General features: G+C 36.2%; 47 protein-coding genes. 5 read left to right on the forward strand and 42 right to left on the reverse strand.

Going from position 1 to position 45802, the window contains the following annotated elements:
• The 26 genes from IGI79_RS14680 to IGI79_RS14805 form a co-directional block, all read right to left on the reverse strand.
• On the reverse strand, nucleotides 1-1020 hold a 1020-nt coding region (locus IGI79_RS14680; RefSeq protein ID WP_438846120.1), incomplete at its 3' end, for a YecA family protein.
• A gap of 509 nt (nucleotides 1021-1529) precedes the next feature.
• Nucleotides 1530-1826: a type II toxin-antitoxin system RelE family toxin gene (locus IGI79_RS14685; protein WP_074802064.1), complete on the reverse strand. Its 297-nt coding sequence runs from the start codon at nucleotides 1824-1826 to the stop codon at nucleotides 1530-1532.
• A complete protein-coding gene (locus tag IGI79_RS14690; RefSeq protein WP_074802062.1) occupies nucleotides 1823-2062 on the reverse strand; it encodes a type II toxin-antitoxin system RelB/DinJ family antitoxin in 240 nt (79 codons plus the stop codon). The genes IGI79_RS14685 and IGI79_RS14690 overlap by 4 nt, the downstream gene beginning before the upstream one ends.
• 427 nt (nucleotides 2063-2489) lie before the next feature.
• On the reverse strand, nucleotides 2490-3839 hold the full coding sequence (locus IGI79_RS14695; protein ID WP_169059113.1) for a DNA cytosine methyltransferase: 1350 nt from the start codon (nucleotides 3837-3839) through the stop codon (nucleotides 2490-2492).
• 126 nt (nucleotides 3840-3965) lie between these two features.
• On the reverse strand, nucleotides 3966-4418 hold the full coding sequence (locus IGI79_RS14700; RefSeq protein ID WP_066025978.1) for a hypothetical protein: 453 nt from the start codon (nucleotides 4416-4418) through the stop codon (nucleotides 3966-3968).
• Nucleotides 4419-4638: 220 nt separating this feature from the next.
• Nucleotides 4639-6141, reverse strand: coding sequence for a relaxase/mobilization nuclease domain-containing protein (locus tag IGI79_RS14705; protein WP_438846121.1), 1503 nt, complete (start codon nucleotides 6139-6141; stop codon nucleotides 4639-4641).
• Nucleotide 6142: 1 nt separating this feature from the next.
• On the reverse strand, nucleotides 6143-6529 hold the full coding sequence (locus IGI79_RS14710) for a plasmid mobilization protein (RefSeq protein WP_086335715.1): 387 nt from the start codon (nucleotides 6527-6529) through the stop codon (nucleotides 6143-6145).
• Nucleotides 6530-6766: 237 nt separating this feature from the next.
• A complete protein-coding gene (locus tag IGI79_RS14715) occupies nucleotides 6767-7048 on the reverse strand; it encodes a hypothetical protein (protein WP_438846122.1) in 282 nt (93 codons plus the stop codon).
• Complete coding sequence (locus IGI79_RS14720) at nucleotides 7032-8705, reverse strand: hypothetical protein (RefSeq protein WP_438846123.1); 1674 nt, start codon at nucleotides 8703-8705, stop codon at nucleotides 7032-7034. The genes IGI79_RS14715 and IGI79_RS14720 overlap by 17 nt, the downstream gene beginning before the upstream one ends.
• 15 nt (nucleotides 8706-8720) lie before the next feature.
• The gene (locus tag IGI79_RS14725; protein WP_438846124.1) at nucleotides 8721-12626 is read right to left on the reverse strand and encodes an LPD1 domain-containing protein; all 3906 of its coding nucleotides are present in this window, start codon (nucleotides 12624-12626) and stop codon (nucleotides 8721-8723) included.
• 18 nt (nucleotides 12627-12644) lie between these two features.
• A complete protein-coding gene (locus tag IGI79_RS14730; protein WP_169059085.1) occupies nucleotides 12645-12875 on the reverse strand; it encodes a hypothetical protein in 231 nt (76 codons plus the stop codon).
• Nucleotides 12876-12884: 9 nt separating this feature from the next.
• Nucleotides 12885-14090, reverse strand: a complete 1206-nt coding sequence (locus IGI79_RS14735; RefSeq protein WP_438752341.1) for a hypothetical protein — start codon at nucleotides 14088-14090, stop codon at nucleotides 12885-12887.
• Nucleotides 14091-14278: 188 nt separating this feature from the next.
• Nucleotides 14279-15568 carry a hypothetical protein gene (locus IGI79_RS14740; protein ID WP_169059091.1) on the reverse strand — a complete coding sequence of 430 codons (1290 nt, stop codon included), beginning with the start codon at nucleotides 15566-15568 and terminating at the stop codon, nucleotides 14279-14281.
• The gene (locus IGI79_RS14745; RefSeq protein ID WP_169059090.1) at nucleotides 15561-15851 is read right to left on the reverse strand and encodes a hypothetical protein; all 291 of its coding nucleotides are present in this window, start codon (nucleotides 15849-15851) and stop codon (nucleotides 15561-15563) included. The genes IGI79_RS14740 and IGI79_RS14745 overlap by 8 nt, the downstream gene beginning before the upstream one ends.
• Complete coding sequence (locus tag IGI79_RS14750; protein ID WP_265262173.1) at nucleotides 15838-16539, reverse strand: hypothetical protein; 702 nt, start codon at nucleotides 16537-16539, stop codon at nucleotides 15838-15840. Before IGI79_RS14750 ends, IGI79_RS14745 begins: the two co-directional genes overlap by 14 nt.
• A gap of 16 nt (nucleotides 16540-16555) precedes the next feature.
• Nucleotides 16556-18523 carry a CHAP domain-containing protein gene (locus IGI79_RS14755; RefSeq protein ID WP_438846125.1) on the reverse strand — a complete coding sequence of 656 codons (1968 nt, stop codon included), beginning with the start codon at nucleotides 18521-18523 and terminating at the stop codon, nucleotides 16556-16558.
• On the reverse strand, nucleotides 18501-20864 hold the full coding sequence (locus IGI79_RS14760; protein WP_023520652.1) for a VirB4-like conjugal transfer ATPase, CD1110 family: 2364 nt from the start codon (nucleotides 20862-20864) through the stop codon (nucleotides 18501-18503). Before IGI79_RS14760 ends, IGI79_RS14755 begins: the two co-directional genes overlap by 23 nt.
• Nucleotides 20794-21174, reverse strand: a complete 381-nt coding sequence (locus IGI79_RS14765) for a PrgI family mobile element protein (protein ID WP_023520651.1) — start codon at nucleotides 21172-21174, stop codon at nucleotides 20794-20796. Before IGI79_RS14765 ends, IGI79_RS14760 begins: the two co-directional genes overlap by 71 nt.
• A gap of 3 nt (nucleotides 21175-21177) precedes the next feature.
• The gene (locus IGI79_RS14770; RefSeq protein ID WP_066025994.1) at nucleotides 21178-22005 is read right to left on the reverse strand and encodes a type IV secretion system protein; all 828 of its coding nucleotides are present in this window, start codon (nucleotides 22003-22005) and stop codon (nucleotides 21178-21180) included.
• A gap of 24 nt (nucleotides 22006-22029) precedes the next feature.
• Nucleotides 22030-22314, reverse strand: a complete 285-nt coding sequence (locus IGI79_RS14775) for a hypothetical protein (RefSeq protein ID WP_023520648.1) — start codon at nucleotides 22312-22314, stop codon at nucleotides 22030-22032.
• A gap of 31 nt (nucleotides 22315-22345) precedes the next feature.
• Nucleotides 22346-24130, reverse strand: a complete 1785-nt coding sequence (locus IGI79_RS14780; protein ID WP_438770933.1) for a VirD4-like conjugal transfer protein, CD1115 family — start codon at nucleotides 24128-24130, stop codon at nucleotides 22346-22348.
• Nucleotides 24127-24861 carry a hypothetical protein gene (locus IGI79_RS14785; RefSeq protein WP_438846126.1) on the reverse strand — a complete coding sequence of 245 codons (735 nt, stop codon included), beginning with the start codon at nucleotides 24859-24861 and terminating at the stop codon, nucleotides 24127-24129. Before IGI79_RS14785 ends, IGI79_RS14780 begins: the two co-directional genes overlap by 4 nt.
• 16 nt (nucleotides 24862-24877) lie before the next feature.
• A complete protein-coding gene (locus tag IGI79_RS14790) occupies nucleotides 24878-25213 on the reverse strand; it encodes a PC4/YdbC family ssDNA-binding protein (RefSeq protein WP_023520645.1) in 336 nt (111 codons plus the stop codon).
• Between the two features lie 32 nt (nucleotides 25214-25245).
• Nucleotides 25246-25941, reverse strand: a complete 696-nt coding sequence (locus IGI79_RS14795) for a class A sortase (protein ID WP_438846127.1) — start codon at nucleotides 25939-25941, stop codon at nucleotides 25246-25248.
• A gap of 124 nt (nucleotides 25942-26065) precedes the next feature.
• Nucleotides 26066-29416, reverse strand: a complete 3351-nt coding sequence (locus IGI79_RS14800; RefSeq protein WP_438846128.1) for a SpaA isopeptide-forming pilin-related protein — start codon at nucleotides 29414-29416, stop codon at nucleotides 26066-26068.
• 174 nt (nucleotides 29417-29590) lie between these two features.
• Nucleotides 29591-30463, reverse strand: a complete 873-nt coding sequence (locus IGI79_RS14805; protein WP_438846129.1) for a LysM peptidoglycan-binding domain-containing protein — start codon at nucleotides 30461-30463, stop codon at nucleotides 29591-29593.
• Nucleotides 30464-30599: 136 nt separating this feature from the next.
• On the opposite strand from IGI79_RS14805, the gene IGI79_RS14810 reads away from it, so the two are divergent.
• Nucleotides 30600-30878 carry a hypothetical protein gene (locus IGI79_RS14810; protein ID WP_438755284.1) on the forward strand — a complete coding sequence of 93 codons (279 nt, stop codon included), beginning with the start codon at nucleotides 30600-30602 and terminating at the stop codon, nucleotides 30876-30878.
• Between the two features lie 796 nt (nucleotides 30879-31674).
• On the opposite strand, the gene IGI79_RS14815 is transcribed toward IGI79_RS14810, so the two are convergent.
• The 6 genes from IGI79_RS14815 to IGI79_RS14840 form a co-directional block, all read right to left on the reverse strand.
• Complete coding sequence (locus tag IGI79_RS14815) at nucleotides 31675-32058, reverse strand: hypothetical protein (RefSeq protein WP_169059276.1); 384 nt, start codon at nucleotides 32056-32058, stop codon at nucleotides 31675-31677.
• Nucleotides 32059-32304: 246 nt separating this feature from the next.
• Complete coding sequence (locus tag IGI79_RS14820) at nucleotides 32305-32631, reverse strand: hypothetical protein (RefSeq protein ID WP_438755282.1); 327 nt, start codon at nucleotides 32629-32631, stop codon at nucleotides 32305-32307.
• A 30-nt stretch (nucleotides 32632-32661) separates the two neighbouring features.
• Nucleotides 32662-32895, reverse strand: coding sequence for a hypothetical protein (locus IGI79_RS14825; protein ID WP_438846130.1), 234 nt, complete (start codon nucleotides 32893-32895; stop codon nucleotides 32662-32664).
• A gap of 107 nt (nucleotides 32896-33002) precedes the next feature.
• Nucleotides 33003-33449, reverse strand: coding sequence for a hypothetical protein (locus tag IGI79_RS14830; protein ID WP_438846131.1), 447 nt, complete (start codon nucleotides 33447-33449; stop codon nucleotides 33003-33005).
• A complete protein-coding gene (locus tag IGI79_RS14835) occupies nucleotides 33419-33859 on the reverse strand; it encodes a hypothetical protein (RefSeq protein ID WP_438840862.1) in 441 nt (146 codons plus the stop codon). Before IGI79_RS14835 ends, IGI79_RS14830 begins: the two co-directional genes overlap by 31 nt.
• 449 nt (nucleotides 33860-34308) lie before the next feature.
• A complete protein-coding gene (locus IGI79_RS14840; protein ID WP_438840861.1) occupies nucleotides 34309-34581 on the reverse strand; it encodes a hypothetical protein in 273 nt (90 codons plus the stop codon).
• Between the two features lie 1041 nt (nucleotides 34582-35622).
• Between IGI79_RS14840 and IGI79_RS14845 the strand changes: the two genes are divergently transcribed.
• Nucleotides 35623-36585, forward strand: coding sequence for a helix-turn-helix domain-containing protein (locus tag IGI79_RS14845; RefSeq protein WP_438846132.1), 963 nt, complete (start codon nucleotides 35623-35625; stop codon nucleotides 36583-36585).
• A 91-nt stretch (nucleotides 36586-36676) separates the two neighbouring features.
• On the opposite strand, the gene IGI79_RS14850 is transcribed toward IGI79_RS14845, so the two are convergent.
• The gene (locus tag IGI79_RS14850; protein ID WP_438846133.1) at nucleotides 36677-37714 is read right to left on the reverse strand and encodes a replication initiator protein A; all 1038 of its coding nucleotides are present in this window, start codon (nucleotides 37712-37714) and stop codon (nucleotides 36677-36679) included.
• Between the two features lie 469 nt (nucleotides 37715-38183).
• Between IGI79_RS14850 and IGI79_RS14855 the strand changes: the two genes are divergently transcribed.
• The gene (locus IGI79_RS14855) at nucleotides 38184-39140 is read left to right on the forward strand and encodes an AAA family ATPase (protein WP_438749007.1); all 957 of its coding nucleotides are present in this window, start codon (nucleotides 38184-38186) and stop codon (nucleotides 39138-39140) included.
• A 12-nt stretch (nucleotides 39141-39152) separates the two neighbouring features.
• Nucleotides 39153-39461, forward strand: a complete 309-nt coding sequence (locus IGI79_RS14860; protein ID WP_034690382.1) for a hypothetical protein — start codon at nucleotides 39153-39155, stop codon at nucleotides 39459-39461.
• 151 nt (nucleotides 39462-39612) lie between these two features.
• On the opposite strand, the gene IGI79_RS14865 is transcribed toward IGI79_RS14860, so the two are convergent.
• The 8 genes from IGI79_RS14865 to fic all read right to left on the reverse strand — a co-directional run bounded on the left by IGI79_RS14865 (nucleotide 39613) and on the right by fic (nucleotide 44634).
• Entirely contained in the window at nucleotides 39613-39906 is a 294-nt protein-coding gene (locus IGI79_RS14865) for a hypothetical protein (protein ID WP_034690383.1), read from the reverse strand.
• A gap of 146 nt (nucleotides 39907-40052) precedes the next feature.
• Nucleotides 40053-40874 carry a hypothetical protein gene (locus tag IGI79_RS14870; RefSeq protein ID WP_438755271.1) on the reverse strand — a complete coding sequence of 274 codons (822 nt, stop codon included), beginning with the start codon at nucleotides 40872-40874 and terminating at the stop codon, nucleotides 40053-40055.
• 246 nt (nucleotides 40875-41120) lie between these two features.
• A complete protein-coding gene (locus IGI79_RS14875) occupies nucleotides 41121-41303 on the reverse strand; it encodes a hypothetical protein (protein ID WP_077152042.1) in 183 nt (60 codons plus the stop codon).
• Nucleotides 41300-41647, reverse strand: coding sequence for a hypothetical protein (locus tag IGI79_RS14880; protein ID WP_062806309.1), 348 nt, complete (start codon nucleotides 41645-41647; stop codon nucleotides 41300-41302). Before IGI79_RS14880 ends, IGI79_RS14875 begins: the two co-directional genes overlap by 4 nt.
• Entirely contained in the window at nucleotides 41640-42965 is a 1326-nt protein-coding gene (locus tag IGI79_RS14885) for a Y-family DNA polymerase (protein ID WP_438846134.1), read from the reverse strand. Before IGI79_RS14885 ends, IGI79_RS14880 begins: the two co-directional genes overlap by 8 nt.
• 109 nt (nucleotides 42966-43074) lie before the next feature.
• A complete protein-coding gene (locus IGI79_RS14890; protein WP_010734340.1) occupies nucleotides 43075-43278 on the reverse strand; it encodes a hypothetical protein in 204 nt (67 codons plus the stop codon).
• A gap of 159 nt (nucleotides 43279-43437) precedes the next feature.
• Complete coding sequence (locus tag IGI79_RS14895; RefSeq protein ID WP_438846135.1) at nucleotides 43438-44013, reverse strand: recombinase family protein; 576 nt, start codon at nucleotides 44011-44013, stop codon at nucleotides 43438-43440.
• Between the two features lie 15 nt (nucleotides 44014-44028).
• On the reverse strand, nucleotides 44029-44634 hold the full coding sequence (fic, locus tag IGI79_RS14900; protein WP_438846136.1) for a protein adenylyltransferase Fic: 606 nt from the start codon (nucleotides 44632-44634) through the stop codon (nucleotides 44029-44031).
• Between the two features lie 201 nt (nucleotides 44635-44835).
• Between fic and IGI79_RS14905 the strand changes: the two genes are divergently transcribed.
• The gene (locus IGI79_RS14905) at nucleotides 44836-45441 is read left to right on the forward strand and encodes a recombinase family protein (protein WP_438846137.1); all 606 of its coding nucleotides are present in this window, start codon (nucleotides 44836-44838) and stop codon (nucleotides 45439-45441) included.
• Between the two features lie 10 nt (nucleotides 45442-45451).
• Here IGI79_RS14905 and IGI79_RS14910 read toward each other — a convergent pair.
• Nucleotides 45452-45802, reverse strand: a 351-nt coding sequence (locus tag IGI79_RS14910; protein WP_438846138.1) for an SEC-C metal-binding domain-containing protein, incomplete at its 5' end; no start/stop codon positions are given.

Raw genomic sequence — 45802 nt, forward strand, 5'->3', positions numbered from 1 at the left:
TAAACTAAATGGTTCATCTTTAATCATCCAACCTAATTTGTTACCCTTAAAAAGTTTAAGATAATCTTCATACGTTTTGTTTTCTTTTTTGAACGAATTATAATTACCTCTTACAGCTACATTGTTTAATCCAATGACGAAATCTAAGTTTTCAAGTATCCATTCATAACTTTTTGCATAAAAGGAAGTTAATTCTTCAAAATCAGCAGTCATTATCCCATATTTTTCTTTGTCAACTCTATCAAGAGTATTAGCTCGCTTTAGTATTATAACAGGAATTAATTGTTCATATATTTTGGCAAAAGACTCTATTAAATTAAAAGCCTTTCTTTCTGTGGTAGTAAAATTTTTTTCTACTTTTTCTATAAATTCTTCATATGCTACTGCGTTATCTTTGTCCTTTAGAATAGTGTTTCCTATATCTATAAATCTAGACAAAGAGTTGTTGTCTAAGATACTACTAATCCCTGTAGTTGTAATTAATAATTGATGTAGGCAAACACAAGCATCCAAATTATTCGCCACTTTTGCAACACCTAAATGAGGATATTTAGGTAGCTCTTTTCTAATTTTTTTATATAAAATATGATTTTGTCCATTCCAAAAAAGTTCAAAAAAGGATTTTAGTTCGTACCATTTAGACTTGTAATAATTAGCAAAAAACATTGTATTTGCCATGATTTGTTGTGGTTCAATGGCGTTGTGATACCATTGGAGTGATCTCATATAAGGTGATACCTCAAAGGAGCCCGCTTCCATATTCTTTTTCTTCATTTTTCTTGTTGGAAACTCAGCTGATAGTTCTACAGAATAAAATTCATAATCATATTCGTCTACCAAATAGGCATTATTGACAGTGACTTCATAATGCTCAACATTTTCAAGCAATATTTTACCATCAATAGAAGTTTTACACTTTGGACAATTCAGATGAAATGGAATATCAAAATATCCCAATTGCATTCTAAGATTAATAGTAGTATCGCACATATTGCATTTAACAAATTCATTACCAACCACTTACTAACACACCCTTCTATTCGTACTAATTATCAGCATGTTGATTCTAAAATTTTAGATTTTCTTGTTGCACAATCCAAATTTAAATTCCCATCAATTGAAATTTCTTCCAAATAAAATGTGTAATTATTTTTGATAGTCATATAATATCTAACAGCAATTACTTGCTTTTATAGACTAAATCAATCAACAAAAAGCTTCTATTATTATAACATTTTTCATTTTTTTTAGCATAGAGTTAATAAGCAATTATGAATTTAATATAAAAACAACCCTAATCCATTAGAGTTGTTTTTATATATTTCAAATGCACAATTTATCCGTCCACTTAAAATACATATGTTTATTAAAATTAGCTGTAGTCCAATAAAGTATACTCTGTTGGACTTTAGGTAAATTTCTTACTAAGCCTAATTAAGTAAATAGCTGAAAGAACTATAAAATAAGTAAAAAAGGATCAAAAACTTAAACGTTTCTGACCCCCTTTGTAAATTAATGATAGTTTATTTCTATCTACCTAATCTTTTTTCTGCTTCCCTGTAGACTTCTTTTTCGTTCCGTTTGCCGATCACTACAATTTCAATTATTTCAATTCCTAAGTCAGACTGTTTGAATATCACTCGCAAACCTAATTTTTTATGTTTCATTTTTTTACAATCTGCCAGTTTTCCTCTAAGAGGTTGCCCAGTGTCTAATCCAAATTCCTCAATTTTTTTTAAAGACTTCCTTATTTGCAATTTTTGACTATTGTCTAGTTTTTCATAATCTTTTTTTGAAGCAGAAGTGTATTTTATTTTGTAACTCATTCCCACTCGTCCTCAATGCTATCTAAGTCTTCTCTCCAATTCTTTCCCATAACCTCTTCGGCAGAGAAATATTTTGGAGCAGAGATTTCAAAAGGAATTTTTTGCTTACTAACTATTTGTTTGAAATAGATATTAATGGCGGTTGTAAAATCAAGTCCTAAAGCTTCTAATGTTTCTGCTGTATTCTTCTTCAATTCAGAATCCAAATTAACGTTCAATCTTTCTTTTGTTGACATCTAATCCCTCCTCTTTATACACCTATTATACTCATTTAAGGTGTATAAGTCAAGGGTTTGATATCTCGATTTATGATTTATTATCGTTTAAAGTTACTCATACGTAACTGTGTAGAAAATGGTTCTGCGCCAAACAAAACGATCGCACTATTCTTTTTGACTACACGCAAGTATTGTGACCACAATTCTTCCCAGGGCAAAATAGTATCCCAGGAACAAGCAGTAGTTCCATATGGCAAGTCGCAAATGATCGTATCGATCGATCCGGAATTTTTTTCATTCCTTCTAAGCAATCTTCAAAGTAAATCGTATCTTTTTGAATCATAGGTTTCTCCTCTATGATTCAGGCCTGAATCTAATGGTTTAGTCAAGTCTTGATACGTTTACTATACAGGGTAGCTGTTCCCTGTTGAGTCTGCTTAAACGACTATGAAAGGTGGAAATGCTTCGCAATAAAGTAGATCACATCTACTGTTACACTGTTTCCTGCTTGTTTATATAGCTGACTGTCAGAAACCTTCTGCTCAAAGGGAGAGTTATAATGATCCATACGTTCAACCAAAATTCTTTGTGCAACTTGTTTGCTGCCGAATTTGGCTGCTAGAAATGCCCAATCCGGAAACGATTGTAGCCTCCAGCACTCTAAAGGTGTTAATTTACGAACCTGAAAATCTCTCTGTGCTAAATTATTTGGGTCCTCATCCGCATTATTGCGTATTTCATTCACAACAATTTTCGGCTGTTGCCCACCTCCTTGCATGGTATTTAACGTTGGACAAATCCCTTCAGGAGAATAGACACTGACCGCTGATCGATAACGTCCATCAATCTTTCCTTCTACTATGATTCCGTGGCGATCTTGTGCGGTAAGTGTGAACATTTCTTCTCCATTATTTTTTATTCTTCGACCATTCTGTCGAACTTCATCTTTATCTGGAGATATTATAGGAATCGCTATCTTATTTCCTTCTCCTTTGTTTGTCGTAAGAGTTGGAGCGATCCCCTCTATACTACTAACCTGACCATTCATACCATCCCCACTAGGATTTACATTTCCGACTACAATTTGTTTTGGCATTTTATAATCAGTAGCCGTTAAAGTTCCCATTAATCCGTTAGTATAATAGGTTCGTTCTCGAAAATTTGTATTTAAGTTATTGCGTTTATTTGTCGTCCCAGCTATATTGATTTTTGCTGATTTTTGATCAACTGATTTTTCTTCTCCTGTGAGAGGTAAAAACTTTCTGGCACCTGACTCTCTAAAATGTCCGACAATAAAGACACGTTCTCGGTTTTGCGGGACAAAATCCTTGCTGTTAAGCACTTGCCATGCCACGTCATACCCCAGTTCATCCAGTGTTCTGAGTATTGTTTCAAACGTAGCTCCGCCATTGTGGTTGAGCAATCCTTTGACGTTTTCAAGGAATAAAATGCTAGGTCGCAAAATATGTGCGAAGCGTGCAATCTCAAAAAAGAGAGTTCCTCTAGTATCTGCGAAACCTCGTCTTTTTCCTGCAGAACTGAAAGCCTGGCAAGGAAATCCTCCTGTGATAATGTCCACACGTCCGAATCCTCGAATAGTGTCGTCTGAGATCCTCGTAATATCATGCATTTCCACCTCATTTTCAGTATTAAAGATCGCTTTATAACTCTGTCTAGCATATTTATCAATTTCACAAAAGCCGACACATTTATGTCCTGCTTTTTCCATTCCCATCCGAAAACCGCCTACACCCGCAAATAAATCAATAAAAGTTAGTTGTTTCGATTGTTTCATTCAATATTCTTTCCCACAGCTGTGTTCTCGTATTCAAGCTTGTAAGATAAGAATAATAAAAGAGCGGGTGAAAGAAGGGCATTCAAAAGTCTCAGAAATGTTTAGATTTTTGTTTCTGCTTTAGGACTACCCTCGCTTTTGATCCAGTAATTGAATTGCAGACGTAAACTGAATGAGCGATTTTTTTGAGTCAATCAAAATAATATTCTTCTGATAATGAACTCGCTCGCTGACTAATGATATTGATAAGCCATAAAAATATCGAAGTAAAAATATTTTCCTTCTTCGGTCAGTAATTTCAGGCTTATAAGGGTGATTGATTGAGAGATACCCTTTTATAAATAGTCTGTGTAAATACTCAAACTCTTTATACATTGGATCATTAATTACTTCTGGTGAAACATTTTCTCTGTGTATCATCGAATATGTTTCTTGAATCCTCGGAGTAGCTGGAATCCCAACTTTTTCTCGTAAATTTTTATACTCTGATAGAAATATACTGAATTTTTCTTTGGTGGTTTCCCATTCTATATCCACATCCTTGGGCAATTGATATTTGGCCACATCAAAAAGTTCCATTCGTCCCTCCATAATACAAAAAGCATTACCTCTCAAAAATGAGTAGGCAATGCTTTTATGTTATCATTATTTTTATTATCAGTTGTACCATGATTTTTCCTTCACAGCTCTGGCTCATTGTCTTTTTCCGTTGATCGAAGTTCAGATTTTACTCGAAAAGTAGAAAGATCTTGGTCCACATTGCGCTCTTCAATCGGTTGACAGTAAAGTTTTTTCGTGTCTATTTATCAAGATCAACCGAATCGTATACTGCCTTTTCTGTCAAAATACCCAAGGCGGCATCGTAAGTTTTTAATTGTTTCTCAAGCAACTTTACTTGTTTTTCCAGTTCTTTTTTCTCTCCATGTAAGGATTTTACTTTTTCTATTTGTTTAAGATTGGAGGGATCATACTTTAGTTTTTCATTCGCTCGAAATAACTTGTCGTCCAAAGTTGCTCTTGCTGCTTGCACAATTTCATAATTATCATAAAAGTCCTTCCCTAAAACATGTGGTAGTTGATCGCTGCTTACTTGACTAGTTGACAAAATATTTAAAGCTGTAACCATTTCTCGGACATTTTGAATAGCAGAATTTTTTCGTTTTGGAAACAGTCCGCTTTCTCCAGAAAGATAATTTGCTAAAGAGGCTCCCTTTACAAATTTATTTTTTTGTCCTTTTTCATCACTCCAAAAATAAAAAATATCTTTATAATTAAAATGCGCCTCGTAACGTCCGTCTTCCAATTTCTCTAACATGTAATCAGGAACTTTGACCACACCTGTTTCATACCGGCCATAGGCAATCTCCACATAGATCCCTGTCATCGTGTCTCTTTGTATTTGCCAGGGTTCAATGACAAAGGTTAGATCGGGGAAAGATTCTTTTTCTGCTTTTTGTTCTACATATTTTTTTGCAATATCCATTGCATTGAAAACCGCTTCCGGTTTATTTTTACTTACCCGCTCGATAATATTTTCTTCATTGTAGATTCGTTGTTTTTTATTTATCGTATAATCACGAGCTGAACGTTGTTGTGGCAGATCCAATAATTTGTAGTTGATCACTTTCCCATATTCTTCTGAATTATGATTAGGATCAACATCAATATTTAGAAGCCTTGCCTTCACTAAAAAATCATCCCAGCTTGTACTATGGGTAAGCAAAAAATTTAACCGTTCTTTTAATTCAACTCGATACGCATTCTTTCTTCGATATTCTTGATACTTTTTATGTGAGTTTCTTTTAGGCGTATCGAGGATCATTGCGCCGTGATAGTCCGCTACCTTATCGGAGTAATTTCTTAAATGAGCAGCTGTTCCTCGTTGCCAGCGAAACTTCGTTAAATCGACACTTGAGGTTGTATTAAAAATAATATGGTTATGCAAATGTTCTTTATCTACATGGGTCGCAATGACAAATTCATAATTTTCACCTAAGAACTCGAGCGCAGTTTGTCTCCCAATTTCATGAACTTCTTCAGGTGTGAGATTGTCTTCAGGATCGAACGATTGAACAATATGTCTTGCAATTACTTCCTCAGTCTTTTTTTTATTCATTTTTCCACGGACTCTTTGAGCCAATGTTCTTGTTAAGTTCATTTCAAAAAAAGCATTGTTCACGGCGTTAACTTTATGACCACTCGTTAAAGTTTGGTTTTTTGTTTTTTCTGGATCTAGAATGTATCTTATCGCTTCTTTTAGATATCTTTCTTGCTTAATCGTGAGCGTTTTAGTCGTTGGCACTTCACTCCCTCCTCGTTAGCTTCTGAATTTCTTGTAGCAAAATGTCTTGTGAACGTACATAGTTATTTTGCATTTTCGCGAACTCTGAAACGAGATATTGGATATCTTCTTTTTCTACCAGATCGGTCTGATTTAATTTATGGGCAATCTGGTTGATATTATTGCCAATCATATTCAACTCAGAAACATATTGCCCCGTTTCACCTAAAGCTTCCTTCAAATCTGTAAAATCTATATTGATTACCCATCCGTTAAGGGCCATTAGACGAATATAATTAGTCATTGTTCCTATTCTCGCTAAGTTCATATTTTTCTTAATTCGCTGCTTTTCTTCTTCAGTAACATATACTTTTACTATTTCATTACGGAACAAGTTTTTTTTATCCATTTGAATCTCTCCTACGATAATCACTTAATGCTTCGCAAGGCTATGCCTTGCCCACTCCCGAACCAAAATCTTCCGCCCCTCCTGGGCGGAGTTTCGACAGTGGCAAGCATAGCGAGGTGGTACCACCTCACGAAAAACCAAAAAAGAAGGGAATCACGAAAATCTAAGATTTACGAGTTTCCTCTTTTTTGTTTTTAAACTTGGGGCATGCCCCAAACCCCATTTTCTTTCATTACATCATTGACCTTTTCCGAATTCTTCGAGATCTGAAATGAGCTTTCTGAATGATTGTTCAGATTCGTTTTTTAGTATTTCCTCTAACAAAGCAATGCTAGAAATGTGAATAGCGATTGATTCTTTCTCCACTTTTTCTAAGTTTCGTCTTTCTGATTGCAACTGACCAATCACTGCTTTTACTGGTGGAAGAATAAGTTCTTGAGATTCGTCTCGTTCAAATCGCTGACAAACTTTCCAAAGATAATACAGACACAAAGGTCGCTTTTTAATCAGTTTTATCATCTTCGCTACTTTCTGAATTGCCTTTTAATTTTTCTAAAGTATCCGCTAAATTATAATCTTCCTCAGATCGTTCTTCTTTTTTATTCGCCTTGTCTGTTGCGACATTATCCATTGCTCGACTTTGGAGTTCTCGCGCACGTTTGATTTCTTCTTCCAATGTTGGTCGAACTTGCTCAATTTCTTTTTCGTACATATGCGCAGCAATCTTTTGTAAAAAATTATCGCTTCGAACAAGCAAGTCAGTAAATAATTGTTGCAATTTCACTTTTCCGTTATTCATCGATCGTAACTGAGTTAACAAACTCAAATTAAGAGGCAAAGGTTTAAAACAAAAAACAGTCATCACAATAGAGGCGATACTTTCATTTTCAAATCGAATAATCTCTTCTGACGATTGTTTCTCTTTTTCTAAAAGGCAAACAATCAAATCAGCAAGTGTTTGTTCTTCTCCCTGATTCGCTTTTATTCGAATGGTATGATCTTCAAGGACTGATTCTTCTCTTTCTTCAAAAACAATTGTACGATTCGCAATCTTTTCTAAGATAGCGAAAACTTCTTTCGGACTCGTTTCTATTTTTTTAGTTTCTTCTTTTCCTTGCGTTTCCGTTTTTTCAAAATATGGAACGATTGGGGCATGAGTGATTTGTGTAAGCAGCGTTTGTTTTTCTTTCAGGATCTCCCCAGTTTCACTATTCACTTTTTGTTGGTTTCCTCCAAATAGAAAGACAGGTTCCGCATTATTCTTCAACGTCCTATTTTCTCGAATCCAATCATGGACTTCTTTTGATTCAACTGCTTCTGCACGTTGATAAAGCAGCAACAACTGATTCATTAACGATAAGTTTTTTGTCTTAGGTATACTTCTTAAAAAGCGTTGATAGTTTTTTTCATCTAACCAGTCACTTAAGTGATCGATAACATAGGCACAGATACTATTTGAATCTCCTTCATCTAACAACTTTTGTAAATGAGCATCAATAATAAAATCTTCTTCCACTTGTTCAGCTAATTTATTTTCTAACAGTCCGAGCAACATGTCCTGCGTTTCTTTTCGATAATACTTTTGATCATTTCGATAAAAGTATGCCAAAAACATCTGACGTGCTTTCTCAATTTCATTCCCTTCAGCTTTTCCTATGCTATCTTTTGTCTTCAACCATACTTGTTGGACAAAAGCTTGCAAGAGCTTTTCAAGATCATAAGCATCCAATTTCGTTTCAGGCAGTAATGCCTCTGCCTTTACGTAATCCTTCCAAAATGAAGCGGGAAGTTCATCAAACAGGCTAAGGCACATCGAATAAAAATCAATGGTTATCGGAACGATTGGTAAATCTTGTTTGTCAATAATTTTTGCGTTTGGATTGAATAAATAAGAAACAGCGAATAACTCTTCTTCTGAAAGAGGCGTTTGTGTAAAAAACGCCTCTTCGATTATTTCATATGGTACGCCTAACGCTTCTGCCGCATATTGAAACAATGAAACAAATGCACTATTCCGTTTTTCTACTCCGTATCCCGTTAGATAATCGAAAATGTCATGAGCATGTAAAGCAATGTCTAAAGCTGACAATCCATTCTTGAGTTTTAAATTTCTGGCCAACTTTTTTCTTTTCGCTATATTCGCTTTTTCGTAATTGTCAGGAAACAATGTTGGCATTCTTGTTGCCCTCCTTTATCCCACTTCAAGTTCCGTCTCTGTCTCTGTCTCTGTCTCTTTAACGGAAACAGATTTGTTTTTTTCTTCAACAGCTATTTCCATTGATCGAATCAAGTCTGATTTTTGTGTCTGCGTTAAATCTTTAATCGTTTCCGTTTGTTTTGCGCTCGCATTAAGTCCCAACTGATTGCTTAAATCTTCGATTCGTTTTAATTGTTGCAATTCGATATTGTTCATTTTCTTATCCGCTTGATTCTGTTCTGCTTCTGTTACTGTATTTTCAGCTGTTGTTTGTTCAGCCTCTTCAGCATTTTCCTCATCTGATAGTTTAGGCTCATTCTGTAGAGTAGGTTCTTCCGAATGCTGTTTATTGTGATCACTCACTGATTCAGCGGTATTTATAGTTGGCTGAGTTTCAGGTACGCTAGGCTCCTCTGAAACCTTCTCCTGTTCTTTTTGAACTGGTTCTTGCGAATCCTTTTCCTGTACCTCTTGCGTTTTCTCAGCTAAAGGTGCTTGATTTCTTTTTTCCTCAATGACAAAATTTCGATCAATTGTATTTGACAATTTTTTTAACAAGCCGTTGATTGATAAAAGTTTGCGATTAAATGAATTTTTCAAACCTAAACGAATGTCATCCATTGTGTTCGTCACTTGATACACTGTATTATTCTTTTGTGTTCTAACATACTGTTTTAAGTTCTCTTTGAAATCAGACAAAATTTGACCGATTGTTCTTTTTACTTTGGTTGTTTCTTCTTTTATCTGATTCTCAGTCGGCTCGCTCAAAGCATCCACTGCCTCTATTGACTGTTTAACAATGGTTTCAACTTGCTTTAAATGTGTGGCTAAAATATTCTCTATATCAGCCATGCTACCGAATTGCTCTCCCTTATATCCTACTTGCTTAAGAAAGGCATCGACTTCCTGCTTCGTTTCATCAAAAGAAACATTGATCTCCTGGATAAAAGAGTGATTAGAAGGTTGAAGCTGTTCGTTCGAAGAAACAATACTGCTCGACTGATCTTGTTCTTGCTGTTCTTCTTTTGGTAAACTATTTGAGCCTTGTGGTGAAGATTTGATCTCTTCCTCAAGTCCTTGCTGATAAAAGTTAGAATAATCGTCCTTCATTTCTTTTAGCTCTTTAATGTAACCCTTTGAACGATTAATCCTTTCCAATATAGAGTTGGACTGTTCTAAATTAACATTGGATCTATCGATACTTTCCAATCCAGCAATGTCTATTTCAAATTCAGCTATTTCACTTAAAATAGGCTCGATAGTATTCTTGTCTAGTATTTCCACAGCTAAATTTAACTTCCGTAGTTCCCAATCGGTTTCAGAAACTTTTTTCCAATTGGATTGATCTCTAAAATCAATACGTTCTTTCTTCAATGTTTCAATTTTATTGCCTAACTCAATATACTTCTTACTTTTTCTCTCTTCTAAAACTTGTACTTCTGCCAAATCATTCACTCCTTGTACTCGTTCGACTGGTTGATTGCCTATTTTATTATTATGGTTTCGTCTAACTTTAATATCCCCTACTTCATTTTTTCGTAGTAAAGCCCCTATCACTTCTTTTTCTGTCTCTGTTTGAGGTTTATATTTCTCGGATGGAAGAAAATCGCCAGTTTCTTGTAGCTCTAAGGCCACTGTTTTCAATCCTTTAACAAAATAAAGTGTTGGATTTTTCTCCCCTGGCATAACTGCTTTACTGTCGATGAGCGCTTGTGCATGTGCGCTAATGTTTTGGTGCGCTTGTTCAGCTTGTCCGTTAACTTCTAACAGTACTTCCTGCAACGAATTTCCATAAACATCATTAAATACTGCCCTTTCTGTAATCATTGTCAGCATTTCATTCAAATCTGTTGAATAGTCAGCAAGTTCAGATCCATCAAATAAAAAAAGCGTCTCTTCAGACTGTTCCTTCATTTCTTCCAGGGAATCCTTGAGAATCGCTGTAATTTGTTCCATCGTGTCCGTTTGAGGAATAGCGTTCATATATAAATGAATAGCTTCTTCTTGCTTCTGAATAGCTGAAGCTTTATCTATTAAAGTAAGTTCGCAAGTTTCCAAAGCGTCTCCAACATTCAGTTCTTCGTTCTCATGAATAAATTTTACCGACTTGATACTTTCTATTTTTGTATCAACTTGTGTCTTAAGTAACTCCTGATCAGACCTTGTTCCTTGTTCTACATCAATTTGTTCTTTATTTGATTCTAAGACTGCAGTTTTCAAATTCGGAAAGGCACTATCAAAAAAAGTTGTGAGCTTATCACGCATATTCTGATCAAACAAAGCATATTCAATATTTGTTGCATAAGTCTCTTTTGATTTAAGAAAAATACTATTCAGTCCAGCTTCGTTTACATATAACTCAAAAGCTCTGGCGAATACTTCTGTAGGAGCCGTGTAATATCCTGCCTTCTCGGCTACGTAGCTGCCTTTGCCGTTAAGTGAAAGGTTTTCTCTATATCTTGTAACAATTGGCTTAAAATCGTCTCTCATGCTCAATAAACGACCGTTGTCTGTACCATAATCTAATGCATGACCATACTCGTGAACAAATGATTGTATACCCACGCCACCAATTTCATCGTTTGTATCTCTAAAGTCTATAGCAATCGTATTCTTGTTAGGTACATACAGTCCAAGAGCTTTATGATTCCCAAGCTTCCTCAAACGCAACTCTGGTAGTTTATCGCCAGTTTTCGGTAAAATGTCGTGCATACGTTCCATTTCCTTCTCAAACTGTGAAAACAGCGTTAGATCCACATCGTTATCTATTTCAACAAATTGGAAATACTTATTTAACGACGTTGATTCCATTATTTTACGCGTATCTTTATTGATATTCTTTTTTGTCTGCCATGCAGAAGCCCTGGTTTGCTTATCAATATCTTTTTCATACTCTCGTTGAAGAAAAATATCGTAGGTACTTTGAATATATTCTTCTACAAAACTGATTAACTCGTTTTGTTTCCGAGCGTTCTGAATCGTTTTCGGATAGAGATAGGTTGTTCGGTTTCCTTCTTTGAGCAGATACGGAGACTTATCTAGATTTACTTTCACTGGATTTGTCGGATCATTTGACATATCTCCCCAATTAGCAGCAACTTGTTCCTCTAGCCATTGACGTTCTTCACCTTGTACCTCATTATTTTCTAGCATTGATTTCATTTTTGAAGGATTATCAAGATACTTTTCTCTTTCATCTCTAGGAAGTGTGGCAAAAAAAGTATTCGTCAATTCTCCATGGGGATTCTTTTGGAATAAATGAGCATTCTTTTTTCCGGTATAACTTGCAATTGACAGTCTCTCCAGTAATCGTTCTAAGTCCCGTCTATCAAACTTAAGCTCCTGAACAGTATCATCAAATTCTTTTAAAATATCTCGCTGTAATTTATCGTATCCAATCGCTCGATTCATATTCCCTAATGCGTAATAACTTGGATCTTTAGAATTGCTAGACGAAAAATAATAGAATTCACCGTGTTTTGTGCCACTCTTGTTCTTTGGATCTAAAAGTACATCAACACTTTTGACGTGTTCCTCAGATCCATTGATTTTTCTTCTGATAGCGGTAGCTGAGTAAATTTTCTTTCCCTCGGCTTCACTTCGGAGAAAAGAACTTTCAACTACATCAATCGGTCTTACCTTAACTTCCGTTGACCAGGGTTGGCCATTCCAGTCATGAAACGTTGCGTCTTCCTTGCCTACCGGATAACCATCTCTATTCCGAATAAACGTGTCTACTGCTCTCAGCTCATCTTCTTGCGTCCACGTGCCATTCTTATAAATATTATCGGCCAGCTTTCGAAATGCGGTATATAAAGTATCCTTTTCAGTAAACACTAGCGGAGACGAAGTGGTTGTCCCATATTTCTTTTTAAGTAACGAAGTTAATTGATTTTCCACTTAACATAGCTCCCTTCCTTAGTCTCTATCAAAAGCTTGCTCGTTATCTTGATATTCATCCTTTCTTAAGTCGATTAAATTCTCAGTAGAAGACGTTTCTATCACCATTTTTTGGAATTGATCTGAAACTTGTAAAAGTGCTGAAACAGCTCCTTTTTTGTACTCAGTCAGTTCTCCTTCTTGATAGTCTTGGATCAACCGAAGAATAAAGTTACTGAACTGTGTTTCATTAAATGTGTTTTCTTCCATAATTTCCTCCTATAGCTGGATTGCTGCTAGATCTTTCGTTGCAACATCTTGTTGAACATTGTTAATCATTTGTTGTAGGGAAGCTGTTGCTTCTATTCCCTTCAGTAAGCCTTTTTGGTACTTCAACTCATCGTTCCAATCATTTTTCTTCATTCCTTCGTGGCATTTTGGAAAGTGTGGGATTACATCGATGTTGTTTATACCAAAACTGTTATAAAAGTCTTTCGCTGGCCTCTCGATTTTCCCTCTTTCTGGATTAAATTTTGCTTCGTCATTATCCAAAGCGAGAACAATTTTTAACTTTTCATGTCTTACACCTGCAGATCCTGCTAAATCATCAATTTTTTGTAGCCAGCGATCGACACTCACTTTTTCTTCAATTTTCTTTACATAACTTTTATCTGCACAAAGTGCCTCAACGACTGCACGTGAAATAATTCCTTTGTTTAAGCCATTCATGGCGACTAATCGACAGTTGGTTAATCGGTTTTTGTGCAATTCGTAATAACTCATCATATCGATAGGAGCTTCAAAAGCGTAGACTGTGAAAGGATTTTCTGATGTAGCTTTACTAAATTGTGCCTTATCACCAATATCCACAATCACGCCACTAGTCCCCTCACTATTGTAGAGAGTCTTTTTTAATCGACCTTTTTCCGGATAAAGTTGCTTATTATACCAGATTCCTTGTCTAGCTCCTCCAACAATCTTTCCTTCGATATCTACGTGCTTAAATACAATCATTGGTTCGGTTTTACCTGTATCGAAATCTTTATGAATGCCCTGTACCATGATTCCTTTATTCAGAAAAAAATCGATTGTTTCATCCGATAAGCCACGTTCTTCTCGTAAATACTTCCTGGCATAATCAAATGTATTCGCTTCTCTCACTCGATAAATAAATGGTTCTTTCTTTGGAATCTTCGCCCCATCAAAGACGCCAGCTTCTGTTTCAAGGAGATAATGTAGCGCTTCTTTGAACGACATATTATTGATTACCTCAACCATCTTGATCACGTCTTGGTTACGAAGTTCATTCCCTTTTGAATACCAAGAAAAGGTGTTTTTTCTCGGATTAATTTTAAAACTTGGATGTTCAATCCATACATACTGATGCCCTGCACGTTTTAACTCTAGTCCTAAAGAACTAGCCACATCCAAAATATTCTTTTGTTTGGCCATCTCCATCAATCGATTTGGATTGTAGTTAGCCATAAATATGCTCCTTCCTTAATGAAAATAATTATTTTTTCTGAGGTAATATTAGATCCAAACAAAAAGAAGTCAGATTCATTCCTTGAAAAGTTAAGGATTGGATCTGACTTCTTGAACAATAATTTACTCATATTAATCGATACTTGATTCTTTCTCTTCTAGCGACACACGCTTCCCCTTTTATCAATTTAAGCCTGTAATCGCAATCTCCTTTCTTCTAAAATGATCGGCGACTGTTGCTTTTTTTGCTCCACCTCATGAATCACTTGTGTATGCTCACGGTTAAATGTTTCCAAAATCTCCTTAAAGTTCGCTTCTAAACCTGTATTCACCGTATGTTGCCGAAGTTTTAGTTCATCCATTTTCCCTTGTAATACACGAGACAGCTGCTCTGTTTGTTGTTCATACTCTTTTTTGATTGTCTGATCAACCGTTTCCTTATAGCTATTTTTAATTGCTGCAGTTTCTCCTTCAAGCTGTGTGGTAAAGGACTTTTCGATATTCTGTAATGCTTGCTGGTGTCGCAATTTTTCTTCTTGGACTTGTTGCTGCTTTTGATTGATCAACTGGCTTTCTAAATTAGCTAATTCTTCTTGTTTCTTTGCTTCTAAACGCTTCGTAACTGATTCCTCGATCAAATGACGCTTATCTAATTGTTGGATCTCTTGGTTGATTTTCTTCGTCTCTGTCTCAATAAATTTGGTCAATGCTTGTCCAAATTCAACTTTCGTAGATTGTAGAACCTCTTGTACAATCTCATCTGCAGCAACTTCAATGTCGAGTGATTCACCTTTTACAGGCTCTGTATCCATAAATTTTGTCATTTCCTCTAACATATTATCTTCTGACAGTGTTTCTGCAGAAGCAGTTGTTGATTGGATTTCTGTCGCTTTTTCTTCTCTAAATTGTTTTATTTCTTTTTGATGACGGTCAAGTGCTTCTTTGATGGATTGTAGTTCACTTTTTGAAATCTGTACGAATTCTTCACTGTTTTCTTCTGATAAAACTTGTTCTTTCTCCATCTCTGAAGAGCTGCTAAGTACTGATTCTATTTCTGACTCTGTTTGTTCCGGTTTATCTGTTTTTGTTACTGGCTGAATATCAGCTTCAAAATCATCTAAAGTGAGTGCTTCATCTGAATCCACGGAAAGAACAGGTTCTGAATCATTCACAGACTCGACAATCGGCTCCTCTAAAAAATAATCGATCGGTTTTTTCGTATAAAAATCAGCTAATTCTGCGACCCAATCAAATCCTTCTTCCTGTGGTAGATGAAGACGCTTCGCATAATAAACCGTACCTTCCAGATTATTCCTCACTTTAGTCACAACGACTGAACCCTTTAAATAGTCTCTTCGAAACCGGTAATCTTCCTCCTGAATAAATCGAAAGAGATCATCCGGATTAAAGATCTCTTCTTCTTTCAATAAGGTACACTCAGATAGTTCATAGATAAACTTTGGCTTTCTTCTAAACATTAACCTTTAGCTCCTTTCCTTCGGCATTTTGATAATCACTTGGTGGCGCTGCTTGATTAAATGAATGAGCCAACTGTGCTGCAGATGGTCGATTTTTCTCTTTAAGAAAACTTATGGCCTCTTCAACAGACAAGTCTAATTCTGTCAGCGTCATTCGAAAGCTTTTGGTCTCTTCTTCACTGATTTGACTTTGTAATCTTTTAATTGTTTTATCTAGCTGCACTCGTTTCTTTTCGGCATCTGCTAATTTTGATTTAAGTTTTTCTAATTTACTCTGAGTCATTTGTGTCACTCCTTAATTGATCTTTTGGTCCGTCTAGATCAGTCACATGGTTATCTTCAAAGCGTAAATGGTACGCTTCTTCTATCATAAAAGGTGCGTCTTGATATGGTGCCTGCTTTGCTATACGTACAGTTATTCGATAAAGCGTCTCATCGTTGGTATCTTGATAAATCTGAGAAGAAAGATAGCGACTGGACAAGAGTTGCATGGAATTGGAAGTATTTATTTCATTCGTTTCATTGAACGTATCAATCAACTCCTTCAAAACTTCACTATCTGCCTCTATTTCCTTCTTATCATAGAGTTTCTCTGTCATCAATTCTTGTAATAATTCAGCCCTTTCGGTCACTGAGTCTTCTTGCAATTCCCAGGTAAAGTAAACACTTAAAAAATTTCGGATATTAGAAACTTCGTCTACTTCTCTCACTGGCGGCCGACTCGATTCAGTGGTCTTTATGGTCTCCTCTTTGCTTGAAGACGAACCATCAACTAAAGCCACACGACTACTTTCCTCCGTTTTTGTTTCTTGGGATTCAGCTTGAGAAGACTGAATCTGATTTGGTACTTCCAAGGTTGGTGGTTCAGCGTTCATAAAATGAACAACTAATAAAATCAAACCAATAAAGATCAATGCTGAGGTAACCACCCCGACCCCTACTAATAGCCTAAATTTCCGCTTATCTTGCATTCATTTTTCTCCTTGCTTAATTAGGTGGACGAACTACTGACGATACACTGCCAGAGTGAAAAGTCACTGTCCACGTTTTTAATGGTCCTGGATTTTGGTCATATAATAAATACTGGTTGTTTCCTAACGTTTTTCCTACTACACCAGTATGACCGTACATCGAATGGGCAAACCAGGAACCCATATTTCCACCAGTATTGTAATTGATAATATCACCTGCTTTAATTTGGTTATAGCTAGGATTTCTAATGACTGACCATCCCCAACTTTCCCAAGGATAATCAGTACCAATATCACTGGCTTTAACCCCACCTGTTAAAATAATGGACGAATTGATTGAATTGGCATAATAAGCCGAAACAGCATAACATTCTCCGGTTAAACCACCAAACTCGCCACCAATCACTGTCCCAAGCCTTTGATCTAATACAGCTAAACCAGCGCCACCACCGCCAACAGGTCCATACCCACCAGGTGGCTTCGGTGTTCCACCATTATCATCAATCCATTGATTGAATTTTTCCGCTGTCTCAGCTCTTGATTTTCCTGCATTTAATTTAGTCCAGTAAACAAATTCTCCTGGTTTTAATGTATTGTCATGAAAAGCTTTGGCACGTGCATCCATGATTGCTAAGGTTCGATTGCCATACGTATCGATCTGCGTATTTCGAAATTCAGTGACTGCTCGTGTATTGTCCCACGAAGCTCCTTGATTAGGATCATTGTCAAATGCACCATATCCGAAAATGTTCGATTTCGGGAACTGCAAGGCGACACCGGCTGTTCCGTAAGAACTTTCCCATTGGGCAAATGCCACAAGTTGACGGACATCAATTCCTGATAATGATTGAAGACGTAAAAACTCTTGGCCGGTTGCTCTAGAATCTACCGTGTACCCCTCATTGGCTATAAACCCATCAATTTGTTCGGCAGTGATTCCATACCGCTGAGCCAAAAGTGAGGAGTTATAGGCGTCAGGTCCATCCCATTTTTCAACATAAAATACGCCATCCTCAGAAGACGCGCTGCTTTGGCTATTAAAGATAAAAAATAAACCCACAAACACGAGAAAGAGAAGTGCTATCCCTGTAATGATCCACCCAACTGGATTACTCACCTTGAAACTGCTAAGTGCTTTACTAGTTGCGCTTGTGATTGCCTGTTGGACTTTTAAAGAAGCTTGCGAGAATGCAGTCTGCTGAGTAGCCGTTTTGGTTGCCGCTTTCCAAGCTACATCTGACACTCGTTTTGCAGCCTTTACAGTATGACTTGAAGTAAAACGCAAATCATCAAGTTTTCCAATGGTTACAGATTGAGAAAATTTCCGATTTTTTGTCAAAAATTTATTCGCTTTTTTCGTTCCTTTAAAAACACGTTCCCCATCTTTAACACTAGATTGAAATTGTTTTAGCTCTTCTGCATCCTCCTCTTGAGCCATCACATTGAATCCTTGATTGATCAATTGCTTCGTGGCCACCTGTTTGGCAGAAGAAGAAAAATTGCCTTTTGAATCGGAATTGATCGATTGATTTTTGCTAGTTGCTTGGTGAAAAGACTCTTTCTGCTTTGTATGAAACAGATCATCTTTCTTTTTCTTTAGATCATTTTCAAGTTTCTTCTTTTTCTTTTTATCATGACGCTTCTTTCTCTTTGCTTTTGATACTGAATCTAGTGTTTCAGACTCATTATCTGTAAGAAACGACTGTTTCGATGAACGTTTCTCATGAATTTTTTGGCCTTTCTTTTCTAATTTTGAAAATGAAGACTCTTCTGACTTTAGTTTTTCTTCAGATTGTGTTTTTTTTCCTTTGAATGAGTTTATACGGCTTTCATTCTTCTGCTTACCGAGTGTATAGCCATATGCAGCTCGTTGATTGAATTTGGCGATTGTTCCCTTACGAACAGTTAAAGACCTCTGCTCTCCCTTAAAGCGAGTGCCTTTGGGTAATTTAAAGTACTCTTTAGGCCGGTTGTTGATCCGCATGACTTGTATTCATCAATTCAAACAGTTTTGTGTCTTTGGGGATTAGGTTTGAGAAGGGAATCACCTGACCACCAGCGATAATTAGCCCAGTTCCTACCTTATTATTTTCGAGATAGAGCGATTCTTTTTCCGTTAATTTAAATCGTTCGACTAACGCATCCAATACCTCCCCTTTTTGTTCAAGTAAAATCAAAAAGTCAGAGTTAAACAGGATCGAGCGACCTTCTGGAGTTAAAAGCATCGTTTCAGCTGACTGGGTCATAAACGTGGGACAACCTTTATATTTACGTATCCTTGAGTAAATTTCAGCCGCTTGAACACGTAATATCTCAGGTTGTGACTGATTGATGATAACTTGAAACTCATCAATATAGACCCTAGTCTCAATACCTTTCGCACGGTTTTCTACCACCTTATTCCAGATTCGATCTAGAATGGCTAAATAACCAAAGGTCGCCATTTGATTTTTCAATAAATACATATCATAGATCATTAAATTTTTTGAAGTATTGACGGTCGTTTCTTTGGCAAACATGTTTAATGATCCCGTGACATATAACCCCATTGCATCGATCAGCTCTTTTGCTTCAAGACTGGTATCACGTTGCAACACTTTATACCAGTCTTGAAGCGTTGGTTTTTCAAGCTCACGAAAGGTCTGTTGTGTGACTGAATCAATTTTGGTTTGTTGCCCAGCTGAGACATGACCTACCAAATGAGAAATTAAACTGATTAAGAAGTTTGACTTGATGGAAACTGGATCGTCCCCGACCTCTAGGTATTGTTCATCTGCTAGTTCCAAAATATTAATAGAGGTGCCACTTCCTGGAGCGACAGTGACGATCTCGCCATCCAGTGCGTTCGCTAGTGGCAGATACTCACGCTCCATATCCAGGATGATAATTTCTGCTTCAGGTTTTCTCAATCGTGTCGCTATGATTTCATTCTTAGCTGCAAACGACTTACCTCCTCCAGACACAGCCATAATGCCACCATTGGAATTCTTCATTTCACTACCCATTCGATTAATAAGAATGTTGTTCTTTGATAACTGATTGGTTCCATAGTACGTGCCATTTTTATGTTGTACATCTTGACTAGTAAACGGAGAATTGATTGAAATATTAGGCGTGATCAAGTCGCGCAAAAAGGTTCGTTCAAAATCTAAATAATTTTTACCAATAGGCAAACATGAGTTAAATCCCTGTTCCTGTGTAAGATATAACGGTTCAAATACCGCACCGAACTTTTCACCTACCGCTTTCACCTTTTCAATTTGATGGTATAAAGCTTCCTTCGATTCGTCCCATACATAAACCAAAAAAGTAGAAGAAAGCTGTTTATCACCAGTTTCTTCTACAAATTCTATTTGTTCATTGATATCTTGTTGATGTTCTCTTATTACGCGTGCAATATGCTGTCTCGAATATCCTCGCTCGCTAGCTTTCATTTCACGCTTGATTACGTCTGTTTCAAGGTTAGTCGCTTCTGTCCGTAATTTTTTTGTTGTTTGAGAGATTGAATACGGGCTTGCGTGAATAGTGATTACCATCTCCATTTCTGCTTCTGTCAATTCTTTGCACATATGATCAGATAAGTTTCGAGGGAAATCGCGCAGATACAGCACTTGTCCAAAGTTATCGTCCACTTGAAAATCAATTTTCCCTGATTTTTTAAAGTCTAAATAGCCTGGAGCAATCAAATCTTTGGTGGATCTTCTGCTTCGTTCAATATCTTCAAAATTTCCAAAAAGTGGTTTACCAGGTCGCAAGATTTTGTTCATCGTCCGTAATCGCTCCATGCCACCTTGTACATCAACTGTGCCTTTGATACTCATCAGTTCATCCGCAAACGACTCGCCAATATTTAACAATCTTTTTTGGGCATTACGAAGGTTCGTTGCGTGTGTCGCTAAAGTCACAAAACGTTCAACTTTCCAATTGTTTCTTCCAGAATCATAACTAGACTCAATTAGTTGGTTTAACTCTTCTCTAAGGGGATCGCCAGGATCGCCTTGTAAAGGATAGGCTGTCTTTTTCATGTATTCACCTTTTGGATTTTTAGTTACCAATAGCGTGAGTTGAAAATGGTCTTTTTCAGACAATAAATTGATTGCCTTATTATATTGTGAAAGAATTTGTTTCTGCTTATCTACATGCGCGGTTGTGTAGTTAACTGCACCTAATGTATACGTACTAGAAAATAGGTCTTCTGTAACATGCATGATCCCATCTTCAAACAAAGAAGTATAATACAACGAGTTTTGCGTGCTAGCGGCTTGAATTTTTTGTCTTTTTGGTCGCTTCTTTGATTTTTTTTCCTTTTTTAAAGTCTTGAACACGATAGATTCTCATCCTTTCTCCTTTTTTATAAGTTCTTACTTGAATCGTTGTTTGGAATTTAAAAAACAGCTTCACCCAAGTAGAAAAAGTATAGCCATGTGGTTTGTACATTGCGTTACACGCACTTAGTGCTAACAAGGGGAAAAATATCACTCGAAATAGCCCAACAGGCAAAACCGAATAGATAGCATTTCGAACATCTAATCCGATCACTAAAAGGAGACTTACAATAAAAATCCACTGTGCGCCAGTTAAACCAATAAACGTTTTTTCCCTTTTTGAAGCGTCTTTGAACACTTTAATTTCCATTTCTTACACCCCAAACATTTCTGAAGATTTTTTATGTGTCTGCCACAAAACAATAATGAACACGATCGCTAAAATCAAATTCTGAAAGAATTGTACTTCCATATCCAGATTCATTGGATTTCCTAAACCAGTCAGATCCAATACAATACTGGAAAGAAAATGATAAACACCGAACACAACCATAATGACCGCAGGTTGAAAGGCATAGGCTAAAATTCGCTTTAAATATCCTTTTCCTATGTTGTCATGTTCTTCAGACGCAAAAGAGGCCATCGGAACAGGCATCAAGGCTAACATGACATAGAGTTGAAAGAATCGAAGCATAACGATTACCCACACCATTACATAAGCGGCTAATGTAACTAAAGCACCGACAACAACTAATAAAAGGACCATGATCCCTCTTCTTAGTGCCTCTGTCGGATTCAATAATGCACCGATTAATTCCCCCAAAATAGATAGTGTATCCGTTGGTACTTCCACACTTGGCAGATTAAATACATCAAAAGCACCCCTCGCATTTCGGGAAATGAGATTTGCCATTCCGATACCGATCGATAAAATGAAATTTAACATGACACTCGAAAAAGTGACCATGATTCCGCCTAATGCCGCACGAAAAGAAAGACCTTGAAACATTTTCAAGGTCACGATTCCTGCGTTAGAAGAGTTCGCTTTTTCAAACATTTTTGCAATTTCTAAAATTAAGAGTATCCCTACTAAATAAAGACCAACTTCACGGGTTGATTTAGCCACGATATTGTTGACCCAATTTAATGTACTTTGGGAAAAATCCCCCATATTCTGAGTGAGGGCTTCAACTAAATCCATATGAATCCTCCTTTAATTTATTTACTACATACCTGGAGGATTTGAAAATACTCCGGTAATCATAGTTCCCGCACTAATCGCAAGTAACAGGATGCCACCAATGATCAGCCAAGAGCCTTCCATTTTCCCTTGAGAATCTCCTTGTCTTCCTGCTTGAGTGATCTGAACAATTCCCCAAACAGCTAACAAAGCGCCACCACCAGCAATCAACCACTGCAGTCCTCCTGCAATTGTTTGAGCGGTTGCATTTGCATTTGCCATTACTAGCGGTTCCAAGCTCGTTGTTACATTCATTAAAAGTGATTTCATTTTTCATTCTCCATTCAATTTGCTATTTTTTTTACGCCGCAAAATCAATATCCAATACTACTGGATCTGAAAATGCCTCTTTTTTAACATTTGCTTCGAATTTTTCTAAGCTGTTTTTGTATCTTTTCACCTCATACCAATTCGGATCACCTTCTTTATGACCGAACTCTTTGGCATTTGGATGAGTTTTATAATTGTATTTTGGTACTTTAAACATGGGTACTGAAGCAATTTTTACTAAGGCGTGAAGTCGATCTAACTCCCCGACTTCACTGCCTGAAATAACATCTTTTCCAACGGGTTCACTGCGAACAGAACCTTTATCACGCTTACGAATATAAATTGTCTTTTTTCCGGCTGCTTCAGAAAAGAACTTTGTGGTATCTGGCTCTGTCGATCCAGATAGATAAACCCAAGCGTCGCAGTTTCCAAAAAAGGATTTCCAATCCTCTTTGTACATAGCAACGATTTGATTGACGCTTTGTAATAAAATCGTGATACTCATCAAACGGCTTCTAAATACAGACAAGGCCTGCTTGATATTTGGTACTTTTCCGAGATTGGCAAATTCGTCCATTAAAAATTCGATAGGAATATCTGCTTCTCCACCCATTTCATTATCAATTTTGTGTTCAAGCGTTCGAAAAGAAAGTATAAAAATAAGGAGTGGTAAGAAATTGAACGTATCATCCATATCCGGTATCTTTAAAAATACCGCCGTCTTCTCCTCAACCCATTTTTCAATCTCAAGATTATCCTCTTTGATAAAGTCTTTGACTTGTTCTAAATCAAATAAGGAAAAGCGAGTGATCGAAATAGCTAAGACACTGTCCCTAGTCTTTCCTTCAAAGTTTCGAAGGAAGTTTTGCCATTGGAGATAGGCATAATTTTCTTCGCCAAATTCTTCCGCAAAACTTTTAAACATAAATTCAAGCGGACTTTCTACGTCTTTATTCTCACGATTTAAAAGCCGAATCAAGGTACCGATTTGATCTAGGCTAGGCATAATACCGTCCCCTTTTACTTCTTCATTTCCTTTTCTTCCCCCACGATAACGGTAATATAGATAAGCAAATAAGGAGGTAATTAACAACTCTTCGGCTTTGTCCCAGAATGGTTCTCCTTTTTTCTCATGATCCGCATTTGTCGCATCAATCAATGCACTGATCACTTTTTTGAGTGTGATCTCGTCTTTAACATACGCAAATGGATTGAAATGATCGGTATTTGTCAACGTATCAAAATCAACAACTTTGATCTTATATCCTCTACGTTCTAACATTTTCCCTACTCGGTTGACTGTTCTCCCTTTTGGATCTGTCAGAACAAAACTAGACTTCATTTGAGCAATATTCGACATAATGTAAGATGTCGTCTTCCACGATCCGGAACCTCCAATGACCATTACATTGTTGTTTCGATTCAATCGAGTATTTCTTCCCTCATAGAAATTCTTATAGCAGCCGTCCCCTAGAATGATATTGTCTGAAAAGTTCTTTTTATTCCTGAACTTCTTCATTTCTTTCTTTGTTCCCCAGCGACCGCTTCCGTATTCTTTTCCTGGCTCATATTCTCTCGTATCTCGCCCAAGATAGGTTAAAGACGCTAACGTTAAAACAGCGCCACAAGCGAGTAAGGAAGAATTTTCTAATGAAAAATGGAATGGGTTATAAAATATTTCTTTATTCACCTGAAGTGCTGCTAAGAGCTTCTCCCCTTCTGGTGCATGCATAGCAAGCTCAGTTGCACGATTGGCTACAAAACCTCCGACACCACCAAAAAGCGCGTAAGGAATAATTGACTGTTTTTTTGTCATAGATCGATCCCTCCGCTTATATCATCAAATAGAGACAAAGCATCTAGGCTTTCTTTGGCCTCTTTTGTGGTATCTGCTGCAGTTTTTGTACCATCTTTAATAGCAGTGACACTTGATTCTTTGGCCTCTTCGACTGCCGCAACTTTTTCTTTCGTCTTTCCTTTCGCCTCTTCAATTAGTGCTTCAAGTGTTGGTTTTGTCACAGTTTCTGGATCGTTTATGATTGTTTCTACGGTCCTCTCAAGCGCACGAGCAGCAATATTAGCATCTTTGGCATAAAAGTACATTTCTGACGTCATGTCCGGAAATTCTTTTACGTGGAATTGTAAACCATACTCTGTCATCATGTTTTTCAATTGGTCCAAATTTACCGCTTGATCTAAAAGTTGTGGCTCTGCTAGCATTTTATTCGAGGATAATAAGAACTCATAATCTTTTTCTCCAGCTTGTACAAGCAATTTTTTCTCACAATCTCGAATCAATTCCATTTGTTTCTCTCTCGGCAATTGTTTAAATTTGAATTCTAATTCCGGTTTATCAGGCAGTCCAAGCTGCTCTCTAAGATTTTTAAACTTTTCCCAATTGTCTGCTGTAAGTTGTTCCGCTTGTTGCTTCATTTCTCTGCTTTTAGCTGCTTGCTTCAACATCGATAGTAAGCGAAACACTTGATATAACTTTTGTGGCGTCCCCTTACAAATCACTTGATAGGCTTCTTGTTGCGATTGACTCATACTCTAGCCTCCTTCTTCAAAAATCATTAGGAAGGTGCGCTGTAATATCTGAATCTGCCAAATCTTCTGATTCATCTTTTGATAAGTCGCCTTCTAAATGATTCTTTAAGGCTATCAAGAGGTTCGCCAGCGTTTGATCAGTAAGTGTGATACCCTTTCGCATTTCCCCTTCTGGTGTCCAATTACGTAAATCATAAACCGCCTCACGGCCGTTATAAGAAACTTTATTTAGTTCAACTGTTGTCCCCCATTTTGTACGATTGAGAATAGCAATCTCTTCTACCTTCTCAAATGATATATTTGGATTCTTTTTTTCTTGCTCTGGTTGGTTTTGTGATAAATCCATTACCATTGAAAATACCTCCTAAATTTTGATCATATCTGTCACTCTAGCATTGTTGCTCGAACCATCAATCGATAGTCCGTACCAGCCCGACTTCCATCACATGTCAGCAAGGTCAAGTAATGTGGCTCTTCCGGATTATCCAACATATACTGTCCTTCACTTTGATGGATAATTCGTGTCTCTTGTACTTCATACGTAGCTGTTTTTCCATAGAAAGTAATTTCTACTTGGTCGCCAACAGAAACATTCTTCAACCCACCAAACAATAGTCCGCTATTGGTCATATAATGGCCCAACAGGGCAAAGTTTCCTCGTCCGATTCGTTGATTCGGTTTCACAGTTCCTGCTCCAATACTAAGATTGGCCTGTGTCATACCTTCCAAAATGGGCAATTCCAACCCTATCATCGGTATCCGTATAATTCCCACCCCATATTTTTGAATCAAATCGTTCGAATCAATCGAAAGATTTTGGGGGCGTAAATCTTCAACATCGTCTCCTGAATAATCACCAATAACTCTTCTATATGGCTTTTTTCCACTCATTTCGCTTAGTCCAGCTTGTTGTAGATCTGAAATTTGTTGGTCAAACTGTTTCTGTCGATAGTGCATCATACCGACAATCGTTCCTATTAGTAAAATCACACTCAATATCCCAAGGATAATTTTCTTTTTGTGCGGGTGCTGCTTAAATTTTAATCGAATCCTTCTAAGCTTTATTTGTAATTCCTTCAATGCATTGCTCCTTTCCTTCAGAGATAAATGAATCAAAATGTTTTTTCGTTTTTTTGGACCAAATTTACTAAAAAAGAGACAAGGAATTTCTCCCTTCGTCTCTTCTTAATCATCTATTTTGATCTTAAAATAGGTTCGAAAAAACAGCCTTAAGCTCTTCCCAAAAGTTTGTATTTCCTGCTTGTGGGATTGACGGAACTTGTGGTGTCTTTAAATCTTTTGGTATAACTGGTAATTCAGGTTCTTCTTCTGGAGTTAGGAAAAGGACTGTTTGGTCCTCATTTTCTAAGTCGAAATGCTCGTTTACCAGATTCTCCATTTCAGGATCATCATAGATCATATGAGTCGCTACCAATTCATATCCGCTCTCCATTGTGTTTGCTGGCAAATCTAGTGTAATTGGTAATTCTTGTTCTTCGTCACCAGTGGATACAACCGATGAAGTATCTTCAGAAACGACTGCTACTTGCTCTTTTGTGTCTTTATTGACTTTAATGTATTGCGTAAGCATGTAGTATTCATGATTTTCTTTCCCCCCACGAATCCAAGTAAAGTCGGTTAAGTGATTGTCTTTTGTCGGATCTAAAACTTTACTTCCAGTTTCAGTTTCCACAAATAGCGTCTCTACTTCTAAATCTAAGCGGTGATTTTCTACTTCAAATACAATAACTTCTCCATCATTTTCAGGTGAAACTTCAAACGTATACTCTTCTTCGTTTGCGTGATACCAAGGTAATTCTTGGGATTCCACCAACAAATAATGTCCCGTTGGCAATCCATCGATATTGATCTCACCATTCTCATCTGTCAAGAACGTTCCAATAAGAACAGCTTCTTCAGGAGTTTCCTCATCGATTTCATCTTCACCCTCTAAATCTGTTGAGTCTTCTGACTCAGTTGAATCCTCGGTGTCGATTTCATCAGAATTGGTTGTCTTTACAGCGTCTTCGCTCTCTTCAGTGTCAGTATCTTCTTCAACGTCTTCACTTTCTTCAGGCGCTTCCTCGATATCTTCTTCAGGATCAACTTCTGGTGCTGGCACTCGGTATAAATCAAAAGCAACACCTTCTAGCGGTTTTTGATCCATTCCATCGGTTTTGATAACTTGAACACCTGCACGAGCTAAACGATTAATAATTGCGCCTGTCAGGTCCTCTTCTGGCTCTTCTTCCAGATCTACATCTTCTTCAGTATCAGGAGTTTCAGTATCTAAATTGGCATTAGTTGCCACTCCTTCTACGTCGTCCTCCTCAGAATCAGCGTCAGGGTCTTCTTCAGCATCTTCACCTTCGGCTTCGTCTTGACTCGCTTCTACTTGAATATCAAATGAAACATCGTTGTTCTGTGGATCGTATACAAAGTGGTGCTTCGTGTCATCCATTACATGATCGGGACCTGCATAGATTTCTTGGATATACATCGGGATTGTTTGATTTGGCAATTTCAGTCCTTCAAAAGCAATCTTGCCTTCTTCGACTACTGAATAACCTAACGTAGTATCAGCAGCTAATTCTTCTTCTCCAACAAGTAGTTCTTCTGCTAATCGTAGGGCAAATATTTGACCGTTTTTCGCATTTTCTAATTCAACAACTGCTTTACCATCTTCCCAACCCGTTAGAACTTCTTGCATTTTTCGACCATAGATATTGAGATCTTGTAGGAAGTTTTCTACTTCTAAAGAAGAGGACGTGATATCAACCGTTTGTCCTGCATAATCGATCGAAAACGGAATTGGTTCGTCTAAAAGAACGACACCTGCAGGTGCAGAAACTTCAACGACTTCGTACTTACCGATAAACAGTAGTGGGTCTGTCGTAAATTTACCATCTTCGTCTGTAGTCCAAACGATGTCTTCACCATCTGCTTGTAAGAATTTCCCTGCTTCATAACGCAGTGTGCCGTCACCGGTCACGATATCTTCTGTCGGGCGAATCTTAAAGCCAAATCCATCCCCATTTCGTTGTTCGAATTCAATCGTCGTGTAGTCGCCATGATCGCTTTCATTTACAACTGTAGAAACACCTGTTTCAACTGTTTTAGAAAGCTCCAGTTGTCCTTTTTGAGGCTTATTATCAAAGGTTGCCGTGACTGTTTCATTTACTTTGATTGTAATTGTTTGTGGCTTGCTGTTAATCACGTAACCATTCGGTGATTGAATCTCTTCCATTGTCACCTTTTGATCATGGGTTAAATCACGCCATTCAGCAATTCCTTGATTGTTCGCTGTTATTTCTTTAGTTTTTCCATCATCTGTTGTAAAACGGAAAATTGCTCCCGCTAAAGGTTTTTTAGTAGTTTCATCTAATTTACGAACAGCTGCATGTCCCTTTTTTTCTACTTTAATATTTAATGCAGCGATTCCTGGATCGGGTAAATGAAGACGAGAAAGATCTTGTGTTTTCCCATTTGTATAAGCAAATGTAGTTCCTATTCCCGATCCGCTAGGGTCATATTTTGTTACTCGAACTACTCCCGATTCATTAGAATTTGCAGAAGCAGCAATAACTAAATCATTTCCATCTTTTCGTACACTCACACCAGCCGAATTAGTTGAAACAGTACCATTCCAGGAAGAAAAACGGTTATGAGTATCTCGAACGCGTACTTCTTCACCTGCTTTAACTGTTACAGTAGTGTTGTGCCAAGAAGGATTTAGATCATGTTCAGCAATCTTTTTATCGACAGCAGCTTTGAACGAATCATATTTCGCTTTACCAAATGTTCCGTAATTGATAAAGCTACCTCCCATTTCATCCCACACTAGCATTTGTGTTAACGCATAATTTTCCATACTACGCTGGTTATAGTAACCAAAGTATCCGATAAAACGAAGTCTTCTTGATCGACTTTCTGGAGATACTACATTATTAAGGTCTAATTTTTGATCGTATAAAATGCCAGCTTCTGTAAATACCCCTTCTTGAATACAGAAAACATCTTCGCCATCAATTTGCCAACGAATGATCTTGTCATGCGTATAATGTAGACCAGAAGGTGTATAACGTGCGACATTAACATCTAAACGACCATTTTCAGACAAACGATAAGAAGAACTTCTAGTCATTTTCTCTTCTTTAAGTTTTTGCCATTCATCTGATTGTGCAGCTAATTCCTGTTGCTCAGAATACGATCCCAATTCATGAAGATCTTTTTCTCCGATAAAGAATTCTTTCATATTATCAGGGACTTCTTTAGTTATTAATTCCGGCCCGTCATTAGCTAGTTGACTCTCTCCGGTTTGGATAGATCCAACAAAATCTCGATTGTTCATTAAGGGCAGCAACACTGGATCACTAACAGGTTCATTAGTTTCCTTATTGCTATCTATTTCTTTCGTATCAGAACCATCATTGATTTTGATACTTGTTGATTGATCCAACAGTACCGTTGCCATACTATTTATCGGCAAACCTGTTGTAAGCAAAACAGTCAGCAAGAACAAGCTGATCACTTTTTTCATTTTCTTATATTTCATAATCGTCTCCTCATAAGCCTTTTAGCAACAAAAAAAGACCAATGATTAGCTCATTAGTCCTTTACAACAATCTCCGAATATGACGGGCTTCGGCATCTACTATTCATTTTTTATCACCTCAGTACATAAAAAAAAGGCAAGCTTTTCAGCTTTACCTCTTTTTTACATTATTTTTTAATTATAAAATACAACTGTCCATCCAATTATATCGCCTTTAGCATTTAAGGCAGGATTTATTAAGAATCTAGTAAACTCAACAAATTTATCCTCAGCCCATAATGCATATGCTTGTGCATTAGCCTCTTCTTGAGTAGCTGCAAAAATGCCGCTATTTCCAATATTAACAGGAATATTATCAGTTTCATTGTCCTCGGAGCCATTGTCTCCTCCTGAACCATTATCCCCGCCTGTTGGAGGTGTTGTTTCTGTATCCCCACCAGAGGAACCGTTATCGCCACCAGTTGGTGGTGTTACAGTGTTTTCTCCGCCAGTTGAGCCATTGTCTCCTCCCGCTGGTGGTGTCACGGTGTTTCCTCCGCCTGTTGATCCATTGTCAGCACCTGTCGGCGGTGTTACTGTGTTTCCAGCATCCGTTGACCCACTGTCTTCTACTGCAGGAGGGGTAGGAACTGTCGCTGCTGGAGAACCTTGATCAGTACTAGAACCAGTTGCTGGTGCTTGTCCGATTGGTTGCCCTGGATTGACTTTGTCGTTTTCGTTGATTACTGCTTGGCTAATAGTGTTCCCACTTTGATCTTGTACAGTAGCAATGTTTCCTTCAAATACTAACTTATTGCCTTCGAAAATGACATCTACATTTCCAATGCTATTCCACTCAGCTAATTTTTGAACTGATATATTTGTCGCTCCACTAATGGCGCTTAAAGTATCGCCCCACTTTATCGTGTATTCATTGCCAGAAATTTCAGCTTTGATTTGTTCAACTGATCGAGGTGTCCATTCTGTGGCTTCTGCCTTTTCCGTATGAATAGCTAACGCCACTCCTCCAACGGTTACTCCGATTGCTAACACTTTTAACATTTTCATTTATTCTTCCTTCTTTCCTTTTTTATATTATATGCCTATCATAATATACATATAATGATAGGTCAACAATTATATCGTGGATTTTTTTCTTTTTTTCATCTATACTACTTCTATAGATACTTTAGGGGGTGTTAACATGAAAGATACCGATTCAAAAGAAATTCGAGAATGGATCTTAGATAATCTTGTTACAAAGCAAGGTGCTATGAAAATTACGGGTCAGTCCGGACCTGCCTTTCAACAAGCAGTGAGAACGAACATGGTCGCTCCTTTTATTGAATACAATGAGTCCCCAATAGTTCGTTTATACTTAAAAAGTGAGATTGAAGAGTATGCAAAACAAGTCGCACTTAGAAAGGATAAATTGAAAAAAATGAATAATCAAAATGATTATCATTCATTGGGAAACGAATGACGCCTAGCCTAATAGTTGCCAGGGATCGCGTCCTTCACAAAAAGGATGCTTAGGGTTAAAATATTTCAAGAGTAAAGTGTTGAGACTTTAAAAAAGGTATTCTTAAACTAAAAATTGGAGTTTAGGTTTAAAAGATCTCCCTGGCAACTATTAAGCTAGGATTCACTTAATTAAAATAACTATAAATTAAGCATATCAAACCAAATAATTTTCGCCAAACGATAACCTGTGTCTTTTCATACAATTTTAATAAAACAATTATTAATATAGACCAATTATCTTTTTCTTCGATAAAAACGATTTAATATTGCATATATTAAAAAATAATTTTCAACCATTTTGGAAAAGATAACATTTTTATTTTATAATTAATTGCAATAACCTTTTCTTGTAAAAGTATTCACATTTTGAGGTTTATGGTACCCATCCAGACGAAAATGTACGGTAGGATTCCGAATAAAGAACTTAGTCATTAAAATTACGTGTAAAATAGACTGCTACAGTAAATATTTGCACGATCAAATCAACTTCAATGAAATCACTAAAAAACCAAGCACAATAAAGTACCATAAAAACAATAGGACTAGCGGAAACCACAAAAGTCCTAAAAAATAATAATTCCAATAAACTACTGATCCTAAAATTAAAGTAAAAAAACCACTAATAAAGATTCGCCAAAAACACATTGCCAGTTTTTCAAGTCGCCGTTCGTATTCTAATGTCCATTCATTTGAAATCATTATTTGCGACACTCTCCTTCTACTACTTCTATTTCTTTCACCTATTGACCAATTGTTCAATTCTCCATTAGAAGCCCTAATTCAGTTTCTTTTTGTTCATAATCTTCGACAAGGTTCATTACATCTTGCCACGCCTCATCAATACTTTTTTGATTTGCTTCTCTTTTGAACAAAACCCTACTTGAAATGCTTTCAGGATATACTAGAAGTGGATATGTTTTCCAGATAATTTGCTGAATATAATTTTTATCTACATATTCTTTAAGTTCATTATTGGAGTCATAGGCTAACTTTCGAGAAAATTGGACATTATTTATTGAATTATCAAAATTAGACTGCTCCATTTGTACTTTCATTGCCATCGATATAATCCCAATAAACACAATCACATGAACTACTACTTTTAACAATCCCTCATATTTGTTTTTCAATATAAACATTGCTATCCTCCAGATTCGTTCTTACAAATGCGATTAATTATCCTTCCGGCATAAGTGTCAATTCATTCAGTATTATTCCCAAAAAGAGAAGATATTTATAATGAACATCAAAATATATTGAACAACATCTATTAAACTTCTCCTCAATTTTAGTGGAAAGCAAACTTTAAGGAAAAATTCAATTTCTATTCTGGACTTTTGAATTTCTTTTTTTCGAATTCCATGACAAGAAAACAGCAGTTACTTTTATAAAAACAGCATAAGAATTGAACCAACACCCCAAAATAAAGTGGTTGAAATCACCGACTCAATAATTGGAACAAAAATCGATTCACTTTTATCTCTTCCTGAGATTCCGCTGTTATAAAAGAGATAACTTATAAAGAGGTCTAAACCTAAGCCCTGAAAAAAATTCAACTGATCTAAACCAAACGTAGGTGAAACGATCCCATTCCAGAGCATCATGGTAACTAATCCGCCGTAAAGAATTCCTGCGAACCTCAGAACCAATACCACTAAAAAAGTTCCTGTTTCTCCAAGAATAAGTAATACTTTTTCTTCTTTATCTTGCAATGTAAAACCTCTTTCACTTAGTTTTCAGTTTTAGTGTATTACTGACTGATTCACGTTACTGACTTCAATACACAATGTAGGAATATCTTTTCCGTCATGTGTAGTAATTCCTGCGTCTAGTAGTATTACCTCATATTCTGCTGCTCGTGGGTAATTCGCTAAAATATTTTTAACTAAAATTCCTGTTGGGTAAGTCTCTTCTACAATTTCAAACGTTGCATCGGCTTTATCTGGTAAAATTTTCAATAATTCTTTTAATTTCATTTTCAGTCCCTCCTATTCCATAATCTCTGTCTTTTTAAGAATATCGTTACTCTATTTTAAGAGAAACATCTCACCATATTTAAATTCAGATAGAATGTTTATGTCTTTTAGTATTTCCGAAACGTCTCTTCGGCAATGACTCCTGCTAGTTGGTTACGCTGTTTTCGTTGTTTTCGTTGATGATACGACTGTGTCACTCTTTCTCGATCAACGATGAAATAAAACCCTCTATTTGAACGAATAATTTTTGCTACCGGGACTTCTTTTACCAGTCGCCCTTCTTCCAAGTTATTCACGACTCTCAACGAACGGATATAACGCAAACAAATCAATTGCTTTTTATATAATGGGGTAGACTGGACGACTTTTTTTGTGACGATATAGGCTCGTTCGCCAGGTAACACGTCATCATGTTCGAACTGGATATTATTCGCAAATAAATCTTCTTGTCCGATCACAAACTCCATGTCCTTCTCCTCTAACAATAGTTCTTCCAATTGGAAAAATCGTTTCTTTTTGCCTTTTATGCTCTTCTTTGCTGTACCTTTTGCCATCCATTTTCCCCTTTCTTTTGCTGCTCGTATGAAATGACCACACCAAATTCAGTTATCTTCATTGTTTCTGTGCATTGTAATTGACGAATCAGTCGTTCCGTCTTTTTCGCATGCCATTCTGGTTGTTCGGCGATCCACCGATTAAAGTAATCCTGTGCTAATAATGGTCTTCGTTGAGTCTTCATATAATCAAGCAACAATAGGTATTCCCGCATTGCTTCGACTCGGATGATTTCGCCATTTTCCATGATTCTTAGTACCTTGCTTCGCTGCAGCTGTTGGAACAACTTGAGTTGTCTTTCTTTTATCCAGTAATCATTCATTTCAAACCAATGTTCTAAACTACTACGCTTGATTGACTTGCGCTTAGACTGCCGCATAAAAGCAAGTAATACTTGTATTTCAGTCATTCAACTCACTCCTATTTCTTTTTCTCTAAAGACATACCTGTTCACAAAGAACCGCAAACAAGTAATAAAAATGGTACGACACTTTTCGGATAAGTGGGAACCTGACCGTTTTAGGGGGACGGACAACCTGTCTCTCTTCATCATTTTGAGAGTTACAAAGTATTCCTTTTCAGAACAAACAGTTGGGTTTTAAGGCGTTCAACTGCGCTACTTTTCTCGCCACATGCCAGAGACACGATCTTCTGCTTGAGTTACCAAGTCAAGCAGTCTGTCGTTTTTGAATGTATCCGTTTCGCCAGACAGAAAACAGCGAAACATTTTCTCGTTTGATTCCAAAGCTAAACACAGCGCCCTGGATAAACGTCCGATACTATCCAGTTTTCAAGGATCATGTAAACAACGAGAAACGTTCTTTACAAACAGCTATGTCTTTCGTTAAACGACTTCTTTCAAGCCCAGTCCTTCACTTTCATTGGTGGGTCAAGTATGACCAGTGATTGAGCCGAATGTTTTTTCTTTGCCATAATTTTTCCGCCACTTTCAACGACTGTTTTAATTTTAGGATAGAGAACCTCTATTTCTTTGACCGTTAGGTCCGTTTGATGCACAAATTTTCCATTTCCAAGATTTGCCCATATACTGCCATCGATTAGACGAACCGTAATCGCTCGTTGTAAAATCAATCGAGGAGAACAGGACTTCATTCGTGTAGAATTATTCATTTTTTTATCACTCCTTCACTAACTTTCTCGAACAAATATCAGAAAATAAAGGCAAACAAAAAGGAGGAATTCCACATGTGTGAAATTCCTCCTCAAAGATTGTAGTTGTCAACAACGCCCCATAACAGCTAATTTGATCGCTCGTTTTACACGTACTCCCCCACTAAATCAAACGTGTAAAAAAACGACTCGTATTAGTCCAAGTCCATACGCATACGTCCTCACTCATCTTCTTAAAATTACCTTTTCAAACTGTCTCATAAAAAAGATTTTAAAAAATAAGTAAAAACGAATGAATACCCCTCAGTTGTTTGTTATAATAGCAACGTTGTAGACGTCGTCTACAATTATCAAGGAGCAATCCAGCAACATGTCATCTATGTTGTTTGGACCCTTTGACTCTCAACGACCTTCAAACTGACGCCAATCAGTTTGAAGCGAGAGAGCTAAAGGTGCTCCTTTTTGTTTGCCCTCATTTCAAGAACTAGACTAAAATGTCTAGTTGCTTTTCGACAAACAAAAACTAGTACTTTATTTAATTCTTTTTAACGATAACATGCTTTTCATATTTCTGGCAACAGTAAAATATCCTAAATTTATTCAGACTCTATTCCCTTTTAGTAAAAATCCTCTTCGAGAAATTCTGCTATATCCTTATTTAATTCAAGAAATAAACGCATACCTAAAGGTTTTATAACTAGAAATAATTTGTCTTAATAGTTATTCTAATTTATACTAAATTTAGACAATTTACTTAAAAAAAGATAATAAAAAGTTTCACATGATTCTTTAAATAAATTGGTCTATTCGTTTATTTGGGATAAAAATAACTTTCTAGGGACGTGTTACTTGTGCGTCACGTGGATCAATTGGAAATGGAAACATAGTGTTTCTCCTCCTTTTTTTTTATTACTGTACAGCTTTTAATATTGACGTCATATAAATCATACAACAAGTTTTTACAAAAATCTGTAAAAAACTGTTGACTTGTGAATTTCACAAATGGCCATTTTTTTGTTGACATTACTGAAAGGAAATGTTATGAACATTCATTTACTTATACGAAGACTACGTATCAAACAAGGTGTGAAGCAATCTGAAATTGCAAAAGGGATCATGGACACCTCTGCTTATTCAAGATTTGAAAGAGGTGAACGTGCGTTAACTTCAACCGAATTAGAGTTGATCATGTGCCGACTCAATGCACATATAACGGATCTTAGCGACATCGAAAATATGGAAAATGCTGTCGCAGCAAAGATTAGAGAACTTACTCAAAAATCAATCACCAATGAAGTGAATTTAGACGAATTAAAAAAACTATATGAAATTGCTAAGTTAGAGAAAGATCAATCCTTGCGATCTTACCGAAGCTATTTATATATTAAACATCAATTTGAACAAACTGCACCATTCATCGAACCAATTATATCTGAAGAAATGGACAGACTTTTTGATCAAATAAAAAGTAAAAACTATTTAACAAACTATTATCTCCAACTGATCACAGATTTTACCCCTAAGTTTAAAATTGATCACTTAAAATTTTTCCTAGAAACTTTAAAAGATTATGAAGTAGATCATATCAGCTCAATTGATTGTCAATATTTACACGTACTTCCTGCCGCAATCTCTAACATAACCGATTCATTGATTGATCATGCTGTTATAGACAAAACCAATATTGATTTTGAATTATTAGCTAAGGCAGAAGAGAGTTGTGACAAACTGGGAGAAATTCTATTCTCTCGCCCAGTATTTAATTTCAGCTTATTATTTACTTTATTTAGAATTCGAATTGAATATTACAAAGCTTTGACTGCAGACGAGAAAGAAGTCGCTCTAAAAAAAGCCATAAACTACAAAAAAGACATAGAATTCATTGTTAACTTGAAAGACTACCACGGTGAAAAAATCAGAACCACAGCTGATATTGCGTTGTACAGTCTGAATAATTTAATTACTTCTGGAACACCTGGTGAAATAGTCTATTTTATAGATTAGTTACTTTTAGTTGATCACTTATTTCTCAACTAAAAAGACACATCAGCTACGCTGAGACACACCTAGACACTTTCCAAGGTCATGACTAATTTCAAACTTCGCTTGTCCAATCATGTAAAGAGACCTTCGGTAATTCTTCGCTTGATTCAGCTTGTTGTTTTGCAGCAATCGGATTTTCCATAAACCAGTTCTTAACGTAAACAAAGATTAGATTTTGAATATTTTCAACTTTTTCTGTTTTCAGTTTTTGATAGGCTTTTAACAGTGTTTGATATAATTCTTGCTCGGCATTAAGACCATAAATATCTAGATCCTCAAAAATAATTTTAGTCTGAGTATCTTTTTCTGCTTTTGCTTTTGCGTTATGAATTGTCTGAACGGTCTTTTGAGCTTCACTGTAACTAGATGAGAATGTTTTAATCAAACTTAGTACTCGGTCAGGTATAAACGTAGCAATGCTATTGTCTTTCATGATCGTTTCAAAATTATTAAGCAATAATTGATCTTGTAGATGGTCTTTCTCTGTGTCTATAATGTGTCTATTAGTGTCTAAAGAATTAGAAGAATATAATAGATTACCTCCTTTTTTCCCACTTTCGAAAGAATGTTGATTTAAAGCCGTTTCTTTCGAAGGTGGGTTTTTCCCACTTCCATGAGAATCGCTATCTATCGGTGTTTTATCCGAAAGTGGGTTTTTCCCACTTTCGGGAACATCTTCTTTGATATTTCTTTTTATAAATACATCTTCTGCAGAAACCTCCAATTTTCCCAGATAAAGCCTATTCGGTGAATTGTGCCAGGTTCCATTTGGAAGCTTTCTTGGGGGAGTCTTCTGTTCAAATAATAGGTTTTTATCTTTCAACTCTTTTTTAATTTTAGAAATCTTATTTTCTTTGCAACCTAAAATGTCCATTAGTTCCGCTCGAGTAAAAATAAAAAATATTCTGTTTTGCTCATCAATCCAGTTATTTTCTATAGACGCTTCACATCTATCCTGTAACATTGCATAAGCTATTTTTGAATCATTACTCATCTCTTTATAAAGGGGAGAAGTAAATAGGACTTTTGGTAGTTGATAATATAGCGCACGATATGTTTCTTGAGCAGTGATAAAATTGAATTCTTGCATTTAAATCTCCTCGGTTCTATATATATTTCTTTCTTTTCGTTTTAATCATATTAACTATACTTGGATAATCTATTAATTGTAAACGGTATAAACTAAAAAAGATTTTAGGGGAAAAAGAGAAAAAGAGAAATTACCCCTTGTACATAGTTGCTTTATAATAATAATAATTAGGAGAAAAATCTCTTAGGAGAAAAAGAGAAAAAGAGACTTTTCTCTTTTATGAATCGCAATAAAATAGCTGTTTAGATAAAAGAGAAAAAGAGAAAAAGAGACTTTTCTCTTTATTAATTGTTAAGCTTCTCTAAAAAGAGAAAAAGAGAAAAAGAGAAATTACCCTTTTTTTATTTTTTTCCTTAACCATAATTATGAATTTAAAAATTTCTCCTAAATACATTTTACTATAGATTTAAATCTTTAACCATGATAAAATGATTTTAGGAGAAAAAATACATTTTGCAGGAGGCTAAGTATGAAAAGAAAAGGAACTACAATAATTAATGCCAATCAAAAAGGCGGGGTTGGTAAAACTACATCCACAACAGAAGAAGCATTAGTTGCAACACTTCCAAATCCTCAATTTAATAGAAAAGTTCTTATAATTGATTGGGATATTCAAGCAAATGCAACAAGTTTAATTGGGAAGACCTTTAATAAAAATTTTCCAGCAACCATTTATCAAGCTATTAAAGATTATTCGAATGGGGATAGAGAAGCTTTAACTAAAGCAACAGTTAAGCTTACAGACAATCTTTATATGATTGCTGGTGGGCGTGATATGGCTGATTTTGGCGATTTATTAGAAGATCTTTATCCAAAAGAAAATGATCCAATGTATAAGAAAAAAAGAACATTTCATTTTTCCAATATATTAGAAACGATTAAATATGATTATGATTACATTTGGATAGACGTTGGTCCTAGTACTGATATCAAAGTAGACAATGCCATGGTATGTGCGGATTATTTTGTTATTACTCAGGAAACTAAGACTTATTCTTTCGAAGGTTCACTAGATATTATCAATGAATATTTACAAACGTTAATTGACGATTTCGGTAGTGATTTTAAAGGTGAAGTATTAGGTTTGCTGCCATTTTTACTTCAACCTAAAAGAGAATTACATGAGTCAATTATCAAAAATACAAAAGAAGCATTTGGTGAGAATTTCACATTTAATGCAATAGTTAATAATCAAAAACGTTTAGAAGAATATCCAGAATACGGTGTTTCAGTTGTCGATTATCATGATAGGAAGGTATTTGCACTTTTTGCTGATATATTTACCGAAATTGAAGAGAGAATTCAATTATTCGAACAATATGGAGATATACCTGAAGACTATGTTTATTCTCCAAAATATTTGAACGGAAACAAGTTAACTAAGCTATCAAGAGAATTAGATTTAACACAATTTGAACTAGCGTAAGGAGGAAAAGAAATGGCACTCACTAAGCGTGAAAAAAAAGAACGTCCTAAAGTAGAAAGGATTGTAGAAACTTCCAGAGTTATCAATGAAGATAATGCAGGATCTACTGAGCAAAACAAAAAAGAGTGGACTGCTAAAGATAGAAGAACAATTAAGATAGATCCTGATATAAAAAGTTTAATCGAAATATTTAGTGATTTTGACGGTACTAAAGAATATGAAACAGTAAGGCAAATGGCAGAATTTTATCTAAAAAATAATTATGATGAACGTGCTCAAAGAATTATTACAAATATTCAAAAAGAAAAATTTATTAATTAAAAAGAGAAAAAGAGAAAAATCTCTTTTTCTCTTTTTTTATTTTGTTGATTAACATAGATTTTTATTTAGTTTTAAATAGATATATGGTTAAAAAAGGAGAAAAGTCTCCTTTTCTCCTTTTTGGACAGAAATAATATTTTTCACTTCAGTATTAGTCTATGTGTTTCTTCTTTTTCTTTTTTTGGTTGAAATTAAATTGATCGTATTCATTTTCTAATATCAATAATTTTTCATAGACATTAGACATGTTTAAGCTTGCCGCAAGCCCTAAGTCATAAATAAAACCTACGGGTAGCGATTCAACTCGTCGATTCCGTGTGATCCAACTGGCGACAGTCCCTTGACTATAACCATAGGACTCACAGAATTGATCGACAGTAACTCCTAGATACTTGATAATAAATACGTTGATTGGGTGGGAATAAACAAAGGTATTTCGAGACATGGTGGGTGAGCCTACCTTCCTTTTTATTATTGCGTTCGCAATAATAGTTTAACGTTTATACCATGCTATTGTCTACTTCTTTTATTCACTAGGACTAATCCCTAATGTCGGCATCAAAAAAATAGGCTTAACCCCTTCTTGCTTTTCTATTCTTTCTTCATCCATACTAATGATTCGTCTTCTACAAAATATTCGCTAAATTCTTGTTCACTAATGACCATGAACGTGCCTGGAAAGAGCTTTAGAAGGACTTGTCCGTACTCTATCGCAATCATGCCACGCGCTGTTTCAAAAGCGACTTTCCCATTTTTCGAGAATTTCTTTGTTTTTTTAATCGCCGTATTCCCGCAAAAAGTTCTCAAACAGCCGTATTGTCCTTTAGTATATTTCAAATACTCAAAGGGTTTTTCATTAAAACAATTCCCTCTCGCTTTTATTCTCGTTTGCTGTTTTTCTGCTACTAACCAACTTTTCTTAGTCGAATGCTCTTGCAAGCGTGCTTCTACTGAAATAATCGAGCCATCTTCTTGTTCTAAATAAATGGAAGAATAATAATCCTTAGAAATAAGAACAGCCTTGCTTAATTCTGAAATCTGTCTTCCTAATAAACGACAACCAGTTTCCTGGGCGAACGTATAAACCAAATATTCTGAACCATCTTTGAACAAGAGAGAATAGACTTGATACACTTTTTTTGGCTTCGCCTTTTCCTTTTTGGGGACTGCAGCCAACTGTTGAATCACTGGTTGTTTGACTTCGTGTGTTTTTTCATACTCCATTAATTGTTTTACCATAGGCTGTAGCTTATCTTGTATTTCTCGAAACTGCTCACAGTATAGACAATAACGATCCTTACCAATCGGATGAAACAAATCCGGATCGGACTTATGTTTCTTTTTGATTTCTTGCAATTTCTCCTCATAAAAATATTTCAGTGTCAGCATTTGTTTGTACTCTGATCGATTCAATTCTTTTACTCCTTTTGTTTATTATCTACATATAATAAATTTTTTCTTCAAATAGCTTTCTATTTATTCTATCACACATCAATTCCTTTTATTTTCAGTAGAAAAGGGATCAATGAAACAACTAAACAGAAAATAGCGTTAGGTTTTGGAAAGGGTGATTTATAATCTATTCTACTTTCCTTACCGCTATTTTCTGTACGGATGTTTCAGTGATCCCTAAAAAGCCTTTTTGCTCCTAGTACTTCTCTAACTCTTTTCATACGGTGCAATATAATAGTAGAAACTATGATACCCTGCGCTAGCCTCTACATAAAAGGTAAAGCAATCAAGTCCCACTTGGTTAATTAGTTGTTGCCCATATCCCCAAATTTCCTCTAGTAATTCTTCATAGCAAATATAGCGCCATTCGTACTGTTGAATGATATTCATAGCTGACTCCATTTATCTAACTCCTGGATTTCAATGTGGCGAATTTCATCGTAATGGACCTTATGCTCTCCAATAAAAATGCCTAGTTCATCATACCCATGAATTTCTCCCTTAATATCATCCGGATAGTAGCCTTCAGTGTCACGTTCTTCCTTTTGGATACAGACAACTTTTCTTTTAAGGACAGCAGCGTTTAACACTTCCGTAATTTCTTCAGTCGTCATCTGTTCCTTGGCTAAATTTTGATTGGCCCGTTGCTCGACGTCTGCATCGATCTTTTCTGTGTGATCTGAAAGATAAAATCCAGCCCACTTTAAACGGCCTCGATCATTGTACTCAATCATTATTAAGCCCTCCGTTTCCGCCTGGATGCCCACCAACTAACGTGCTTCTAGTAATACTACGTGCGCCTTCTAACTTAGAAGAAGCGTGAACAATTGCCGTAAACCCATATTTCTGTCGAATCTTATCTATAATCTTATCAAGTTTCTCCTCATTAATCTGTTGTTGTGGATCACTAAACAAATCTAGCTGAAGGGAATCAGTATAAACGAGTTTACTATACGTAATTCCAACATGTCTCACTTCTTGTCCTTCATAGTACTTATTAAATAGATAAAGGCAGTAGTACTGAAGCTCTTTCGTGTTATCAGTGAGTGGGATTTTCATTTGGTGCGAAAACCCCGACTTTGTTTCCAGGATCGACGTACCTATATACAAGCGAACACAACCAGTCTTGCACTTATGCTGTCGAATACGTGCAGCCACTTGTTCCGCCATTTCCTTTACCACAATCTCGACTTCTTCTTTCCTTGTGTAATCTTTCGGTAGGACCTGAGAATTCCCATACGATTTCTCTTTAGTTGGTTCAGGCGGTTCTGCAATATCTGTTCGATCAATGCCATTCGCATGAAAATAGAGCTGTAGTCCAATAACCCCTAATTGCCTCTTGAGCGCGTATGGTTCCCAATTGGCTAAATCTTTGATACTCAAGATTCCCATGTGGTTCAATCTTTTTTTCATGCGTGAACCGATACCCCAAAAGTCAGTCATTTCTTTAATTGTCCAAATTTTTTCTGGCACATTTTTGTACGTCCATTCCGCAACAAATCCTTTATTATGCTTGGCTTCATTATCTAAGGCTAATTTGGCTAGAACTGGATTATCACCGATTCCGACGGTGGCAATCAAACCAGTTTGACGGTAAACGTGTAATTGTATCTGTCTTGCGAGCTGTCTGCGTCTCTCGCTTCTTGTACCAGGTGTTGTAAATAAGTTCAGCGATTTTGTTACTTTAAGAATTGATTCGTCGATCGAATAAATCAATAAGTCTTCATCTGCGACATATTGCCGAAAAATACTGTTTACTTCCATATTTTTCTTTATATACAGGTTCATTCTTGGTGGGACAATGTGTAATTCTTTAGGCAAAGGATAAGGTAGATCACGTGGTCTACTGACGTTCGTGATTCCATACTTACTTTTGGCAGTGGGTGAAGCAGCTAAAGTTAGTCCTGATCCAGTGTTGTCTGCTCGACTCATCACAACTAAAGGCGTCGTTAATGGATTTAAATTTCTTTCAACACATTCAACACTCGCATAAAAACTTTTTATATCGATCAAAAAGTAATCATTGACTGGCTCATTTGAGTAATCAAGCATGTTTTTCTCCCCCATTTCAATTTGATTATACAAACATACGTTCGCATTTGTAAAGGGGAACATTCTAAAATAGCAAAAAAGTCAGACTATTTGTCTGACTATCATACACCTACTTATTTTTTTCGTTTAGCAATTGGAAATCTTGGTCAATGAATTGGTAACAATTCCCACAATTTTTACAATGATATTGTTTCGTTTGAATATTTTGCTGAATCAGCTCACCGCAAGCACAATCGATCGATACAGCCGTTCTTCGTTCTAATCCGTATAATGGACGTCCCCAAAAAGTATAGCCTAATTGTTGTTCTTTCATTTGCTTCGATCCTCCCTAAAAATATCTCTATTCGTAGCTAATATGACGCTCTGTTCGACCAATGATATATCTTAATGAGCGAACTTGACCTTAGAATGTTCGTATAAACAACGATTCATTTAAATTGAAAGAGATTTTTATATTCATTTTATCAATCTTCTAATCACTGCCTTCTATTTGTTTCTTAATTCTAAAAAGTGTACTACGACTGAACCCCGTTATGGCTTCCACTTCTTTGTACGATTTCCCGGAAGTAATCAATTCATATGCGTGCCTCTTCTTTGGTGTGATTGTTGCTTTCGGACGTCCCTCTTTAAAATTAGGATTATTCTTTTTCGCAAACAATTTTCCTTCCTGAGTACGTTCTACAATCATATCACGTTCCATTTCAGCTACACTCAACAACGTGCGTGTAACCATTCGACCCATTGACGTATTTTCGATCGTTCCTAGATTCAATACCTTAATCGTGACGTTATCATCGAGTAAAGGTTCAATGATCTCTAGTGCTTCTCTTGTATTACGGGCGAATCGATCAAGTTTCGTAACAACGATTTCGTCTCCAGGCTTCAGACCAGCTAACAGCTGATTAAACTTCGGTCGATCTCGTTTCGTACCTGTAAATTTTTCAGAAAAAATATTCTCCTTCTCAACACCGTTCTCAAGCAGTTGTTGTATCTGCTCCTTTGTACTTTGAGAAGCGGTTGAGACACGTGCATAGCCATATTTTGTCATTTAACCCACCTGCTCTTACAAATCATCTATCGTATACTCAGAGTATCCTTCATAAAAATAGCTAATATCAATTCCTTTCATATATAACTCACGATCGTCAATCTTATCAGTCAGGGCGTTGGAAATCAGATAGCGTATTTCCAAGTCGTTTATTGGACTGCGCTCCATTGCAGAAAGATAGTCTGCTTTATCAATCAAGTTCCAATCAACAACTTTTTGCAATTCTTCCTTTAAAATGAGATCTAGCCAAATTCTAGTACTTCGTCCATTCCCTTCACGAAAAGGGTGAGCGATATTCATCTCCACGTATTTATTAATAATCTCTTCAAAAGAAGTTTGTGGCATTTGATCAATATGCTTTAACGAATGTTCCAGGTACATGACCGGTGCGAAACGAAAATTTCCTTTTGCAATATTGACCGTACGAATTTTTCCGGCAAAATCGTAAATTTCTGAAAAGAGAAAATCATGAATTTCAGATAAGCCTTTAAACGTGCCGACTTCGATTTCGTTTATTTTTCCTGAATCGTATAATTCCTTCGCTTTTTGCTTGCTGAGTTTTTCTTCAGCCTTGGCCAGCTCAACCTGATTCGTTAAACCCAATTTATTCTCTAAAATCATGGAAAATCTCCTTAACTTTTTGACATAAGTTTATGAAACACTATAAATCCTATTGTACCGCGAATTTAATCATGTGTCAAAAACTATTAAGTTTCTGACACGATTGTACCCTAAATAGACACTAGCCAATCATTGAAAAATCTCGATTTCTAATGTATGATTAGGGTGTATTTTAAATGATTCGAGAAAGTAGGTAAAAAATTGAAAGTTGCATATATTAGAGTCTCTTCTCTTGATCAAAATGAACAACGCCAAATTGAAGAAATGAAACAATTTGGAGCAGAAAAAATTTTTATTGAAAAACAATCTGGAGCCACAATTTCAGAACGGCCAATTTTTCAAAAGGCTTTAGATTTTGTACGTGAACAAGATACTTTTATTGTAGAAGCAATTGATCGATTAGGGAGAGATTATGATGAAATTATTGCTTCAGTTAATTACCTAAAAAATAATAACATTCGATTGATCATTACTAGTCTACCTATCATGGCGGAAGCAATTGGAGATCCACTCCTGGATAAATTCATTAAAGACTTAATCATTCAAATATTGGCCATGATTGCCGAGCAGGAACGTAAAGAATCCAAACGACGCCAGGCACAAGGGATTAAGATTGCAAAAGCAAATGGTGTTTATAAAGGACGCCCTAAGTTATACAGCGCAGACACAAAAGATCCCGAACGTCGCCTTGTTTATAAAAGCATCGTTGAGGATCTTAATAAGGGAATTGCTATTTCAAAGATTGCTAAAGACTACAATGTGACTAGGCAAACTATTTATAGAATAAAGAAGGAAGTTATTAGCTAAAGTGAAATGATTATTTTAAGCAACACTTTTTATATTTTTTCCCACTACCACATGGACAAGGAGAATTTCTTCCTACTTTTTCTGGCTTTGTTTGTGTTCGTGGAGTATCAGGCAACGAAAATTCCTTAAAATGGGGGACAAAGTGTTGCTTTAGGTAGTAGATTTTTCTCAGGTTATACACCAATTCTAATATATAAAACATTAATTCAAAGTTATCAATACAAAGCGAAGCAAACTCAATGAGATACATACTTTGAATATTATCTCTATCTCTAAATACTATTTTCTGCGTGACATAGTCAATTTCACTATCAAAATGCTGTATAGCATTTCTTTTCTTTGAATCTAAACTCTGAATCAG

The organism is Enterococcus sp. AZ084 (genome assembly GCF_051714905.1).
In the GTDB taxonomy this organism is placed as follows: domain Bacteria; phylum Bacillota; class Bacilli; order Lactobacillales; family Enterococcaceae; genus Enterococcus_B; species Enterococcus_B pernyi.

What these genes read in the sequence shown, in the direction of transcription:
- IGI79_RS14745 (WP_169059090.1), bottom strand. Translation starts at nt 15,851, where the DNA reads ATGACTCAGAGTAAATTAGAAAAACTTAAATCAAAATTAGCAGATGCC.
- IGI79_RS14880 (WP_062806309.1), bottom strand. Translation starts at nt 41,647, where the DNA reads ATGATTGAGTACAATGATCGAGGCCGTTTAAAGTGGGCTGGATTTTAT.
- IGI79_RS14775 (WP_023520648.1), bottom strand. Translation starts at nt 22,314, where the DNA reads ATGAAATCACTTTTAATGAATGTAACAACGAGCTTGGAACCGCTAGTA.
- IGI79_RS14840 (WP_438840861.1), bottom strand. Translation starts at nt 34,581, where the DNA reads ATGAATAATTCTACACGAATGAAGTCCTGTTCTCCTCGATTGATTTTA.
- IGI79_RS14710 (WP_086335715.1), bottom strand. Translation starts at nt 6,529, where the DNA reads ATGGATAAAAAAAACTTGTTCCGTAATGAAATAGTAAAAGTATATGTT.
- IGI79_RS14755 (WP_438846125.1), bottom strand. Translation starts at nt 18,523, where the DNA reads ATGCGGATCAACAACCGGCCTAAAGAGTACTTTAAATTACCCAAAGGC.
- IGI79_RS14830 (WP_438846131.1), bottom strand. Translation starts at nt 33,449, where the DNA reads ATGGCAAAAGGTACAGCAAAGAAGAGCATAAAAGGCAAAAAGAAACGA.
- IGI79_RS14865 (WP_034690383.1), bottom strand. Translation starts at nt 39,906, where the DNA reads ATGTCTCGAAATACCTTTGTTTATTCCCACCCAATCAACGTATTTATT.
- IGI79_RS14685 (WP_074802064.1), bottom strand. Translation starts at nt 1,826, where the DNA reads ATGAGTTACAAAATAAAATACACTTCTGCTTCAAAAAAAGATTATGAA.
- IGI79_RS14845 (WP_438846132.1), top strand. Translation starts at nt 35,623, where the DNA reads ATGAACATTCATTTACTTATACGAAGACTACGTATCAAACAAGGTGTG.
- IGI79_RS14815 (WP_169059276.1), bottom strand. Translation starts at nt 32,058, where the DNA reads ATGTTTATATTGAAAAACAAATATGAGGGATTGTTAAAAGTAGTAGTT.
- IGI79_RS14695 (WP_169059113.1), bottom strand. Translation starts at nt 3,839, where the DNA reads ATGAAACAATCGAAACAACTAACTTTTATTGATTTATTTGCGGGTGTA.
- IGI79_RS14780 (WP_438770933.1), bottom strand. Translation starts at nt 24,130, where the DNA reads ATGACAAAAAAACAGTCAATTATTCCTTACGCGCTTTTTGGTGGTGTC.
- IGI79_RS14850 (WP_438846133.1), bottom strand. Translation starts at nt 37,714, where the DNA reads ATGCAAGAATTCAATTTTATCACTGCTCAAGAAACATATCGTGCGCTA.
- IGI79_RS14885 (WP_438846134.1), bottom strand. Translation starts at nt 42,965, where the DNA reads ATGCTTGATTACTCAAATGAGCCAGTCAATGATTACTTTTTGATCGAT.
- IGI79_RS14690 (WP_074802062.1), bottom strand. Translation starts at nt 2,062, where the DNA reads ATGTCAACAAAAGAAAGATTGAACGTTAATTTGGATTCTGAATTGAAG.
- IGI79_RS14890 (WP_010734340.1), bottom strand. Translation starts at nt 43,278, where the DNA reads ATGAAAGAACAACAATTAGGCTATACTTTTTGGGGACGTCCATTATAC.
- IGI79_RS14895 (WP_438846135.1), bottom strand. Translation starts at nt 44,013, where the DNA reads ATGACAAAATATGGCTATGCACGTGTCTCAACCGCTTCTCAAAGTACA.
- IGI79_RS14800 (WP_438846128.1), bottom strand. Translation starts at nt 29,416, where the DNA reads ATGAAATATAAGAAAATGAAAAAAGTGATCAGCTTGTTCTTGCTGACT.
- fic (WP_438846136.1), bottom strand. Translation starts at nt 44,634, where the DNA reads ATGATTTTAGAGAATAAATTGGGTTTAACGAATCAGGTTGAGCTGGCC.
- IGI79_RS14750 (WP_265262173.1), bottom strand. Translation starts at nt 16,539, where the DNA reads ATGCAAGATAAGCGGAAATTTAGGCTATTAGTAGGGGTCGGGGTGGTT.
- IGI79_RS14790 (WP_023520645.1), bottom strand. Translation starts at nt 25,213, where the DNA reads ATGGTAATGGATTTATCACAAAACCAACCAGAGCAAGAAAAAAAGAAT.
- IGI79_RS14740 (WP_169059091.1), bottom strand. Translation starts at nt 15,568, where the DNA reads ATGTTTAGAAGAAAGCCAAAGTTTATCTATGAACTATCTGAGTGTACC.
- IGI79_RS14700 (WP_066025978.1), bottom strand. Translation starts at nt 4,418, where the DNA reads ATGGAACTTTTTGATGTGGCCAAATATCAATTGCCCAAGGATGTGGAT.
- IGI79_RS14855 (WP_438749007.1), top strand. Translation starts at nt 38,184, where the DNA reads ATGAAAAGAAAAGGAACTACAATAATTAATGCCAATCAAAAAGGCGGG.
- IGI79_RS14735 (WP_438752341.1), bottom strand. Translation starts at nt 14,090, where the DNA reads ATGGCTAACTACAATCCAAATCGATTGATGGAGATGGCCAAACAAAAG.
- IGI79_RS14730 (WP_169059085.1), bottom strand. Translation starts at nt 12,875, where the DNA reads ATGGAAGAAAACACATTTAATGAAACACAGTTCAGTAACTTTATTCTT.
- IGI79_RS14810 (WP_438755284.1), top strand. Translation starts at nt 30,600, where the DNA reads ATGAAAGATACCGATTCAAAAGAAATTCGAGAATGGATCTTAGATAAT.
- IGI79_RS14860 (WP_034690382.1), top strand. Translation starts at nt 39,153, where the DNA reads ATGGCACTCACTAAGCGTGAAAAAAAAGAACGTCCTAAAGTAGAAAGG.
- IGI79_RS14770 (WP_066025994.1), bottom strand. Translation starts at nt 22,005, where the DNA reads ATGGATTTAGTTGAAGCCCTCACTCAGAATATGGGGGATTTTTCCCAA.
- IGI79_RS14805 (WP_438846129.1), bottom strand. Translation starts at nt 30,463, where the DNA reads ATGAAAATGTTAAAAGTGTTAGCAATCGGAGTAACCGTTGGAGGAGTG.
- IGI79_RS14785 (WP_438846126.1), bottom strand. Translation starts at nt 24,861, where the DNA reads ATGAGTCAATCGCAACAAGAAGCCTATCAAGTGATTTGTAAGGGGACG.
- IGI79_RS14715 (WP_438846122.1), bottom strand. Translation starts at nt 7,048, where the DNA reads ATGATAAAACTGATTAAAAAGCGACCTTTGTGTCTGTATTATCTTTGG.
- IGI79_RS14720 (WP_438846123.1), bottom strand. Translation starts at nt 8,705, where the DNA reads ATGCCAACATTGTTTCCTGACAATTACGAAAAAGCGAATATAGCGAAA.
- IGI79_RS14875 (WP_077152042.1), bottom strand. Translation starts at nt 41,303, where the DNA reads ATGAATATCATTCAACAGTACGAATGGCGCTATATTTGCTATGAAGAA.
- IGI79_RS14825 (WP_438846130.1), bottom strand. Translation starts at nt 32,895, where the DNA reads ATGAAATTAAAAGAATTATTGAAAATTTTACCAGATAAAGCCGATGCA.
- IGI79_RS14765 (WP_023520651.1), bottom strand. Translation starts at nt 21,174, where the DNA reads ATGGAAATTAAAGTGTTCAAAGACGCTTCAAAAAGGGAAAAAACGTTT.
- IGI79_RS14835 (WP_438840862.1), bottom strand. Translation starts at nt 33,859, where the DNA reads ATGACTGAAATACAAGTATTACTTGCTTTTATGCGGCAGTCTAAGCGC.